The 41432-nt window shown below is 58.8% G+C and carries 30 protein-coding genes, 3 tRNA genes and 1 riboswitch; of the genes, 24 read left to right on the top strand and 9 right to left on the bottom strand.

Translation table 11 applies throughout. The annotated features are described in order from the left end of the window. Positions 1-144: 144 nt before the first annotated feature. Positions 145-861, bottom strand: coding sequence for an HNH endonuclease signature motif containing protein (locus J5M66_RS24890; protein ID WP_122612058.1), 717 nt, complete (start codon positions 859-861; stop codon positions 145-147). Positions 862-977: 116 nt separating this feature from the next. Continuing rightward, positions 978-1511 carry a Bro-N domain-containing protein gene (locus J5M66_RS24885; RefSeq protein ID WP_122612059.1) on the bottom strand — a complete coding sequence of 178 codons (534 nt, stop codon included), beginning with the start codon at positions 1509-1511 and terminating at the stop codon, positions 978-980. 587 nt (positions 1512-2098) lie between these two features. Between J5M66_RS24885 and J5M66_RS24880 the strand changes: the two genes are divergently transcribed. Further along, the gene (locus J5M66_RS24880; RefSeq protein ID WP_122612060.1) at positions 2099-3595 is read left to right on the top strand and encodes a reverse transcriptase domain-containing protein; all 1497 of its coding nucleotides are present in this window, start codon (positions 2099-2101) and stop codon (positions 3593-3595) included. A 55-nt stretch (positions 3596-3650) separates the two neighbouring features. On the opposite strand, the gene J5M66_RS24875 is transcribed toward J5M66_RS24880, so the two are convergent. Both J5M66_RS24875 and J5M66_RS24870 read right to left on the bottom strand, forming a co-directional pair. After that, a complete protein-coding gene (locus tag J5M66_RS24875; RefSeq protein ID WP_016773579.1) occupies positions 3651-4901 on the bottom strand; it encodes a ribonucleotide-diphosphate reductase subunit beta in 1251 nt (416 codons plus the stop codon). Positions 4902-5451: 550 nt separating this feature from the next. Beyond that, positions 5452-5712: a DUF2790 domain-containing protein gene (locus J5M66_RS24870; protein WP_024014021.1), complete on the bottom strand. Its 261-nt coding sequence runs from the start codon at positions 5710-5712 to the stop codon at positions 5452-5454. Between the two features lie 409 nt (positions 5713-6121). Between J5M66_RS24870 and acs the strand changes: the two genes are divergently transcribed. The 7 genes from acs (at position 6122) to argR (ending at position 14116) form a co-directional block, all read left to right on the top strand. Then, entirely contained in the window at positions 6122-8077 is a 1956-nt protein-coding gene (gene acs / locus J5M66_RS24865) for an acetate--CoA ligase (protein ID WP_016773581.1), read from the top strand. 652 nt (positions 8078-8729) lie between these two features. Next, positions 8730-9503: an ABC transporter substrate-binding protein gene (locus J5M66_RS24860; RefSeq protein ID WP_024014020.1), complete on the top strand. Its 774-nt coding sequence runs from the start codon at positions 8730-8732 to the stop codon at positions 9501-9503. A gap of 91 nt (positions 9504-9594) precedes the next feature. Continuing rightward, a complete protein-coding gene (locus J5M66_RS24855; RefSeq protein WP_016773583.1) occupies positions 9595-10284 on the top strand; it encodes an ABC transporter permease in 690 nt (229 codons plus the stop codon). Further along, positions 10281-10979, top strand: coding sequence for an ABC transporter permease (locus J5M66_RS24850; RefSeq protein WP_122507650.1), 699 nt, complete (start codon positions 10281-10283; stop codon positions 10977-10979). The genes J5M66_RS24855 and J5M66_RS24850 overlap by 4 nt, the downstream gene beginning before the upstream one ends. 1 nt (position 10980) lies before the next feature. Further along, positions 10981-12093 (top strand): succinylglutamate desuccinylase/aspartoacylase family protein, encoded by a 1113-nt coding sequence (locus tag J5M66_RS24845; protein WP_207807938.1) that lies wholly within the window; start codon positions 10981-10983, stop codon positions 12091-12093. A 27-nt stretch (positions 12094-12120) separates the two neighbouring features. After that, entirely contained in the window at positions 12121-12885 is a 765-nt protein-coding gene (locus tag J5M66_RS24840; RefSeq protein ID WP_007912705.1) for an ATP-binding cassette domain-containing protein, read from the top strand. Between the two features lie 250 nt (positions 12886-13135). Continuing rightward, positions 13136-14116, top strand: a complete 981-nt coding sequence (gene argR / locus J5M66_RS24835) for a GlxA family transcriptional regulator (protein WP_207807939.1) — start codon at positions 13136-13138, stop codon at positions 14114-14116. Positions 14117-14129: 13 nt separating this feature from the next. On the opposite strand, the gene J5M66_RS24830 is transcribed toward argR, so the two are convergent. Beyond that, positions 14130-21893: a DUF6543 domain-containing protein gene (locus J5M66_RS24830; RefSeq protein WP_207807940.1), complete on the bottom strand. Its 7764-nt coding sequence runs from the start codon at positions 21891-21893 to the stop codon at positions 14130-14132. A 304-nt stretch (positions 21894-22197) separates the two neighbouring features. Here J5M66_RS24830 and J5M66_RS24825 point away from each other — a divergent pair, with 304 nt between their 5' ends. The 7 genes from J5M66_RS24825 to astE all read left to right on the top strand — a co-directional run bounded on the left by J5M66_RS24825 (position 22198) and on the right by astE (position 30079). Continuing rightward, positions 22198-23418, top strand: coding sequence for an aspartate aminotransferase family protein (locus J5M66_RS24825; RefSeq protein ID WP_207807941.1), 1221 nt, complete (start codon positions 22198-22200; stop codon positions 23416-23418). A gap of 246 nt (positions 23419-23664) precedes the next feature. Then, positions 23665-24684: an arginine/ornithine succinyltransferase subunit alpha gene (gene aruF, locus J5M66_RS24820; protein WP_024014015.1), complete on the top strand. Its 1020-nt coding sequence runs from the start codon at positions 23665-23667 to the stop codon at positions 24682-24684. Between the two features lie 51 nt (positions 24685-24735). Beyond that, complete coding sequence (astA, locus tag J5M66_RS24815; RefSeq protein WP_024014014.1) at positions 24736-25761, top strand: arginine N-succinyltransferase; 1026 nt, start codon at positions 24736-24738, stop codon at positions 25759-25761. After that, positions 25758-27227 carry a succinylglutamate-semialdehyde dehydrogenase gene (astD, locus tag J5M66_RS24810; RefSeq protein WP_207807969.1) on the top strand — a complete coding sequence of 490 codons (1470 nt, stop codon included), beginning with the start codon at positions 25758-25760 and terminating at the stop codon, positions 27225-27227. The genes astA and astD overlap by 4 nt, the downstream gene beginning before the upstream one ends. 138 nt (positions 27228-27365) lie before the next feature. After that, complete coding sequence (gene astB / locus J5M66_RS24805) at positions 27366-28712, top strand: N-succinylarginine dihydrolase (protein WP_071173304.1); 1347 nt, start codon at positions 27366-27368, stop codon at positions 28710-28712. A gap of 56 nt (positions 28713-28768) precedes the next feature. After that, positions 28769-29059: a topoisomerase II gene (locus J5M66_RS24800; protein WP_122612066.1), complete on the top strand. Its 291-nt coding sequence runs from the start codon at positions 28769-28771 to the stop codon at positions 29057-29059. A gap of 12 nt (positions 29060-29071) precedes the next feature. Further along, on the top strand, positions 29072-30079 hold the full coding sequence (gene astE, locus J5M66_RS24795) for a succinylglutamate desuccinylase (RefSeq protein ID WP_071173302.1): 1008 nt from the start codon (positions 29072-29074) through the stop codon (positions 30077-30079). Between the two features lie 161 nt (positions 30080-30240). Here the strand turns inward: astE and J5M66_RS24790 are convergent, their stop codons facing one another. Continuing rightward, complete coding sequence (locus tag J5M66_RS24790) at positions 30241-30750, bottom strand: 6,7-dimethyl-8-ribityllumazine synthase (protein ID WP_016773593.1); 510 nt, start codon at positions 30748-30750, stop codon at positions 30241-30243. A 103-nt stretch (positions 30751-30853) separates the two neighbouring features. Beyond that, positions 30854-31025, bottom strand: a riboswitch (FMN riboswitch). A gap of 276 nt (positions 31026-31301) precedes the next feature. On the opposite strand from J5M66_RS24790, the gene ltaE reads away from it, so the two are divergent. The 7 genes from ltaE to J5M66_RS24755 all read left to right on the top strand — a co-directional run bounded on the left by ltaE (position 31302) and on the right by J5M66_RS24755 (position 37262). Beyond that, positions 31302-32306 (top strand): low-specificity L-threonine aldolase, encoded by a 1005-nt coding sequence (gene ltaE, locus J5M66_RS24785; protein ID WP_207807942.1) that lies wholly within the window; start codon positions 31302-31304, stop codon positions 32304-32306. 146 nt (positions 32307-32452) lie between these two features. Then, entirely contained in the window at positions 32453-35068 is a 2616-nt protein-coding gene (gene alaS / locus J5M66_RS24780; protein WP_122612069.1) for an alanine--tRNA ligase, read from the top strand. A 90-nt stretch (positions 35069-35158) separates the two neighbouring features. Continuing rightward, positions 35159-36400 carry an aspartate kinase gene (locus J5M66_RS24775; RefSeq protein ID WP_016773595.1) on the top strand — a complete coding sequence of 414 codons (1242 nt, stop codon included), beginning with the start codon at positions 35159-35161 and terminating at the stop codon, positions 36398-36400. Positions 36401-36587: 187 nt separating this feature from the next. After that, positions 36588-36776, top strand: coding sequence for a carbon storage regulator CsrA (csrA, locus tag J5M66_RS24770; protein WP_002554426.1), 189 nt, complete (start codon positions 36588-36590; stop codon positions 36774-36776). A 62-nt stretch (positions 36777-36838) separates the two neighbouring features. After that, positions 36839-36929: transfer RNA gene (locus J5M66_RS24765), tRNA-Ser, on the top strand. A gap of 107 nt (positions 36930-37036) precedes the next feature. Continuing rightward, a tRNA-Arg gene (locus J5M66_RS24760) sits at positions 37037-37113 on the top strand. 72 nt (positions 37114-37185) lie between these two features. Next, positions 37186-37262, top strand: a tRNA-Arg gene (locus tag J5M66_RS24755). Positions 37263-37281: 19 nt separating this feature from the next. On the opposite strand, the gene J5M66_RS24750 is transcribed toward J5M66_RS24755, so the two are convergent. Beyond that, a complete protein-coding gene (locus tag J5M66_RS24750) occupies positions 37282-37794 on the bottom strand; it encodes a hypothetical protein (RefSeq protein WP_056788070.1) in 513 nt (170 codons plus the stop codon). Between the two features lie 321 nt (positions 37795-38115). Between J5M66_RS24750 and mgtE the strand changes: the two genes are divergently transcribed. Beyond that, positions 38116-39558, top strand: a complete 1443-nt coding sequence (mgtE, locus tag J5M66_RS24745) for a magnesium transporter (RefSeq protein WP_016773597.1) — start codon at positions 38116-38118, stop codon at positions 39556-39558. A gap of 256 nt (positions 39559-39814) precedes the next feature. On the opposite strand, the gene J5M66_RS24740 is transcribed toward mgtE, so the two are convergent. Continuing rightward, entirely contained in the window at positions 39815-40141 is a 327-nt protein-coding gene (locus J5M66_RS24740; RefSeq protein WP_003178899.1) for an Arc family DNA-binding protein, read from the bottom strand. Positions 40142-40530: 389 nt separating this feature from the next. Here J5M66_RS24740 and phnN point away from each other — a divergent pair, with 389 nt between their 5' ends. Continuing rightward, a complete protein-coding gene (phnN, locus tag J5M66_RS24735) occupies positions 40531-41100 on the top strand; it encodes a phosphonate metabolism protein/1,5-bisphosphokinase (PRPP-forming) PhnN (protein WP_207807943.1) in 570 nt (189 codons plus the stop codon). Here the strand turns inward: phnN and J5M66_RS24730 are convergent. Further along, positions 41075-41254 (bottom strand): PA3371 family protein, encoded by a 180-nt coding sequence (locus J5M66_RS24730; protein ID WP_016773599.1) that lies wholly within the window; start codon positions 41252-41254, stop codon positions 41075-41077. The two genes, phnN and J5M66_RS24730, sit on opposite strands and share 26 nt — an antisense overlap. Positions 41255-41432 lie beyond the last annotated feature (178 nt).

The following is a 41432-nucleotide window of genomic DNA, read 5'->3' as shown; positions in this document are numbered from 1 at the left end:
GCGGGAGGCGGCGCGGGTTGCACTGATTGTTTTCAGGATGATGCGGAATCTGTGGGAGGCAGCCTGCTGGCGAATTGGAGGTATCAACTCAATACCGAATCCAGACACCCACTCAGCAGCAAAAACTCTCCAAGTCACAGAGTTTTATTTTTCTGGAATCAGCCTTTTTACCCTTTGATAAAGCGAAGCTGTAAACGCCACGCGATCATTCGAATGGTGACAACGACGATGGCAATTCGGACAAAGTGCTACAGCGTTCGAGACCTGATCCGAACCCTTATCTGCAAGTGGTTTGACATGATGGACTTCTAGAAACGGCAGATCATGCATTTGAAACGGAGCCGGGTCGCCACAGCCTTCGCAATGCCCCTCAGCTTCATTTCGAACCCAGGCTCTAACCTCGGGATCGCGAACGTAAACCGTGCGAGTACTCGACGCTTTCTTTGGTTTCTTTATGCCTTTCGGCGGCTCTTTTATGTGCTTCTTCTGAATTGCAGCAGCGCGACGCTCTAGTGTTTCTTCGTCGGCTGTCGGAATAGCAGGGTCTCCCGGCTGGAAGCCGCGACTTGTGAGAGCTGTTCGAATTAACTGCTCAACATTCGAACCAACGTTTTTTGCGGGTTTGTAACCCTTAATGGGTTTCCGATCCATCGTCATCAGGACTTTGGAAATGTTCTGCATTCGGAATTCGACAGAACCTTTTGTACGAGTCGACAAGGCTGATGCGCGTAGTTCGCGATTCTCATGTGCCTTGTTGAATTTGTGACCCGCTAGCTCTAAATCAAGCATTCTGAGATAGGTGTCAACCGCTGCCTCAATCTCAGCAACAGTCCAGTCAGTGTCTTTTTTCTTGTCGCTCATAAAATCGCCGAGGGTTGAAAACCCTCGGACGATACTGAGTGGCCATTACTACTGTCTACGAAAATTCCTACAAAAAATAGCGACGGATCTCGCATGTGATCCTACAAACGCATCGCTCACCCCATCGAATGCTTCGACGGCTGAAACGCCTGAGCGAGCCTTCGCCACCAAGGTTTCGTCGCTATCGCTTTTCGTGGTGTCTGATCGCTCAACAGATAAGGCATGTCCCGCAGCCGAATCCAACCTTCATCCTGCCAATGCAACAAACTCAACGACATCTCCGGCCAATCCAACAAACTCAGCATCGGTCGATCTGAATGTCCCGAGTGCTCTGCATCGCGCAGGGCTGGCACAACGTGATGAGTCAGCCACTCACGCAACAACCGATTCCCGGGCACGTAGTGATACACCAATAGAGCGTACACACCGGATTCGCTGAGCATCAGTTGCTTTTCGGGTTGCCGAAAATACTCGATCCACAAAACGCGACGCTGATCCTTGTCCAGTTTGTTGACCATGCGTTCGCTCAGATGGACACCCATCAAACGGCCGAGATCGCGGGCGCAGAACCATGGTTGGTTTTCAAGGAGGAGAGCGTGGAGAGAGAGGTTGTGGCGGGTGAATAGTGCGGGGGTGTGGGCCTCAGACATGGTAAGCCTCCAGAACTGGAAGCTTGCAGACGGCGGCGCGGTAGAAGCCAATTACCTTTGTACCGAAGGAGACATTTTTAGGCATATCCTTTACCTCTGTGTGATGTCAGCTTTCTTAAGGCTGGGTGCCGGGAGCTAAGAAACCCCACACAGAGGGCCGGACATATTCCCCTTTCGGGTCTTGTATTCGCCCACTCCCGGCATAACAGAGTTTTTTGATGCGCACGGGGAAACCGTAGGCACAAAAAAGCCGCTACTGTCGGGTGCGGACGATCCGCTGTGTGTGGTGTTTCTTAGGCACCAACTGAGAGGTTAGATTTTTTTTACCTCTATCGTCAATAAACTATTTATCACGTGCATTTGAGGCATCCCGTAATCAGAAAGTAGTATCGACGAGGAGATTTTGCGGTGCTACTATTCGGCCACTTTCCAAGGGAGAGAACGGAACCGCCAGATAGGGCCTAGCCCTTATGGCCGCAGAGTTTATCCACAGCTCTGTGGAAGAGGTTGGATAATTATTTTTACTAGGTCGGCTCCGTGGAAAACCCAGGCGAAAGCTTGGGTTTTTTGTTATGGGATAGGTGAAAATGGACTTAGAACTAAGAATTAAAGAAGCTATAAAGCTCGAAGCGAAAAAGTTAATTGATCGCTATCAGCAATATCACAATACTCTTCATTTAGAACATTCTCGAAAGAAGAGTCGTCTGAAAGACACTCCCCCAAAAAACGTTAAAGTGCCTGAGGCTTGGAGGGAAGGCAATCTTCATAATCCATTTTATGTTCGCAGGAAAGCGTCAAGTATAGCGAAGTCGATTGCGAAGAAAATACGTGAAAATACTTACGAGCCTAATTCTCCATTTACGCAGGAAATAGACAAGAGTGGTGGTGGGAAGCGGAAGATTTCTGTTTACCAGGTTCCTGATGCCGCGATGTCGAGACTTTTTTACTCGGGACTTCTACAGAAAAATAAGCATCGATTTAGCTCCTATTCATATGCGTACAGAGACGACCGCAACGTCCATTTTGCAATTCAGGATATCGCTGTTGATTTGAACTCCTTGTCAAGAGTATTTGTGGCGGAATTTGATTTTTCTGATTTTTTTGGATCAATTAATCATGAGTATTTGCTCGAGCAACTTAAGTGCAACGGGTTTATGGTCAGTGCAGATGACCTCCAAGTAATTAAGGCATTCCTGCGTTCGCATGGGGGAGTGGGGATCCCACAAGGAACGTCAATTTCGTTATTCCTTGCAAATTTAGTGTGTTGGGCGCTGGACAAAAAGCTAGAGCGCTGCGGCGTGAAGTTTGCGCGTTATGCTGATGATACGATCGTTTGGTCCCAGGATTATGCGAAAATTTGCGAAGCGTTCGAGTGTTTTGACGAATTCTCTAGAGTCGCAAATATTAAAATTAATACTGCTAAGTCCGCAGGAATAAATCTTTTGAAAAGAAAAGGTTTGCCCGCGGAGATGTCATCTAAGGAAAAAATTGATTTTCTCGGTTATTCATTGTCGCTTGGAAGTGTTTCTATAAAAGAAAGTTCTGTCGCTAAGCTTAAGGCTCAAATTGCCTATATATTGTCAAAGCACTTGCTGCAGCCACTCAAAGCGCGACCGCTCAGGGCGTTAATAATACCGGCGAACAATCGAGATAAGGCGTTGCTCAGTGCGATGGCTGAAATTCGAAGATATTTATATGGAGGGTTAACTTCAGAGCAGATTCTAAATTATCTTAATGGTCGTACCAGGCGTATTTATTTTAAGGGGTTGATGAGTTATTATCCGCTTGTTTCGGACGTTGATCAGTTAAAAATGCTTGATGGTTGGCTGCTTTCAGCAGTGCACCGGGCAGTAAGAGCTAGAAGTAAGCTTTTGTCGAGTCACGGCTTTAATCGTAGTCATTCTTTTCCTTTTAATGTTTCTAGGAGTACGTTGCTCATGAAATACAGGAGTCAGAGGGCATATGGTAGGGCTACTTATGATGTTCCTAGTCTATCATTGCTTCATCGCGCCCTTACTCAGGCTTTGAGGGAAACAGGGATAGAGAAAGTTATGAATATAAGGTCTTTGAATTATATGTATTAGATTTTTGGTGGGCATAAAAAATCCGCCTTCCGGCGGATTTTTTTAGTCTATTACATCAATCCCAGCTCAACGCCCCACCAGTCTGATACTCAATAACCCGAGTCTCAAAGAAATTCTTCTCTTTCTTCAAATCCATAATCTCGCTCATCCAGGGGAACGGGTTAGTCGTCCCTGGGTACTCTTCCTTCAAACCAATCTGGCTCAAACGACGGTTAGCGATGAACTTCAGATAATCCTCCATCATCGCCGCGTTCATGCCCAGTACGCCGCGAGGCATGGTGTCGCGTGCGTATTCGATCTCCAGCTGGGTACCCTGCAGAATCATCTGGGTCGCTTCTTCCTTCATCTCAGCATCCCACAAATGCGGGTTTTCGATTTTGATCTGGTTGATCACGTCGATGCCGAAGTTCAGGTGCATGGATTCGTCGCGCAGGATGTATTGGAACTGCTCGGCGACGCCGGTCATTTTGTTGCGGCGGCCCATGGAGAGGATTTGGGTGAAGCCGCAGTAGAAGAAGATGCCTTCCAGAACGCAGTAGTAGGCGATCAGGTTGCGCAGCAACTCTTTGTCGGTTTCCGGGGTGCCGGTTTCGAACTTCGGATCGGAGATCGAGCGGGTGTACTTCAGGCCCCAGGCTGCTTTCTTCGCGACCGATGGGATCTCGTGATACATGTTGAAGATTTCGCCTTCATCCATGGCCAGCGATTCGATGCAGTACTGGTAGGCGTGGGTGTGGATCGCTTCTTCGAAAGCCTGGCGCAGGATGTACTGGCGGCATTCCGGGTTGGTGATCAGGCGGTACACGGCCAGGACCAGGTTGTTGGCAACCAGGGAGTCGGCGGTGGAGAAGAAGCCGAGGTTGCGCATGACGATGCGGCGCTCGTCGTCGGTTAGGCCTTCCGGGTTTTTCCAGAGGGCGATGTCGGCGGTCATGTTGACTTCTTGCGGCATCCAGTGGTTTGCGCAACCGTCCAGATACTTCTGCCAGGCCCAGTCGTACTTGAAAGGTACGAGTTGGTTGAGGTCGGCGCGGCAGTTGATCATGCGCTTTTCGTCAACGGCGACACGGGCGGAGGCGCCTTCGAGTTCGGCGAGGCCTTCGGCGACGTCGAGAGAGTTCAGTGCAGCCTTGGCGCGGGCCACGGCGGCCGAGTCGTCGGCGGTGACGGCGCGGGCTTCCAGCGCTGCGGCGCCGCCGGCGTTGTCGAGGCGGTCCATGTTGGCTTCGCTTGCGTGGCCGGCGTTGGCGCCTTTCACGGTTGCGACTTCACTGTCTTCTTTATCGAATTCGTCCCAGCTCAGCATGACGTGTCGTCTCCTGCGTGAGGGCTTGTGCCCGTGTGAAACCTGATGGGTTGGTTTTTCACACGGCCAAACAAGCCGCGTTGGATGTCGTTTTTTGCAGCGATGCACGCAGGCAAATAAACAGAAATTTTGACGGGTTCCGAGAGCCTCTGATGGTCGCAATCAGCGTCTGGCACTGTTGCGGGGCTTCAGAATGGCTTTTGCTCCCTGTAAGGGAATATTGCTGACCCGTATAGGGCGGCATTATAGGGAAATTTTTACCGGCGTGGTGCGGCGAATCGGCTCATGGCGAGGCCGAGGAGGGGGTGGATTTCGATCCGACCGAGGGATTACAGGGCTTTGCGCGGAGTCGACCCCGGCAGATTTTTTTTCGTTAATTTTTTGGCAGGTGTTTTTTTGTTTAAAAAATAGCCAGAAAAGTGGGTTTTTCACTATATCTAGTGTTTTGCAAGCGTTTTTCACGGCTCCAGACACAACTGAGCCCGACCGAAGTCGGGCTGGAATCGACCCTCAATGTAGCGCTGAACGATCCGATTCGGTGCAGTCTGATTCAGTTCGTGCAGCCGTTGCCCATGATGCTGTAGCGCAGGATGTGGCGTTGGCCTTTGGAGTCGTCGTATTCCATTTTTGCCGGTACTACTTCGCAGACATTCGGAACGTCGCTCATCGATACAACTTTGGCGATGTCCAGATGCGTGGAGTAAGTGTATTCCTCGATGACCGGTTGTTGCTGTGCGACATCAGTCGGGACCTCATCTGCCATGGCGGTTGCGCACAGACTGCTGAGGGCCAGAACCAATAAAGCTTTCATTTCTAATTCACCTTTTTGAGGTCGAGTGGGGTCACGCAACCTTTTTAGGGTTGCGTGTGGAGCTTGAGTATTTGATGCGTTACTTGGAGAGCTGGATTAACGGCCTTCGTGGGGGCTGTAACGTTGTTAATCGCGGTTGCCTTGTTGGCGAGGTGAATTTTAGGGCGGTGGGGCCGGGGTAAACAGAGCGGGTTTTGATAAACACTTTTGGCATATTTGGTAACAATCCCTCGCGCGGCCGCTGTAGGAGCTGTCGAGTGCAACGAGGCTGCGATCTTTTGATCTTGCTTTGAAGATCAAAAGATCGCAGCCTTCGGCAGCTCCTACAACCATCGTCGAATGGTTCTATGGGGCCCACCCGGCTACAACGGGGTCATACAAAAACAACTATTACACCGAGGTAGGAAAGATGAGTGCGGCTTCTCTGTATCCCGTTCGTCCCGAGGTTCTGGCAAACACGCTGACTGACGAGGCGACCTACAAAGCCATGTACCAGCAGTCGGTGGTCAACCCTGACGGCTTCTGGCGCGAGCAAGCCAAGCGTCTGGACTGGATCAAGCCTTTCACCACGGTGAAGCAGACGTCGTTCGATGATCACCATGTCGACATCAAGTGGTTTGCCGACGGCACCCTGAACGTTTCCTACAACTGCCTCGACCGCCATCTGGCCGAGCGCGGCGACCAAGTCGCGATCATCTGGGAAGGCGACGATCCTTCCGAAAGCCGCAACATCACCTACCGCGAACTGCACGAGCAAGTGTGCAAACTGGCCAACGCCCTGCGCGGTCAGGACGTGCACCGTGGCGACGTGGTGACCATTTACATGCCGATGATTCCCGAAGCCGTGGTCGCCATGCTGGCCTGCACCCGGATCGGCGCGATTCACTCGGTGGTGTTCGGCGGTTTCTCGCCGGAAGCCCTGGCCGGTCGCATCATCGATTGCCGTTCGAAAGTGGTGATCACCGCTGACGAGGGTATTCGCGCCGGCAAGAAGATTTCCCTCAAGGCCAACGTCGACGACGCGCTGACCAACCCGGAAACCAGCAGCATCCAGAAAGTCATCGTGTGCAAGCGTACCGGTGGCGACATCAAGTGGAACCAGCATCGCGACATATGGTACGAAGACCTGATGAAGGTCGCGGGCACCGTTTGCGCGCCGAAAGAGATGGGCGCCGAAGAAGCATTGTTCATCCTTTATACCTCCGGCTCCACCGGCAAGCCGAAGGGCGTGCAGCACACCACCGGCGGTTATCTGCTGTATGCGGCGATGACCCACGAACGCGTGTTCGACTACCGTCCAGGCGAAATCTACTGGTGCACCGCCGACGTCGGCTGGGTTACCGGCCACAGTTACATCGTCTACGGCCCGCTGGCCAACGGCGCGACCACCGTGCTGTTCGAAGGTGTGCCGAACTACCCGGACATCACCCGGGTGGCGAAGATCATCGACAAGCACAAGGTCAACATCCTCTACACCGCGCCGACCGCGATCCGCGCGATGATGGCCTCGGGTCAGGCGGCGGTTGAAGGCGCCGATGGCAGCAGCCTGCGCCTGCTCGGTTCGGTCGGTGAGCCGATCAACCCGGAAGCCTGGGACTGGTACTACAAGAATGTCGGCAAGTCGCGTTGCCCGATCGTCGATACCTGGTGGCAGACCGAAACCGGCGGCAACATGATGAGCCCGCTGCCGGGTGCCCACGCGCTGAAGCCGGGTTCGGCGGCGCGTCCGTTCTTCGGTGTGGTGCCGGCGCTGGTCGACAACCTCGGCAACATCATCGAGGGCGAGGCCGAGGGCAATCTGGTGATTCTCGATTCGTGGCCAGGCCAGGCGCGTACGCTGTACGGCGATCACGATCGTTTCGTCGATACCTACTTCAAGACCTTCCGTGGCATGTACTTCACCGGTGACGGCGCGCGTCGCGATGCCGATGGTTACTACTGGATCACCGGGCGCGTGGACGACGTGCTCAACGTGTCCGGGCACCGCATGGGCACCGCCGAGATCGAGAGCGCGATGGTCGCGCATCCGAAGGTGGCCGAAGCTGCGGTGGTGGGCGTGCCGCATGACATCAAGGGGCAGGGCATCTATGTCTATGTGACCTTGAAGAACGGCGAGGAGCCGACCGAGCAGTTGCGTCTGGAGCTGAAGAACTGGGTGCGCAAGGAGATCGGCCCGATCGCTTCGCCGGACGTGATCCAGTGGGCGCCGGGGCTGCCGAAGACCCGTTCGGGCAAGATCATGCGCCGCATCCTGCGCAAGATCGCCACGGCGGAATACGATGGGCTGGGCGATATCTCGACCCTGGCGGATCCGGGTGTGGTGCAGCATTTGATTGATACGCACAAGACCATGAATGTTGCTTAAGTAGCGGTTTGATGTGCTGAAAAGCCCTGTTCGGTTTTCGCCGGACAGGGCTTTTTTGTGTCTGCAGGTTTTGTGCGGGTAGGATTTGGCCTCATCGCTGGCAAGCCAGCTCCCACAGGTTTTTGATCGTTCCCACGCGGAGCGTGGGAACGATCAGCGACTCAACCAATAATTATCGATCTGCACCGTCAGACCTTTCCCGCTGTTACCCGCCACAACCCAATGTGTAACCGCCCGCGCCAAACCGGGGCGAAGGGAAACGCGGTGCGCCGTTTTAGAGCCTCCAAAGCCCCGCTGAAAAATAAGACATAACGCTGCGCTTGCCGGATTAGAAGGGTTTGCGAATAATGGGCCCGCAACTTGCAATATGTATCGGTTCACTGTCTTTCGCTCTTGCATGAAATTGCAGGGCTGTCAATGAGCTCAAACCGCTTTCTCGGTGCATCTGTAATTAGTTGTCGCATTGAAGAAATATCGGCTTCGGGCCTGTCGTTAGAATGCCGATCACTCGCTCATCGTGGCTGACGTTGAAATCGCCTGCGGTTTCAACGGGAAATTTCCGCCGATGCGCAACCGATTTCCGATTCACCCATTCGCATATTGGGCTGTCGCTCACTCTGCCGTTTTTGCCCTTTACCGATGGAGTCCCAAGATGAAGAAACTTGTGCTGCTTGGCGCCCTGGCACTGTCCGTGCTGTCGCTGAATGCCGTCGCTGACGAAAAACCTGTGAAGATCGGCATCGAAGCGGCTTACCCTCCATTCGCTTCGAAAGCACCGGACGGCAGCATCGTCGGTTTCGACTACGACATCGGCAACGCGCTTTGCGAAGAAATGAAGGTCAAGTGCGTGTGGGTCGAGCAAGAGTTCGACGGTCTGATCCCGGCTCTCAAAGTGCGCAAGATCGACGCCATCCTGTCGTCGATGTCGATCACCGAAGATCGCAAGAAGTCGGTCGACTTCACCAACAAGTACTACAACACCCCGGCGCGTCTGGTCATGAAGGCCGGTACTCAGGTCAGCGAAGGTCTGGCTGAGCTGAAAGGCAAGAACATCGGCGTACAGCGTGGCTCGATCCACGAGCGTTTCGCCCGCGAAGTTCTGGCTCCATTGGGCGCCGAGATCAAGCCGTACGGCTCGCAGAACGAAATCTACCTCGACGTGGCTGCCGGTCGCCTCGACGGTACCGTGGCTGACGCCACCCTGCTGGACGATGGTTTCCTGAAAACCGACGCCGGCAAAGGCTTCGCATTCGTTGGCCCGGCCTTCACCGACGTCAAATACTTCGGCGACGGCGTAGGTATCGCAGTGCGCAAGGGCGACGCCCTGAAAGACAAGATCAACACTGCCATCGCGGCCATCCGCGAAAACGGCAAATACAAAGCAATCCAGGACAAGTACTTCGCCTTCGACATCTACGGCAAGTAAGACGTCTCTGCGACAAGTCCGAAATGGCGCAAGCAACAGAATCTCTGCGGTTTGCGCCATTTTTTCATCCCAACTTTCGAGGACCTGAATCATGTTGAAAGGCTACGGGGCTGTCATCCTCGATGGCGCATGGCTGACGCTTCAGCTCGCCTTGTCGTCCATGGCTCTGGCCATCGTTCTCGGGCTGATCGGTGTCGCGTTGCGCCTGTCACCGGTGCGCTGGCTGGCGTGGCTGGGCGACCTGTATTCGACAGTGATCCGCGGCATTCCCGATCTGGTGCTGATCCTGCTGATCTTCTACGGCGGTCAGGACTTGCTCAACCGCGTCGCGCCGATGCTCGGCTATGACGACTACATCGACCTGAACCCGCTGGCCGCCGGTATCGGTACCCTCGGTTTCATCTTCGGTGCGTACCTCTCGGAGACCTTCCGTGGTGCGTTCATGGCGATCCCCAAAGGCCAGGCCGAAGCGGGCATGGCGTACGGCATGAGCAGTTTTCAGGTGTTCTTCCGGGTGATGGTGCCGCAGATGATTCGTCTGGCGATTCCCGGCTTCACCAACAACTGGCTGGTACTGACCAAGGCCACCGCGCTGATTTCCGTGGTCGGTCTGCAAGACATGATGTTCAAGGCCAAGCAGGCGGCGGATGCCACGCGCGAGCCTTTCACCTTCTTCCTCGCAGTGGCGGCGATGTATCTGGTGATCACCAGTGTCTCGTTGCTGGCATTGCGTCACCTTGAGAAGCGCTACTCGGTAGGCGTAAGGGCGGCTGATCTATGATCTTCGACTACAACGTCATCTGGGAGGCACTGCCGCTGTACTTCGGCGGCCTGCTGACCACCCTCAAACTGCTCGCGCTGTCGCTGTTCTTCGGTTTGCTCGCGGCGTTGCCGCTGGGGCTGATGCGCGTCTCGAAAAACCCGTTCGTCAACGGCGCCGCGTGGCTGTACACCTACGTGATTCGCGGCACGCCGATGCTGGTGCAGCTGTTCCTGATCTACTACGGTCTGGCCCAGTTCGAAGCAGTACGCGAAAGCTTCCTGTGGCCGTGGCTGTCCAGTGCAACGTTCTGCGCCTGCCTGGCTTTTGCCGTGAACACCAGCGCCTACACCGCGGAAATCATCGCCGGCAGCCTGAAAGCCACGCCGAACGGTGAGATCGAAGCGGCCAAGGCCATGGGCATGTCGCGCTTCAAACTGTACAAGCGCATTCTGCTGCCGTCGGCCCTGCGTCGCGCGCTGCCGCAGTACAGCAATGAAGTGATCATGATGCTGCAGACCACCAGTCTGGCGTCGATCGTGACCCTGATCGACATCACTGGCGCGGCACGTACCGTCAATGCGCAGTTCTATCTGCCGTTCGAGGCGTACATCACCGCTGGCGTGTTCTACCTGTGCCTGACCTTCATTCTGGTCAAGCTGTTCAAGCTGGCCGAGCGTCGCTGGTTGAGCTACCTCGCGCCACGGAAGCACTGATATGCAACGCATCGACCACGTATTGCCGTGGAGCCACCTGGGCAGCGAGCGCAAGGTTTCGGTTTTCCGTTTCGGCAGCGGCGAGCGCAAGGCCTACATCCAGGCCAGCCTGCACGCCGATGAACTGCCGGGCATGCGCACCGCCTGGGAGCTGAAAAAGCGCCTCGGCGAACTCGAAGCCCAAGGCTTGCTCAACGGCGTGATCGAGCTGGTGCCGGTGGCCAATCCGATCGGTCTCGGGCAATTGCTGCAAGGCAATTTCCAGGGCCGTTTCGAGGCGGGCAGCGGCAAGAATTTCAACCGTGATTTCGTCGAGCTCAGCGCGCCGGTGGCGGCGGCACTGGGCGACAAGCTCGGTGATGATCCGCACGCCAATGTGCGCCTGATCCGCCAGGCAATGGCCGACCACTTGGCCGGATTGCCTGAAGCGGGCAGCCAGTTGCAGGGCATGCAGCGTGTGCTGCTCAGCCACGCCTGCACCGCCGATGTGGTGCTGGATCTGCACTGCGATGCCGAAGCCGCGCTGCACATGTACGCGCTGCCGCAGCACTGGCCGCAGTGGCGTTCGCTGTCGGCGCACCTGAACGTCAAGGTTGGTTTGCTCGCGGAAGATTCCGGCGGCAGCTCGTTTGACGAAGCCTGCTCGTTGCCTTGGCTGCGCCTGTCGCGGCAGTTCCCCGAGGCGCAGATTCCGCTGGCGTGTCTGGCGACGACGATCGAGCTGGGCGGACAGGCCGACACCGGCCGCGTCGAAGCCGAGGCTTATGCCGAAGGCATTCTGGCGTTCCTTGCCGAGCAAGGCCTGATCACCGGCGAGTGGCCGGACCCGGCCTTCGAACCGTGCGAAGGCATGCCGTTCGAAGGCACCGAATTGTTGTTCGCGCCGCACCCCGGTGTGGTGAGTTTTTCCCGCAGGCCCGGCGAATGGGTCGAGGCGGGCGATGAGATTTTTCAAGTGATCGACCCTGTGTCCGATCGGGTCAGCACGGTATGTGCTGGTACGTCCGGGGTGCTGTTTGCCATTGAACGGCTGCGCTATGCCCAACCCGGTTTCTGGCTGGCCAAGGTGGCGGGGCGCGAAGCGCTGCGTCACGGGCGCTTGCTCAACGACTGACTGACTGTTTTTGTGAGAACCGACCGCATGTACAAACTTGAAGTCCAAGACCTGCATAAACGCTATGGCAGTCACGAAGTGCTCAAGGGCGTGTCCCTGAAAGCCGCCGCCGGCGATGTGATCAGCATCATCGGCTCCAGTGGCTCCGGCAAAAGTACTTTCCTGCGTTGCATCAACCTGCTCGAGCAGCCGCACGCCGGCAAGATCCTGCTCAACAACGAAGAGCTGAAACTGGTGGCGAACAAGGACGGCGCGCTGAAAGCCGCTGATCCGAAGCAGCTGCAACGCATGCGTTCGCGCCTGTCGATGGTGTTCCAGCATTTCAACCTGTGGTCGCACATGACCGCGATTGAAAACATCATGGAAGCACCGGTGCACGTGCTCGGCGTACCCAAGTACGAAGCGCGGGAAAAAGCCGAGTACTACCTGAACAAGGTTGGCGTGGCCCATCGCAAAGACGCGTTCCCGGGGCACATGTCCGGCGGCGAGCAGCAGCGCGTGGCGATCGCCCGGGCGCTGGCGATGGAACCGGAAGTGATGCTGTTCGACGAACCGACCTCGGCCCTCGATCCTGAACTGGTCGGCGACGTGCTGAAAGTCATGCAGGCGCTGGCGCAGGAAGGCCGCACCATGGTCGTGGTGACCCACGAAATGGGCTTCGCCCGTGAAGTGTCGAACCAGTTGGTGTTCCTGCACAAAGGCGTCGTCGAAGAAAGCGGCAACCCGCGCGAAGTGCTGGTCAACCCGCAGTCGGAACGCTTGCAGCAGTTCCTGTCGGGCAGCCTGAAATAAATCAGGGCTGCCGTTGTGCACCAGATTAGGTCATGCTTCGCGATCTTCTGGCTGGCTCAGATCCCCTGTGGGAGCGAGCCTGCTCGCGAAAGCGGTAGAACAGCCAGCAATTATGTTGACTGGTACACCGCCTTCGCGAGCAGGCTCGCTCCCACATTCTGATCTTCACCGGTTTCAGGATTTGTGTTCATTTCCGGGCTAGCATTGGCCCATGCCTTCATCACCGTTGTTCGTTTCGGATTGCCCGCCCATGACTGCCCATCGAATTGGTTTCCTGATTTGGCCCAGCACTAAAGCGTTGACGCTGGCGCTGGCGGAGGAGGCCTTGCGTGTTGCGCAGCGGGTGCACCCGGACGTGGTTTACGAACTGTCGTTCTTGCAGGCCGAGCCGCAGAGCGAAGGTGCCTGGCAATTGCCAGGCGAACCCTGGGCCGGCAAGCTCGAGAATTTCCAGAAACTGTTCCTGCTCGCCGACGAGCCGCCGACCAACCTGGCGCCGGCGCTGAGCAGTGCGCTCAAGCAACTGGTGCGTGCCGGTTGCGTGATCGGTGGTCTGTCGGCCGGTGTCTATCCGCTGGCCCAGCTCGGTTTGCTCGACGGTTATCGCGCCGCCGTGCACTGGCGCTGGCAGGACGATTTCGCTGAGCGCTTCCCGAAAGTCATCGCCACCAGCCATCTGTTCGACTGGGACCGCGACCGCCTGACCGCCTGCGGTGGCATGTCGGTGCTCGACCTGTTGCTGGCGGTGCTGGCCCGCGATCACGGTGCGGAACTGGCCGGTGCGGTGTCGGAAGAACTGGTCGTTGAGCGCATCCGCGAGGGCGGTGAGCGTCAGCGCATCCCGTTGCAGAATCGCCTCGGCTCCAGCCATCCGAAGCTCACCCAGGCGGTGTTGCTGATGGAAGCCAACATCGAAGAGCCGCTGACCACCGACGAAATCGCCCAGCATGTGTGCGTATCCCGTCGGCAACTGGAGCGGATCTTCAAGCAATACCTCAACCGCGTGCCGAGCCAGTACTACCTGGAACTGCGCCTGAACAAGGCCCGGCAGATGTTGATGCAGACCAGCAAGTCGATCATCCAGATCGGCCTGTCGTGTGGCTTCTCCTCGGGGCCGCACTTCTCCAGCGCCTATCGCAATTTCTTCGGTGCCACGCCGCGGGAAGATCGCAACCAGCGACGCAGCAGCAGCCCGTTCGAATTGTCGTCAGTGCCGCCGGAGCGTGGCTGAGCGCGGGCCGAGTTCAATCGGTGTCGATGCTGCTGGAAAAATCATGGAAGTCCTCAAACGACTGATACACGGTGTCGTTGCTCGCCTGTCGCTCCGCCAGGCGCAGTTGATACGCCGCCTCATAACGCTGCAGGCGCTGCTGGCTTTCTGCGGTCAGCGGGTTGTCGCCGAAGGCATATTCGGTCAGCACCTCGCCGGGCTGTAAAGGAAACCCGACCGGCAACTCGGTAATCGCGTTCCCGGACAAGTCCGCGTACATCAATCGAGGCAGTTCGAACAGTCCATCAGGCACCTTGCTCAAGGCGCAATTGCCCAGACGCACATCGGTCATCTGCGGGAAATGACTCAGATCCGGAGCCATGTTGAGCGGATTGTCGCTCAGGTCCACGGATCTCAGGTTTCTCAGCATTCTGAAGGCTTCTGCGGTCTGCGCAGTCAGCGTGATTTCACAGCCAGGCAGATACAGGCTGTGCAATCTGTCCATTCCGAAGATTCTGGGGGGAACCTCGCGCAACGGATATTTGCGGATGGTGATGCTTTTGAGTTTGGGAAAAAGCGCCAACAATTGATCGACCCTGGGCGGCGCGGACGCTCCGCTTGTCAGTCGCAACTCTTCGATATGGTCGAAGCTTGCGGCCAGCGCCGGCAGCTCGCCGGTGAACGAAATGTCGCAGGTAACTCTTGGGTCCATGATGAACGTGGGCGCCCGGCGCAGGTCGGTTTCCAGATCTCGCCTGAAATGTTGGCGATTGCGTGTTTCCCTGGCTGCCGCGTCGTTCGCCAGTGGCATTTGCGTGTCAGGATCGTTGGGGATCTCGTTTGCCCAGCTATCCAGGCGTTCGAGCAGGCTGGTGAGGCCGGTTTTGCGGCGCATCAGCTCAAGACGTCCATCGGCCAGCGTACCCGCCAGCTTGTAGACCAGATCGTTGGCATCGAAGCCGGACAGCGACGGGTAAAGGCTTTGCGCCAGATCGATGTCGTCCTGTTGGACCCAGACACCGAAATTGTCGGCTTTGGCCTGGAAAGCGGCTTTGACACGTTCTCTGGAAGCAACCGACAACGGGTTGGCACCCAGTTCCATGCCGCGACCGGAATAACGCGTCAGCTCGGTCGGCACTTCGATGATGTTGTTGTCGCTCAGCAATGCAACTTCCAGCTGCGGCAGCTGTTCCAGCCCGGCAGGAACGCTATCGATTCCGGTGCTGGTCAGATCGATGAACGTCAGGTTCTGCAGTGCCGACACATCCGGCGAGACCTGCAGCGGATTGCTGTACAAGTCCAGAGATTTCAAGCGGGTCAGCGTGGACAAGGCCGCTTGTCCGGCAGGATCCAGTGTGATCTGGCACTTGCTCAGCATCAACGTTTCCAGCGACGGCAGGCTTTGCAGCGCTTGCGGCATCTGGCCCAGGGAAAAATCCTGCAGTTCCAGGCCCTGCAATCCGCTGAAGCTGGTGAGAAAACCGTCGGAAACCTTCAGTGCCGGATTGCCCTGCAGACTGAGATGGGAGATGTGACTGAAGTCGGCAGCCAATTGCGGTAACTCACCGGTAAATGCCGCATTGGCATTGAAGGTGTTGAACCGTAGTGCTGAATTGTCGGTGCGCCTGCCGCGCCACAGTTGTTCGAGGCTTTCGCTGAATTTTTGTCTCTCGGCGAGTTCTGCGGCTTTTTCCTGCGCAGTCCATGGCCGTTCTGTCGATGGATTGTTGACTGGCAGACGCTCACGCCATGCGTTGAGATCGCCAATCATGCGGGCGATTTCGCCCTCCCACCTGATCAGTTGCGCCGTGCCGGTCTGTAATGTCCCGGGCAGGCGATAAATCATGTTGATCGCAGCGTTTTCCCCAAGTCGCGGGAACAGTCTCTGCGCCATGGCAATGTCAGCCGATGGCGGCTTGATCCGGAAGTTGCGCCCGTGTGCTGCGTAGTAGAACTTGACGCGTTCGCGGGCATTTATCGACAGAGGGTTGTCGTTCAGATAGATGCCGTCGGCCTTATCGGGCTTCAGGCTGAAGATAGCGTCCGGCAGCTCGGTAATCTGGTTGTTGGCAAGCGAGAGCTCTCGCAGCAGCGGATGCTCGGCGATGCCCTTCGGCACGCTGGTCAGATCGGTATGGCCAAGTAAAAAGTTGGTGACCTTGGGCAGGGTGGTCAGATCGGGCGCGTTTGACAGTGGGTTGTGGCTCAGATCGAGCAGCCGCAACTCGGGCAGGGTGCCGAGTAGTTGCTGCCCGGCAGGTGACAGTGTCAGCGCGCAGTCATTCAGTTTGAGCTCTTTGAGATACTGCAGGCGGCCGACGAATGAGGGTATGTCATAGAGCGTGAAGGCTTTCAATTTCAGCGTCTGAAGATTCGGGAACAAGGCAGCGAACGGCTCCAGTCCGGCGGTCGTCACGTTGCCGGTGAGCTTGAGGCTGGTCACGTGATCGAAGTTGACACTCAGGCGCGGCATTTCGCCGAGAAACTTCAGGTCTGCCGCAAACAATGCGCTGCGCTTGCCGCTTCCCATCGATCTTTCGCTCCAGAAATCCTCCAGCAATAGCTTGAAGTCCGAGCGTGCGGATCGTTGCGCCAGATGCTCGCTTACGCTCAAGGCCTGGCCTGTGACCGGGTGCGCGGACGGAATTGCCGAGGCCCAGCGGGTCAGGTCATCGCGCATCTGTTGCTGCTCCGCTTTCCAGCGAAGGAGCTGTTTGCGGCTGTCGCCCAGATTGCCGGGCAAGTCGTAGATCATCTCGCTGGCCTCCTGCTTGTTCAAACCGGGAAACAGTTGCCGGGCGAGGCTGACATCCGGCTCGGGCGCCAGGACGTCAAAGTCGTTTCGATGGATGCGGAAGTAGTTTTTGATCTGATCGCGCGTTGCTGCCGATAGCGGATTGTCGGCAAGGTCAATGCCGTCACTGCGCTCGGCGGGGAGGTCGAACAGCGCCTCCGGCAATTGCGTGATGCGGTTGCCCGAGAGGGCTGCGATTCGTAACCCCGGATGGCTGCTCAGTCCTTCGGGAACGTCGGTCAACCCGCAGTTGGACAGGTCGAGATGGAACAATTCCGGCAACAGGTTCAGGTCGGGGAACGTTCCCAGCGGATTGTTGCTCAGGTCCAGCGTGTCCAGAGCGGTGAGTGACAGCAGCGCAGCCTGGTTTTCCGGGGTCATGACCACGCCACAATTCTTCAGCTCCAGATCGGTCAGCCGAGGCAGTTTTGCTTCGCCAAGCGCCAGCGGTTCCAGTTCGAAGCCGCTCATTTTCAGCTTGGCAAGGTTGGGCAAGCACTCCACGAAGCGCAGGGCGGCGGTGACATTGGCGTTGCCAACGAGGTTCAACCGGGTAACGCGCTCCAGACCGGTGCTGAGTATCGGCATATCGCCACTGAAGGCCGCCGTTGCCCTGAGTTCTTCAAGGCGCGGGTACGTGGGCGGGCTGCGCCAGAATTGTTCGATCTGTTGCGCAAAGTCTCGCCTGGCATCCAGTTCGCGGGTCTGCGTCTCGAGCGGCAGACGTTCTCCCGATTCGGCGGCAGTCACGGCGGCCTGGTTGATCCATTGGCTGAGTTCGAGATTCACAACGCCGAGCTCATTTTCCCAGCGTGACAACTGTGCTCCGCACTCGGCCAATGGCCCGGGCAATCGGTACAAAACCCGTGTCGCGCCTTCGGTGTCAAGGGAAGGGAACAAGGCGATGGTGCGCTGCAGATCCTCCTGCACAGGCCGGACCCCGAAGTGCTTGCCGGTGTGCTCGTAAAACACTTTGACCCGTTCGCGAGAGGCCGCGGTCAACGGGTTGTCTGCAAAGGTGTAACCGTCGCTGAGGGAGCTGGCCAGGTTGAAGAACTTTTCCGGTATCCGCGTGATGCGGTTGCGATCGAATTGCGCCGAGATCAATCGCGGATGATCCAGCAGATCGTCGGGCACCGTATGAATGCCGGTGTCCGACAGATTGACGTAGCGCAACGAAGGCATCGCGTGCAGGTCCGGCGGCAAGCCCAGCGCATTGCCTTGCAGATCGAGCAGGGTAAGTTGGGGCAAGGAAGCCAGCACCGACTCTGTGACCGTTGTCAGGCTCACTCGGCAATCGCGTAAACGCAGTTCGCGCAGCGAGGGCATTGAAGTCAGTGCTTGCGGCAGGCTGGGCAGATTGAGGTTGCGCGCATCAATATTCTGCAACTGACTGAAGGACTGCAGAAAGCTGTCGACAGATGTGGTCATCGGGCTGCCATCAATGGCGAGCGAAGTGATATGGCTGAAGTCCGCTGACAACACCGGCAAGTCGCCCATCACCGCCGGTGTAAGGCGCAAAGCGTATCCGGCGGCGAAGCCCTGTTGATTGATACCCGTGACGTGCTCCCGCCTCCAGGCTTTGAGCAATTGCTCCCTGAGCAGCCTGCGATTCTGGAGTTCGGCGCGCTTCTCCAGCGGCGTCAGCGCCGTGCCGGTTTCCGGGTGTACGGCGGGCGGATTGTTGGCCCAGACATGCAGCTCGTTCTGCAATTGCAAGTAGTCATTTTGCAAGCGAAGCATCTCTGCGCGCGGGCCTGCGGGACTCCTGCGCATACTTTCGGCGAGAAAGCGCATCTCATGGTTCGACATGCGTGGATAGAGCACGCGGATGTCTTCTTCGAGGGTGTGCGGCTGGTAAGCGGGGCGTGGCGGACGCGGAGCATGGGCGTAACCGTCGGTACCGAGCAGGCGCAGGGTGTCGACAGCCGGCGCTCGGGACGGCGTATCGGCAATCACCTGACGCCACTCGTGGCGCTCGAGCGTACCTTCACGAATGGCCGCCTTCAGCGCCTGACTCTGACCGATGCGCAGGTCCAGGCTCTGGCGCTCGCTGTCGGGCAATGCGTACAACAGGCTGGAATAGAAATCAGTGAATGAGTGCAGCTGCTGCCCACGATCGTCATAAGGTTGATATTGGCCATCGTCGCGGCGAACCAGCACCTTGTGTGCAGGCGCATCGTCACGGCCGATGGTGTCCAGTAATGTGCCCCCGTAGCGCCCATCACGGATTTCGATGCGCACATCACCACTCCAGCCCGGCAGCAGTTTGAGGCTGTGCAGCGCCAGAGAGTCAGAGTCGGGGTTGCTCACCGAGGCCAGCTCAAGGCCCTCATATGCGCGGGCAACGCGCACCTCGTCACTGGCCATCTGCATGAGCGTCTGTTGGCGCGGGGGCAACTGTCCTTCGCTGATTTGCAACAGTTCGCTGCCGGTCGCGGTATCGAGCAGTTCGCGGGTAATGCTGGCCGGCAATTGCGGAGGGTGGGTCTTGAGTCGTGCCGCCAGCGGGTCGTCGAGGTGCTGGAGGGCTTGATAACGCGACTCGAACAGCGCGCTTGTGTTGCGTCTGGCGAGGTCCGCCACTTGCTTGCGCAGGTTCTGGCTGCGGACCTCGATGGACGGCGTCGGTCCGGCGAAGGGCTCGTCCAGCAAGGCTTTGATCTGCGTCTCGTCGAGGGTTTGGAGCAGGGTTTTGAGCACGTCGCCACCGATCAGTTCGCCCTGGCGCAGTTCGGTCACGGGCAGGGTTGTGTCGGCAGACGATTGCCACAGTTGCTCGCCTTGGCGATCGAGCAGACGCAGGCATTTGTCGCTTGGCCAGCGACCGTATTCGCTGAGCACCTGCAGCTGCATGGTCGGGTCGGCGCGCGAAAAAACTTCAGCGTCATCGCTGTCGAACTGGTCGATGAAACGTTGCAACTGCTGATCAAGCTTGAAGCGCTGAATGCTGTCGGCCAGCAGCGGCGGGACCTTTTCCTGCTCGACATGCATTTTGCGCAACGCGTCTTCGCTGGTTCCGCTGATCTGCAGGACGGTTTCGCGCTCGCTCGCGGACAAGCTTTCGACCGCAGGGCCGATACGGCGCAGCGCGGTTGCGCCATCCCATTCCAGCGGTTGCTCCAGTTCAGTGTGCCAGGCGCCTTCGCCGTTGTGGCGCAGCACCGGCTGGTATGCGTCGGGGCGACTCGGATGTTCGATGCGGTACTGCCCCGGCACCTGACTTTCCCTGACTGCAAAATGTGCGTCCTCCAGGGGCAGCAGGCGCTTGTCTTCATGGGTATGCAGACCCAGCGCATCGGGTTGCGAATCGGCAGTCGGGCGCTGCGGATGTTTGTAGCGTTCGAGATCCGGTTGCCAATAGCGGGTGTCACCATTGGCCAGTTGTACCGGTTTGAAGCGGTCGATGAACGCCACGATTTCCTTGGGCAATACCTTGCGAAACTCGGCCGCGCCAATCGCACCGCCGACGGCGAACATGCCCAACTGGATCATCGATTCCACGGTCCCCATCAAGTGTTCGACCGCTTCGGTCGTGCGTCCCTGCGCCCACTCGACAATGCCTTCGAATACTTCATCGAGCATCTGATAGGCCATGTACGCCATCATCGCTTCACCGAGCACCGGCACGAAGGGCGCGACGATCATCGCGGCGGTCTGGGCGATGGAAGAGAGGATGTTGACCAGCGAATCCCAGAATGCCCAGCGCGCCCTTTGATCAACCAGGGCAGTCGGTACGGCAATGGTTCGGGCGTCATTGAAAATCTTGTTCAGCTTTGCCTGGTACAGGTGTTGCCAGACATCGTCGTAAAACGGCGTTAGCGCAGTCTGCAGATCGGGCCGCTCCACCGGGGCTTCGCGCCACGCCGGCAGCGGGTCGCCGGGTTCGTGCGGATGCCAGCGGATTTCACTCAGCCGGCTGTTGAGAGTGCTGAAGAAGAAACCGCGCTGGTCGTGGTTGACGAAGCGGCTGAAGAATTGCTGATAGTCCCTGGAGCGCAACTGGCGCGTCAGTTCCACGACCATTTCCAATGGCGAGGCGTACTCCTTGAACGGATGTTCGGGGTCATCCGGGACGTAGGCAACGACGCGCGCGGCATTGCGCGTCATGTACAGGTCCGGGGCGAATACCACGATGCCGGTCAGCGGTGCGCAAAGCATCGTCATGTCATGACACAGCAGCGGGGCGCCATGCACATGCAGGCCTTTCACGCCGTCGAGCATGGCCTCGATCGTGCGTAACGCGTTTTCCGAGACATCGCGGTTCATCCGCGCCCATTGCAGGGCAGACTTCATCGCGGCCTTCTGGCTGGCGTCGATTTTGCCGCGCAAGACCGAAGCGACCATCGGATCGGAATAGCCCAGATTGTCTTCCAGACTGGCTTTGTATTGGGCGCCGATATCCAGTCGACGGCACAGTTTGGTGAAAGCGGAAATGCTCAGTTTCGCCTTGATCTCGGGCAGGGTTTCAAACTGCCCTGTGGCCGAGGGGGCGCTGGTGAATGTCGACTCGGCTTCGAAGGCGTTGTCTTCGGTTTCCCTGTCTTCGAAGTTATGCAGCGCAGCCTCGAGCAGTGACACGGACCAGGCGCGGGCGCCGGTGCGGATCGGAAACCACGGGGTGGTGGCGGGAATGTACAGGCGCACGTAGGTGTTTCTGACATCCAGTTCCAGATCGAAGCAGCTTTTCAGCTCGGCCTTGAGCAGGGGCTCGGCGAAGGCCGCAGCGTCCTGCAAGTGCTCCAGGCTTTTATCGACCCGGCTCTGGGCGCTGATATGCGCCGCCCCAAGGCTTTTCATCAGCGCGTGCTGTTCGGCTGGCGCGTTCTTGAGCGCGGCCGGCTGTTGCGGGAGGCTGCTTTTCAGTGCTTCTCGCCGAGTGGCTGAAGTGTCGCCCAGCCAGGCGGGAATCGCGTTTTTCAGTGGTTGATAATGCTCGTCCGCATGGTGCGCGTCAGTTGCGTCATCCGGGATTGCCGATGGGGGTGCTTCAGACAAATGCATGGCCATTCCTTGGCGTTGGGAGGAACCCTCAGCAAATCAGCAGCAAGCGCCCCCCGTGCGGTAGATATTTATGTCTCTGCCGTGGGGGCTGACTTGGTATCCTGCGCGGCCTGCCGCAAATCGGCCGCGCCCGGTAAACTGCGCCTTTGCGACGCTATATGTCGCATTGCCGTAAACCCGGGAAAATCCGGGGTTTGCGCTATAAGAAGTTGTCGCTTGGCGACAAGGCCGGGCACCCAACTGTCCTTACAATCCCCTCATCGCTCGCCAGTTCCAGGCGGGTGTTCCTCTTCAGGAGACTCCGATGTCCGTTGAGCACGCTGCGGTACAACGCGCCGATTTCGACCAGGTAATGGTTCCCAACTACGCGCCTGCCGCTTTCATTCCGGTGCGTGGCGCCGGTTCCCGGGTCTGGGATCAGGCCGGCCGCGAGCTGATCGACTTCGCTGGCGGGATTGCCGTCAACGTCTTGGGCCACGCGCATCCGGCGCTGGTCGGTGCCTTGACCGAACAGGCGAACAAGCTGTGGCACGTGTCCAACGTGTTCACCAACGAACCGGCCCTGCGTCTGGCGCACAAGCTGATCGACGCCACGTTTGCCGAGCGCGTGTTCTTCTGCAACTCCGGCGCCGAAGCCAACGAGGCCGCGTTCAAGCTGGCCCGTCGCGTCGCATTCGACCGTTTCGGCACCGAGAAATACGAAATCATCGCCGCGCTGAACAGCTTCCACGGCCGTACCCTGTTCACCGTCAACGTCGGTGGCCAGTCGAAGTACTCCGACGGCTTCGGCCCGAAAATCACTGGCATCACCCACGTTCCCTACAACGATTTGGCCGCGCTGAAAGCCGCGGTGTCCGAGAAGACCTGCGCGGTCGTGCTCGAGCCGATCCAGGGCGAAGGCGGCGTGCTGCCGGCCGAGCTGGCTTATCTGCAAGGTGCCCGCGAACTGTGCGACGCGAACAACGCGCTGCTGGTGTTCGACGAAGTGCAGACCGGCATGGGCCGCAGCGGCAAGCTGTTCGCCTACCAGCATTACGGCGTGCCCCCTGACATCCTTACCAGCGCCAAGAGCCTGGGCGGTGGTTTCCCGATCGCGGCGATGATGACCACCGAAGCGCTGGCCAAACATCTGGTTGTCGGCACCCACGGCACCACTTACGGCGGCAACCCGCTGGCCTGCGCCGTTGCCGAAGCGGTGATCGACGTGGTCAACACCCCTGAAGTGTTGAATGGCGTGAACGCCAAGCACGACAAGTTCAAGACCCGCCTGCAACAGATCGGCGAGAAATACGGCCTGTTCACTCAGGTGCGCGGTCTCGGTCTGCTGATCGGTTGCGTGCTGAGCGACGCCTGGAAAGGCAAGGCCAAGGACATCTTCAACGCCGCCGAACAGGAAGGCCTGATGATTCTCCAGGCTGGTCCGGACGTGATCCGTTTCGCCCCGAGTCTGGTGGTGGAAGACGCCGATATCGACGCCGGTCTCGACCGCTTCGAACGTGCCGCAGCGAAGTTGACGCAAGCCTGATGGACCTTTCGGCGCCTGGAGTTTTTCCGGCGCCGAACCAATTTTTGATACCGGGCACATTCACCTGTTGGATTGAACCTGTGGTGAGGGGATTTATTCCCGATGGGCTGCGCAGCGGCCCTAGATTTTTGGGGGTGCTTCGCCCCCCAGCGGGGATAAATCCCCTCGCCACAAGTCCCAATCCTGCATCGATCTTTATGTGGGCCCGGTTTTTTCTGTGAATATTGAAGAGAAAGGAGTGACACCATGCTGGTGATGCGCCCCGCGCAAATGGCTGATCTGGGCGAGGTACAGCGTCTGGCTGCGGACAGCCCGATTGGTGTCACTTCCTTGCCGGATGACGTGGAACGTCTGAGCGACAAGATCGCCGCGAGCGAAGCATCGTTCGCCGCCGAAGTGAGCTTCAACGGTGAAGAGAGCTACTTCTTCGTCCTCGAAGACTCGAGCACCGGCAAACTGGTCGGTTGCTCGGCCATCGTTGCTTCCGCCGGTTACTCGGAGCCGTTCTACAGCTTCCGTAACGAGACCTTCGTCCACGCCTCCCGCGAGCTGAAGATCCACAACAAGATCCACGTGCTCTCGCAGTGCCACGACCTGACCGGCAACAGCCTGCTGACCAGTTTCTACGTGCAGCGCGAGCTGGTCGGATCGCCGTGGGCCGAGCTCAATTCCCGTGGCCGTCTGCTGTTCGTCGCCAGCCACCCGGAGCGTTTTGCCGATTCGGTGGTGACCGAGATCGTCGGTTACAGCGACGAGAATGGCGATTCGCCGTTCTGGGATGCGATCGGGCGTAACTTCTTCGACCTCAACTACGCCGAGGCCGAGCGCCTGTGCGGGCTGAAAAGCCGCACCTTCCTCGCCGAGCTGATGCCGCATTACCCGATCTACGTGCCGCTGCTGCCGGATTCCGCCCAAGAGGCGATGGGCCAGGTGCACCCACGGGCGCAGATCACCTTCGACATCCTGATGCGCGAAGGCTTCGAGACTGATCACTACATCGACATCTTCGACGGCGGCCCGACCCTGCATGCGCGGGTTTCCGGGATCCGTTCGATCGCCCAGAGCCGCGTGGTGCCGGTGAAAATCGGCGAGCCGGTCAAAGGCGCCGGGCGTCAGTACCTGGTGGCCAACGCACAGTTGCAGGATTACCGCGCGGTGTTGCTGGAGCTGGATTACGCGCCGGGCAAACCGGTGACGCTGGATATGGAAGCAGCCGAAGCCCTGGGCGTCGGTGAAGGTGCCAGCGTGCGCCTGGTGGCGGTTTAACGCCTTAGCGAGTTTCACGGGTGGCGCGAGCGGCCCGTTTGAGGAGATAGCATGATTGTTCGTCCCGTACGCAGCAGCGATTTATCCGCGCTGATCGACCTGGCCCGCAGCACCGGCACCGGCCTGACTACCTTGCCGGCCAACGAAGAGCGCCTGACCCACCGGGTCGGCTGGGCCGAGAAGACCTTTCGCGGCGAAGCCGGGCGTGGCGATGCCGACTATCTGTTCGTGCTCGAAGACGATGACGGCCGCGTGGTGGGGATTTCCGCCATCGCCGGTGCGGTAGGCCTGCGTGAGCCCTGGTACAACTTCCGCGTCGGTCTGACGGTCAGCGCTTCGCAAGAGCTGAACATCTACCGCGAAATCCCGACGCTGTTTCTGGCCAACGACCTGACCGGCAATTCCGAGCTGTGCTCGCTGTTCCTGCACGCCGATTACCGCAACGGCCTCAACGGCCGGATGCTGTCCAAGGCGCGCATGCTGTTCATCGCTGAGTTCCCGGAGCTGTTCGGCAACAAGATCATCGCCGAAATGCGCGGTGTGTCCGACGACGCCGGGCGCTCGCCGTTCTGGGAAAGCCTCGGTCGGCACTTCTTCAAGATGGAATTCAGCCAGGCCGATTACCTGACCGGCGTCGGCAACAAGGCATTCATCGCCGAACTGATGCCGAAATTCCCGCTGTACACCTGCTTCCTCTCGCCGGACGCGCGCAACGTCATCGGCCAGGTGCACCCGGACACCGAGCCGGCACTGGCGATGCTCAAGAGCGAAGGCTTCAGCTACCAGGGTTACGTCGACATCTTCGACGCCGGCCCGGCCATCGAATGCGAAACCAGCAAGATCCGCGCGGTGCGTGACAGCGAAGCGCTGGTGCTGGCCGTCGGCACGCCGGGCGATGACGCCACGCCGTTCATCATCCACAACCGCAAACGCGAAGATTGCCGCATCACGGCTGCCCCAGCGCGTCTGGCTGCGGGCACCCTGGTGGTCGATCCGCAGACCGCGAAACGTCTTCAACTCAGCGCCGGCGATCAGGTTCGCGCCGTGGCGCTGTCCGCTGCACGGGAGTCGAAATAATGAATTCGCTATACATCGCAGGTGAGTGGCTGGCCGGTCAGGGCGAAGCCTTTCAATCTTTGAACCCGGTGACCCAGCAAGTGCTGTGGGCGGGCGAGGGCGCCACTGCCGCGCAGGTCGAATCGGCGGTTCAGGCTGCTCGCCAGGCATTTCCTCATTGGGCTCGTCGCACCCTCGAGGAGCGCATCAGCGTCCTCGAAGCTTTCGCCGCTGCGTTGAAAAACCACGCTGACGAACTGGCTCGCACCATCGGCGAAGAAACCGGCAAACCGCTATGGGAAGCTGCGACCGAAGTCACCAGCATGGTCAACAAGATCGCCATTTCGGTGCAGAGCTACCGCGAGCGCACCGGCGAGAAGAGCGGCCCATTGGGCGACGCCACCGCCGTGTTGCGCCACAAGCCCCACGGCGTGGTTGCGGTGTTTGGTCCTTACAACTTCCCGGGTCACCTGCCTAACGGTCATATCGTCCCGGCGCTGCTGGCCGGTAACAGCGTGCTGTTCAAACCCAGCGAACTGACGCCGAAAGTCGCCGAGCTGACGGTCAAGTGCTGGATCGAAGCCGGTCTTCCGGCAGGCGTGTTGAACCTGCTGCAAGGCGCGCGGGAAACCGGTATCGCTCTGGCGGCGAACCCGGGTATCGACGGCCTGTTCTTCACCGGTTCGAGCCGCACCGGCAATCACCTGCATCAGCAATTCGCCGGGCGTCCGGACAAGATCCTTGCTCTGGAGATGGGCGGCAACAACCCGCTGGTGGTCGATCAGGTCGCTGATCTGGACGCGGCGGTGTACACCATCATTCAGTCGGCGTTCATTTCCGCCGGCCAGCGCTGCACCTGCGCCCGGCGTCTGCTGGTGCCGCAAGGTGCGTGGGGCGACAGCCTGCTCAAGCGACTGGTTGAAGTCAGTTCGACCATTGAAGTCGGTGCCTTCGATCAGCAACCGGCACCGTTCATGGGCTCGGTGATTTCCCTCGGCGCGGCCAAAGCGCTGATGGATGCGCAGGAACAACTGCTGGCCAACGGCGCGGTGGCGCTGCTGGAAATGACTCAGCCACAAGCGCAGTCGGCCTTGCTGACCCCGGGCATCGTCGATGTGACGGCCGTGGCCGAGCGTCCGGACGAAGAACTGTTCGGGCCGTTGCTGCAAGTGATCCGCTATGCCGATTTCGGCGCGGCGATCAGTGAAGCCAACAACACCGCTTATGGACTGGCCGCCGGTTTGCTCTCCGATTCCGAAGCGCGTTACCAGCAGTTCTGGCTGGAAAGCCGCGCCGGCATCGTCAACTGGAACAAACAGCTGACCGGCGCCGCGAGCAGCGCGCCATTCGGCGGTGTCGGCGCCTCGGGCAACCACCGCGCCAGCGCCTACTACGCAGCGGATTACTGCGCATACCCGGTGGCGTCGCTGGAAACCCCGAGCCTGGTGCTGCCTGCTGCCCTGACACCCGGCGTGAAAATGGCGTAGCGCCCATTCGCGAGCAGGCTCGCTCCCACAGGGAAATGCATTCCAGTGTGGGAGCGAGCCTGCTCGCGAAGGCCGCACCTCGGTCTTAAAGAATAGTTACTGAAGCCTATAACAACAGATTCTCGTGGAGCCTCGCTGATGAAATCCTATGAAGTCAATTTTGACGGTCTAGTGGGGCCGACCCATAACTACGGTGGTCTGTCCTACGGCAACGTCGCCTCGCAGAGCAACAGTCAGCAATCCTCGAATCCGAAGGAAGCGGCGCTGCAAGGTCTGGCGAAGATGAAAGCGCTGATGGACATGGGCTTTCAGCAAGGCGTGCTGGCCCCGCAGGAGCGTCCCGACGTGGCCGCGCTGCGTCGTCTGGGCTTCAGTGGCACTGACGCGCAGGTGATCGAGCGCGCCGCCAAGGAAGCGATGCCGCTGCTGGTCGCCAGTTGCTCGGCGTCGAGCATGTGGGTGGCCAACGCCGCCACGGTCAGCCCGAGTGCCGACACCGCTGACGGCCGCGTGCACTTCACCGCCGCCAACCTCAATTGCAAATACCACCGCAGCATCGAACACCCGACCACCAGCCGCGTGCTCGGCGCGATGTTCGCCAATCAACAGCACTTCGCCCATCACGCCGCTTTGCCGGCAGTGGCGCAGTTCGGCGACGAAGGCGCGGCCAACCACACGCGTTTCTGCCGTGAGTACGGCGAGGCGGGCGTCGAGTTTTTCGTGTTCGGCCGCAGTGCGTTCGACAACCGTTTCCCGGCGCCGCAGAAATACCCTGCACGCCAGACCCTCGAAGCCTCGCAAGCCGTCGCGCGTCTGCACGGTCTGCGTGACGAAGGCGTGGTCTACGCGCAGCAGAATCCCAACGTCATCGATCAGGGCGTGTTCCACAACGACGTGATCGCCGTGGGCAATGGTGAAGTGCTGTTCTATCACGAGGACGCGTTCCTCGAGACCGACAAGATGCTTGCCGAGCTGCAAGGCAAACTGGCCAAGGTCGGCGGTAACTTCCAGTCTGTTTGCGTGCCGCGTTCGGCGGTCACTGTGGATGACGCGGTGCGTTCCTACCTGTTCAACAGCCAGTTGCTCTCGCGTGCCGATGGCTCGATGCTGCTGATCGTGCCGCAGGAATGCCAGGCCAACGAACGCGTCTGGGCTTATCTGCAAAGCCTGACCAGTTCCGGCGGGCTGATCCGCGAAGTGAAGGTCTTCGATCTCAAGCAAAGCATGCAGAACGGCGGTGGCCCGGCGTGTCTGCGTCTGCGTGTGGCGCTGAATGAAACCGAACTGGCGGCGGTCAACCCAGGCGTTATCATGACGGCCCCGTTATACGGTTCGTTGACCGCATGGGTTGAAAAGCACTACCGCGACCGCCTGAGCGAAACCGATCTGGCGGACCCGCAGTTGCTGCTTGAATGCCGGACGGCACTGGATGAACTGACGCAAATCCTTAAACTGGGCGCGGTTTATCCCTTCCAGATCAATTGATCGCCGGCGCGCTGCCTGAACGCGGCGCGCGGCGTGTCACCCAAGAGAGTAAAAACATGAGCGATTCCCTGCAGCTGATCCTTGAAGACACCGACGGCACGCAATTGCAAACCTCGTGCACCCGCGTCGCGGTGATGTGGCAAGGCAAAGAGCTGTGGATCCAGCAGGACGGCCGTGGCCAGCTGCTGATCGGCGTCGACGTCGAGGAAGGTGACGACGAGTACGCCAACCTGCTGCTGCGCCCATTGGCGACTAATCTGGTAAGTCTGCAACTGGAAATGGAACCGGCTGACCTCGGCGCTGACGAGGATCACGTACACGGCCCGGATTGCAACCACGACCACTAAGGAAACCGCTCTATGCTCGCCCTCGGCAAACTGCTTGAACTGACCCTCGCCGGCCGTGAACCGGCGGAGAAGACTCAACTGACTGTCGAAGGCGTGCGCATGCGCTGGTTGAGCGAAGGGGCGCTGGAAGTGCGGCCCCCGGAAGCGCGCGACAATGGCCTGGACCTGCTGCTGTCGGCAGGCATCCATGGCAACGAAACGGCACCGATCGAGTTGCTTGATCGGCTGCTGCACGACATCGCACGCGGCGATCTCAAGCCGCGCGCACGCATTCTGTTCCTGTTCGGCAACCCGGAAGCGATTCGCAAGGGCGAGCGTTTCGTCGAGCAGGATGTCAATCGGCTGTTCAACGGCCGCCACGAACAAAGCAGCGGCTCGGAAGCGTTGCGCGCCTGTGAGCTGGAACGGCTGGCGGCGAGTTTCTTCAGCAAGCCCGAGCGCGAGCGTCTGCACTACGACCTGCACACGGCGATTCGTGGGTCGAAGATCGAACAGTTCGCCTTGTACCCGTGGAAGGAAGGGCGCCAGCATTCCCGTCGCGAACTGGCGCGCCTGCGCGCCGCCGGCATGGAAGCAGTGCTGTTGCAGAACAAACCATCCATCGTCTTCAGTTCGTACACCTACGACAAGCTCGACGCTGAAGCTTTTACCTTGGAACTGGGCAAGGCGCGGCCGTTCGGGCAGAACGACGGCGTTAACGTTTCACTGCTGGAAACCCGTCTGAAGCAGATCATCGAAGGCACCGAGCCGGAGACAGAAGAAGGGCTGGACGGCTTGCAACTGTTCAGCGTGGCGCGGGAAATCATCAAGCACAGCGATGCGTTCCGCCTGAATCTGCCAGCGGACATCGAGAACTTTTCCGAGCTGGAACCGGGTTATGTGCTGGCCGAGGATCTGGCCAATACCCGCTGGGTGATCGAAGAGCAGGGCGCGCGGATCATCTTCCCCAACCCCAAGGTCAAGAACGGCCTGCGCGCCGGCATCCTGATCGTCCCGAGCACCGACGAAAACCTCGCCTGACGCAATCTGGCGGCTGGAGCAAATCCCTGTGGGAGCGAGCCTGCTCGCGAATGCTGACTGCCAGCCAAAAATGATGGTGGCTGACACACCGCATTCGCGAGCAGGCTCGCTCCCACATTTGAATCCGGGTGGGGCTTGAGTCCCCACCCGGCCTGGTGCAGTCAGACCGCTACAGCACGCGGCTCGGTTCGACGCAACGCGCGAATCTTCTGCAACGTATCGGCGCAAGTCCGCGCTGCTTCCTGACCCTTGTGCACAAAGTGCTCGAAGAAGAACTTCTGGTGCTCTTCGCCCGAATGGAAGTGATGCGGGGTCAGCGACACCGAGAACACCGGCACTTCGGTTTCCAGCTGCACCTGCATCAGGCCGCTGACCACCGATTGCGCAACGAACTCGTGCCGGTAAATGCCGCCGTCCACCACCAGGGCGGCGGCGACGATGCCGGCGTAACGGCCGGACTTGGCCAGCAGCTTGGCGTGCAGCGGCATTTCAAAGGCGCCGCCGACTTCAAAGAAATCGATGTCCGATTCCTGATAACCCTGCACCAGCATTTCAGCGACGAAGCCTTTGCGGCTCTGGTCGACGATTTCCTTGTGCCAGCAGGCCTGGATGAACGCGACGCGCTCGCCCTGTGGGTGTTTGCTTTTGCTGTCGATAGCGGTGGGTTGCATGTTCTGACTCCTGTTTGTGTGAAAAACAGGGCGTTATGAATCGAAAGGGATGCAAGGGTGCGAACGCAGGCACGGATGCACGCGGACGGCCCTTTGGCGCCGATCCCGTTCTCTCTTCATCCGGACTATGACCGTCGGCCCCGGGATCACACCGGGTCTGCTGACCTTGCCGACGCACCCGACTCAAGTCGAGTGCAACGCCAAGCGCTCGCGGGCTATGCGCATTGCGCGCAATTACCGCCGGTGGGGAATTGCACCCCGCCCTGAGAACGTTTGTGCCGCCCAATCTCGGGCAGCGCGCAGTTTGTAACACATATTTTTCGGTCCTGCACAGAACCTGTGGGAGCGAGCTTGCTCGCGAAAGCGGCTTCACATTCAACGAATATGCTGCCTGTTACTGCTCTTTCGCGAGCAGGCTCGCTCCCACATGGGCTTTGTCTTCTCGAGGAAGAATGGGATTTTTACTCGGTGAAGGGTTGATTAATCTGCGCGATGACCGCAGTAATCCCACTTCACAAAGGGATTTCCCCATCTGACCAGAGGCCAGGTTCATGAGCGTTATCGATCTTCGCAGCGACACCGTCACCCAACCGACTCCCGCCATGCTCGAGGCGATGACCGCAGCCGATACCGGTGACGATGTGTACGGCGAAGATCCGACGGTCAATCACCTCGAGGCCGAACTGGCCCAACGCCTGGGCTTTGCTGCTGCGCTGTTCGTGCCGACCGGAACCATGAGCAACCTGCTCGGCCTGATGGCGCACTGCGAGCGTGGCGACGAATACATTGTCGGTCAGCAGGCGCACACCTATAAGTACGAAGGTGGCGGGGCGGCGGTGCTCGGTTCGATTCAGCCGCAGCCGCTGGAGCTGCAGAGCGACGGTTCGCTGGATCTGGATCAGGTCGCCGCCGCGATCAAACCGGACGATTTCCATTTCGCCCGCACGCGTTTGCTGGCGCTGGAAAACACCATGCAGGGCAAAGTCTTGCCGCTGGAGTATCTGGCGCGCGCGCGACGCTTTACGCAGGAACACGGCCTGGAATTGCACCTGGACGGCGCGCGGTTGTACAACGCGGCGGTCAAGCTCGGCGTCGATGCCCGCGAGATCACCCAGCATTTCGATTCGGTGTCGGTGTGCCTGTCCAAAGGCCTCGGCGCGCCGGTCGGCTCGGTGCTGTGCGGCTCCGAGCAACTGATCGGCAAGGCGCGGCGTTTGCGAAAAATGGTCGGTGGCGGCATGCGTCAGGCCGGGTTGCTCGCGGCGGCTGGCTTGTACGCGCTGGATCATCACGTCGAACGGCTGGCGGATGACCATGCCAACGCGCAGTTGCTCGCCGAGGGTCTGCGTGAGGCCGGTTTCGTCGTCGAGCCCGTGCAAACCAATATGGTTTATGTGCAGATGGGTGACAAGGCCGCAGCACTCAAGGACTTTGCCGGCGAACGCGGGATCAGGCTCAGCGCCGCTGCGCGCTTGCGCATGGTCACGCACATGGACGTCAGCCGCGCGCAAATCGAACAAGTGATCGCGACATTCGTCGAGTTTTCACGCAAGTGACAGCGTCAGCCGTCCAATTGACCGTTTCTATCGTATAAACACGCTGTACCCCGCGCGCAGGGCCGATATAATGCGGCCCTTTGCCGTCGCTTCGTCTCACGACGTTTCGAACAGGCCTTTGGCCGCAGCCTCCGTGGAAGAACCTAATGAAAAGCGCAGAAATCCGTGAAGCCTTCCTTCGCTTCTTCGAAGAGCAAGGCCACACCCGTGTAGCCTCCAGCTCTTTGATTCCGGGCAACGACCCAACCCTGCTGTTCACCAACGCGGGGATGAACCAGTTCAAGGACTGCTTCCTGGGCCAGGAAAAACGTGCGTACACCCGTGCCACCAGCAGCCAGAAATGCGTGCGCGCCGGCGGCAAGAACAGTGACCTGGAAAACGTCGGTTATACCGCGCGTCACCACACGTTCTTCGAAATGCTCGGTAACTTCAGCTTCGGCGACTACTTCAAGCACGACGCGATCACCTTTGCCTGGACCTTCCTGACTGGCGTGCTCAAGCTGCCGAAGGAAAAGCTCTGGGTCACTGTCTACGCCACCGACGACGAAGCGTATGACATCTGGACACAGAAAATCGGTGTGCCCGCCGAGCGCATGATCCGCATCGGCGACAACAAGGGCGCGCCGTACGCTTCCGACAACTTCTGGACCATGGGCGATACCGGCCCGTGCGGCCCGTGCACCGAGATTTTCTACGATCACGGCGAGCACATCTGGGGCGGCCCACCGGGCTCGCCGGAAGAAGATGGCGACCGCTACATCGAAATCTGGAACAACGTGTTCATGCAGTTCAACCGCACCGCCGATGGCGTGTTGCATCCGTTGCCTGCGCCGTCGGTGGACACCGGCATGGGCCTGGAGCGGATCAGTGCGGTGATGCAGCACGTCAACTCCAACTACGACATCGACCTGTTCAAGAACCTGCTCAAGGCTTCGGCTGAAGCGATCGGCTGCGAAAACGGCGATCAGTCGTCGCTCAAAGTCGTCTCCGACCACATCCGTTCCTGCGGTTTCCTGATTGCCGATGGCGTGCTGCCGTCCAACGAAGGTCGCGGTTACGTGCTGCGCCGGATCATCCGTCGCGCCTGCCGTCACGGCAACAAGCTCGGCGCCACCGGCAGCTTCTTCTACAAGATCGTCGCGGCGCTGGTTGCCGAGATGGGCGAAGCCTTCCCGGAACTGCAGAAGCAGCAAAGCAACATCGAGCGCGTGCTCAAGGCTGAAGAAGAGCAGTTCTCCAAGACCCTGGAGCACGGCCTGAAAATCCTCGAGCAGGATCTGGCCGAGCTCAAAGGCACCGTGGTGCCAGGCGACGTGGTGTTCAAACTCTACGACACCTACGGTTTCCCGATGGACCTGACCGCCGACATCGCCCGCGAACGCGGCCTGACCGTCGACGAAGCCGGCTTCGAGCGCGAGATGGAAGCGCAGCGTGTTCGCGCGCGTTCGGCCAGCTCGTTCGGTCTGGACTACAACACCCTGGTCAAGGTCGACGTGGCCACCGAGTTCACCGGTTACGCCGCCACCAGCGGCTCGGCGAAAATCGTTGCCATCTATAAGGATGGCCAGTCGGTCGACGTGCTGAGCGAAGGTCAGGAAGGCGTGATCGTGCTCAACCAGACGCCGTTCTACGCCGAATCCGGTGGCCAGATCGGCGACTGCGGTTTCATTCAGGCCGGCAGCAGCCGCTTCGACGTGCGCGACACCACCAAGACCGGCGGCGCATTCCTGCACCACGGTGTGCTGGCCTCGGGCAGTCTGACCATCGGCGCACCGGTGGAAACCCACGTCGACGCCGAAGTACGTCACGCCACCGCGCTGAACCACTCGGCTACTCACTTGCTGCACGCCGCGCTGCGTCAGGTGCTGGGCGAGCATGTGCAGCAGAAAGGTTCGTTGGTCGACAGTCAGCGTCTGCGTTTCGACTTCAGCCACTTCGAAGCGATCAAGCCAGAACAGATCAAGCAGCTGGAAGATATCGTCAACGCCGAGATTCGCAAGAACTCCGCCGTTGAAACCGAAGAAACCGACATCGAAACCGCGAAGAACAAAGGCGCCATGGCGCTGTTCGGCGAGAAGTACGGCGACAGCGTGCGCGTGCTGAGCATGGGCGACTTCTCGGTCGAACTGTGCGGCGGTATCCACGCCAACCGTACCGGCGACATCGGCCTGCTGAAAATCATCAGCGAAGGCGGTGTGGCATCGGGCGTGCGTCGTATCGAGGCAGTCACCGGTGCTGCGGCGCTGGCCTACTTGAACGCGGCGGAAGAACAACTCAAGGAAGCGGCCAGCCTGGTCAAGGGCAGCCGCGACAACCTGATCGACAAGCTCTCGGCGGTACTGGAGCGCAACCGTCTGCTGGAGAAACAACTCGAGCAGTTGCAGGCCAAGGCAGCCAGCGCTGCGGGCGACGATCTGTCGGCCTCGGCGGTGGACGTCAAGGATGTGAAGGTGCTGGCCGCCCGTCTGGACGGTCAGGATGGCAAGGCGCTGCTGGCGCTGGTCGATCAGCTGAAAAACAAACTCGGCCGCGCAGTGATCCTGCTCGGCGGTGTCCATGAGGAAAAGGTCGTACTGGTTGCAGGCGTAACCAAGGACCTGACTGGCCAACTCAAAGCCGGTGATTTGATGAAACAGGCTGCTGCGGCAGTGGGCGGGAAGGGCGGTGGTCGTCCGGACATGGCGCAGGGCGGCGGTGTCGATGCCGCTGCGCTGGATGGCGCGCTGGCGCTGACCGTTCCATTCGTCGAGCAGGCTTTATAAGACGGCTCGCCGGGCCCGCAGTCTAGTGGCGGGCCCGGCGACTGTTCGAAAGATTATTGGGCGCCCTTCATGGGCAGAGGCGGCTTTGAAATGGCTTTGATCGTACAGAAATTTGGAGGCACCTCGGTCGGCACTGTCGAGAGAATCGAGCAGGTCGCCGACAAGGTTAAGAAATTCCGCGATGCCGGCGATGACCTGGTGGTTGTGCTGTCTGCAATGAGCGGCGAAACCAACCGTCTGATCGATCTGGCCAAGCAAATCAGTGGCGAGGCACAACCGGTTCCGCGCGAGCTGGACGTGATCGTATCCACCGGTGAGCAGGTGACGATTGCCCTGTTGGCCATGGCGCTGATCAAGCGCGGTGTGCCGGCGGTGTCGTACACCGGCAATCAGGTGCGGATCCTGACTGACAGTGCGCACAATAAAGCGCGTATCTTGCAGATTGATGACCAGAAGATTCGCGGTGATCTGAAGGCTGGCCGTGTGGTGGTTGTCGCCGGTTTCCAGGGCGTCGACGAGCACGGCAACATCACCACCCTCGGTCGCGGCGGTTCCGATACCACCGGCGTGGCACTGGCGGCGGCCTTGAAGGCGGATGAATGCCAGATCTACACCGACGTTGACGGTGTCTACACCACCGATCCGCGTGTGGTGCCGGTCGCTCAGCGTCTGGACAAGATCACCTTCGAAGAGATGCTGGAAATGGCCAGCCTCGGTTCCAAGGTGCTGCAGATCCGTGCGGTGGAATTCGCCGGCAAGTACAACGTTCCGCTGCGCGTACTGCACAGCTTCAAGGAGGGTCCGGGCACCCTCATTACTATTGATGAAGAGGAAACCATGGAACAGCCGATCATTTCCGGCATCGCTTTCAACCGCGATGAAGCCAAGCTGACCATCCGTGGCGTGCCAGACACCCCGGGCGTGGCGTTCAAGATTCTCGGCCCGATCAGTGCCGCGAACATCGAAGTCGACATGATCGTGCAGAACGTCGCGCACGATAACACTACCGACTTCACCTTCACCGTGCACCGCAACGACTACCAGGCCGCACAGACCGTGCTGGAAAACACCGCTCGCGAGATCGGTGCCCGTGAAGTCGTTGGCGACACCAAGATCGCCAAGGTCTCGATCGTCGGCGTCGGCATGCGTTCCCACGCAGGCGTGGCCAGTCGCATGTTCGAATCCCTGGCGAAAGAAAGCATCAACATCCAGATGATCTCGACCTCGGAAATCAAGGTGTCCGTAGTGATCGAAGAGAAGTACCTGGAACTGGCCGTGCGCGCGCTGCACACGGCTTTCGAACTGGATGCTCCGGCCCGTCAGGGCGAGTAATCCGCTTCTGTGAAGGGCGCGGTCTGACCGCGCCCTTTATTTTTGAATGGCGCGAGCCCCGGAACTGTTCTTTTGCTCGCGCTGGTCAATACTCAGGCATGTAGGGCTACGATCGCTGCGGTTGTAGGTCGGGTGTCTTTTTTTTGCAGACTGTTGTCCCTGAAATGAATGGCGTAAGGAGAAAGGTATGCTGATTCTGACTCGTCGGTGCGCGGAAAGCCTGATTATCGGTGACGGCGAAATCACCGTGACCGTGCTCGGCGTCAAAGGAAACCAGGTGCGTATCGGCGTCAACGCTCCGAAAGAGGTTGCGGTGCACCGTGAGGAAATTTACCTGCGTATAAAGAAAGAGAAGGACGAAGAACCAAGCCATTAATTTTTATCGATTTTTATGTTTGCAAACGGGGAAGAAGCTGGTTAATATACGCCCCGTGTTGCGGAGAGCTGGCCGAGTGGCCGAAGGCGCTCCCCTGCTAAGGGAGTACACCTCAAAAGGGTGTCGGGGGTTCGAATCCCCCGTTCTCCGCCATTATTTGCTTAGTACGTCGTAATCTGGCTTCTTCTGTAAGTTGTTGAAATTACTAGAAAAAGTGTTTGACATAGAGATTAGACGGCCTATAATGCGCGGCAACAAATGCACTCGTAGCTCAGCTGGATAGAGTACTCGGCTACGAACCGAGCGGTCACAGGTTCGAATCCTGTCGAGTGCACCATTTAAGAGTTATTTGCTGTAAGGTGAGTAACTCGGCTTCAGCCAGTTGTGGTCTGGTTTAAAAACACAAAATGCACTCGTAGCTCAGCTGGATAGAGTACTCGGCTACGAACCGAGCGGTCACAGGTTCGAATCCTGTCGAGTGCACCATATACCAAGAAGCCCGCGTTTAACGCGGGCTTTTTGCTGTCCGGGATTTGGCTTTTCCCTTCACGCAGCCTCTTTCATCAAAATCAATTTGAGCACTGCGGCCTCGCTTGAGGTCGTAACGATAGCTCGTTGTCGACGTGCGCGTGTTGATCTTGTCGGGCTTGCCCAGTGCGCTTTCGACGTCCCGCTGGCTCATGCCAGCAATCACTCGCCGATTGATGATCGCTTCGCGCCGCTGCCTGTTATCGATCAGGTTTCCACATTTGTGTTCGGTGCCGCCGACGATGCCTGGTTCGCGCCCGCTGTCTTTCATGCCGGTGACTGCTTCGTGATTGAACTCCGGCATGATTGCGACCCAGCCGGGTGAATACGGGTGGACCTCCTGAATTGAGAGTTGCTCGCCAGTTGCGCAGCTCATCGACGTAAACGTGACGCTGCCGTCAGCGGCCTGGCAACGATGAAGTGTGGTGGCGTTGGCAGGCGTGAAGTGGAGCAGGGCGGTCAGTAGAAGAAGCGCTGGTTTTGCTGGCATTCGATGTCCTCCTTGACGATCTATGCTCAAGGGTAGTCGCTGCTTTTTGCATTGCCGGTGTGTTTTCTTTTCAAGATGAGTCGTCGCATTTGCACGGGTCAGGCAGGTGCTCAGGTTTGTTTCGCAAGCGCTTGTTTCAGCCGTGATTTTTTCAACGTTTTAAACCGTCAGGCGTGTATCATTGCGCCCGTCAGCCCCGCCGGGGCTTATGGAAAACCTCCATGGACTTACCCAGTAGTTGTTCAGTAAACCGTTTCACCAATCATGAATTGACTGATTGATCCTTCCGGCGTGCCCCGCTGCTGGGAGTGGAGTTCGCCTATGTCCGAAATCGAAGTAAAGAAAACACAGGAAAGCCTGCAGGACCGCCTGGCTCAGGTCGTCGAGTTGCTGCAGCGCCAACGTGTCGTTGAAGACCTGACTCATCGCCAGGAAGGTCCGCATCACGACCGCGTGGAAAACCTGGTTCACCGGCAAAACCTCGTCGAGCTGCAACGCAAGCTCGATGACCTGCACTCCGCCGACGTCGCCTACATTCTCGAAGCCTTGCCGCTGGACGATCGTCTGACGCTCTGGCAACTGGTCAAGGCCGACCGCGACGGCGACATTCTTCTTGAAGTATCCGATTCCGTCCGTGAGACGCTGATCGCCGACATGGACGATCACGAGCTCCTGGCTGCGGCCAAGGACATGGACGCCGACGAACTCGCTGACCTGGCCTCCGAGCTGCCGCGCGACGTTGTCCATGAGCTGATGGAGAGTCTGGATAACCAGCAGCGCGAACGCGTGCGCTCGGCCCTCTCCTATGACGAGGATCAGGTCGGTGCGTTGATGGACTTCGAGATGGTGACGATCCGTGAGGACGTCAGCCTTGAAGTGGTTCTGCGTTACCTGCGTCGCCTCAAAGAGCTTCCCGGTCACACCGACAAACTGTTCGTGGTCGATTACGACGGCGTGCTCAAGGGCGTGCTGCCGATCAAGCGTCTGCTGGTCAACGATCCGGAGAAGCAGGTGGCCGAAGTGATGGCCAGCGATCCGGTGAGTTTCCACCCGGACGAAGACGCCTACGACGCCGCTCAGGCATTCGAGCGTTACGACTTGATCTCGGCGCCGGTGGTCGACAAGAACGGCAAACTGATCGGCCGTCTGACCATCGATGAAATGGTCGACCTGATCCGTGAGGAAAGCGAAAGCGAAGTCCTCAACATGGCCGGTCTGCGCGAAGAGGAAGATATCTTCGCCTCGGTATGGAAATCCCTGCGTAACCGTTGGGCGTGGCTGGCGGTGAACCTGATCACTGCATTTGTCGCATCGCGGGTGATCGGTCTGTTCGAAGGTTCGATCGAGAAGCTGGTGGCACTGGCGGCGCTGATGCCGATCGTGGCGGGTATCGGTGGCAACTCCGGTAACCAGACCATCACGATGATCGTGCGCGCCATGGCGCTGGATCAGGTCAGCACCGGCAACACCTCGCGCTTGATGCGCAAAGAGCTGGCGGTCGGTTTGATCAACGGCCTGGTCTGGGGCGGGGTGATCGGTGTAGTCGCGTACATGCTCTACGGCAGTTGGTCGCTTGGCGTGGTGATGACGGCAGCGATGACGCTCAATCTGTTGCTGGCGGCGTTGATGGGCGTGTTGATCCCGATGACGCTGGCGAAGATGGGGCGCGATCCGGCGATGGGCGCCAGTGTGATGATCACGGCGATGACCGACAGCGGTGGCTTCTTCATCTTCCTCGGGTTGGCGACAATCTTCCTGCTCTGACCTTGTGCAATGAAAAGCCCGTCAAATCGACGGGCTTTTTTGTGCCTGCCAAACAGATATGAGCGCAAGTACAAGTAACCGTGGCGAGGGGATTTATCCCCGCTGGACTGCGCAGCAGTCCCATTGTTTTTGGGGCTGTCATGCAGCCCAGCGGGGATAAATCCCCTCGCCACACTCAATTGCCAAGCGGCCATCTGTCATATTGCGGGCAAAAAAAAGCCAGCAATCATGCTGGCTTCAATATGCTCGGTATAACTCAGGACGCGTCAGCGGCCATTTCTGCGTCGTGTGCGATCAGCGACACCAGGGCGTTCTGCTGACGGTGCGACAGCTGACGGAAGCGTTGCAACAGCTCGCGCTCGTGCAGCGACAGCTCCGGGCTGTCCAGGCGCATGCTCAGCTCTTCGCCCAGTGCGCCTTCCTGAATAAGACTCTGCTCAAGGCGCGCAATGATCTCGGAGTTCATGCTGCGATGATGATTGCGAGCCACCTCGGCAATGCGTTCACGCATTCCGTCTGGCAGACGTACGACAAACTTGTCAGCCGTACGGCTGGAATAAATTGCCTGTTTCAATGGGCGCATATATTTAACCGGTTAGTTCAGGGGAGCGGTTCTCGGGATTGGCCGCAGGATGTGTGGTAGGACAAGCATCCGGACCAATTGGTTCAACCTGAATTGTTAAGAGGCCGGCATCATGCCTCAAAATTGCCAGATCATTGGCGTCAATTCTGTGACAAATATTGAGCCGGGTAAAGGCGTAATGCCAGCACCAGTTGTCAGAAATGCGGACTGGTTGGAAAACTTTCCAATCCTTCCGTATCGCTGCCCGTTTTCGCATACACATCTGTTGATGTCCGAAGACCTCAGAACGTGCATGCTATGCGGCTCGCTATTCTTGATCCCTATGTGTACAGGATAGTGGCAATTTGCCGATTTACTAGAGGCAGGACCCGTCGGAGGGCGTTTACAGGATGGATGGCAAGCTTTTTTACCTGATGGGGCCGTCCGGTTCGGGCAAGGACAGCCTGATCGATGCATCGCGTGAGCCACTGCGGGCGTTGAACTGTGAAGTAATGCGTCGGGTGATTACCCGCTCGGCGGAGTCCGTCGGCGAAGATGCAATTGGCGTGACGCTTGAAGAGTTCGAGCGGCGACAGCACGCCGGCGCTTTCTCCTTGGCCTGGCAAGCCAACGGCCTCTCCTACGGCATTCCAAGGAAAATGGATGAATGGTTGCAAGCGGGCCGGCACGTACTGGTCAACGGGTCGAGAGCGAACCTGCGTCAAGCAATGGAAAAGTATCCAACGCTGGTGCCGATTCTGCTGACAGTCAACGATGAGGTCCTGCGCAAGCGCTTGCTCAGCCGTGGTCGGGAGACCCCTGAGCAAATTGATGCGAGGCTGGCTCGCAATGCGTTGTTCAAAGACCGAAGATCCAGCGACAGCCCCATTCATCAGATCGACAACTCTGTGGACCTTGCTATCGCGGTCTCTTCGTTATTGGAACTGGTTCGGCTTAACGCAGAACCGGATCGAACTTGATTTTGCGCCCTGCAATCAGCGCCAGCACAAACAGCACCGCAAACACGCCACAGCCAACCAGAGGCAAGGTGACTTCCGTCTCCTCGAACAGCGCCAGGTGGGTAACGCCACTCAGTAAAGCGAGGATGAGAAATCCTGTCGCCGATTTGGACATGTTGTACTCCTGAAGATATTTCAAAAAACCAGACGTTCGGTGGTTGGCGCCGAGGCTAGCTCAGGCTCGCTGACCATTTGTGTAGAAGCGTCGCTGCGATCACTCAACACTGCCCACTGCGGCGCTTTCTGCACTTGCAGGTAATGCGGCATGCGCTGCGCCACTGGCTGCTCAACGT

Source organism: Pseudomonas sp. 67(2021) (genome assembly GCF_017491835.1).
GTDB classification, from domain to species: Bacteria; Pseudomonadota; Gammaproteobacteria; order Pseudomonadales; family Pseudomonadaceae; genus Aquipseudomonas; species Aquipseudomonas atacamensis.
This window is presented reverse-complemented; position numbering and strand designations above follow the sequence as displayed.

Excerpts from the sequence above, each read along its gene's own strand:
- J5M66_RS24845 (WP_207807938.1), top strand. The coding sequence starts at position 10,981 with ATGCAACGCATCGACCACGTATTGCCGTGGAGCCACCTGGGCAGCGAG.
- J5M66_RS24855 (WP_016773583.1), top strand. The coding sequence starts at position 9,595 with ATGTTGAAAGGCTACGGGGCTGTCATCCTCGATGGCGCATGGCTGACG.
- J5M66_RS24730 (WP_016773599.1), bottom strand. The coding sequence starts at position 41,254 with ATGTCCAAATCGGCGACAGGATTTCTCATCCTCGCTTTACTGAGTGGC.
- J5M66_RS24775 (WP_016773595.1), top strand. The coding sequence starts at position 35,159 with ATGGCTTTGATCGTACAGAAATTTGGAGGCACCTCGGTCGGCACTGTC.
- J5M66_RS24825 (WP_207807941.1), top strand. The coding sequence starts at position 22,198 with ATGTCCGTTGAGCACGCTGCGGTACAACGCGCCGATTTCGACCAGGTA.
- mgtE (WP_016773597.1), top strand. The coding sequence starts at position 38,116 with ATGTCCGAAATCGAAGTAAAGAAAACACAGGAAAGCCTGCAGGACCGC.
- J5M66_RS24850 (WP_122507650.1), top strand. The coding sequence starts at position 10,281 with ATGATCTTCGACTACAACGTCATCTGGGAGGCACTGCCGCTGTACTTC.
- astB (WP_071173304.1), top strand. The coding sequence starts at position 27,366 with ATGAAATCCTATGAAGTCAATTTTGACGGTCTAGTGGGGCCGACCCAT.
- J5M66_RS24890 (WP_122612058.1), bottom strand. The coding sequence starts at position 861 with ATGAGCGACAAGAAAAAAGACACTGACTGGACTGTTGCTGAGATTGAG.
- argR (WP_207807939.1), top strand. The coding sequence starts at position 13,136 with ATGACTGCCCATCGAATTGGTTTCCTGATTTGGCCCAGCACTAAAGCG.
- J5M66_RS24800 (WP_122612066.1), top strand. The coding sequence starts at position 28,769 with ATGAGCGATTCCCTGCAGCTGATCCTTGAAGACACCGACGGCACGCAA.
- J5M66_RS24830 (WP_207807940.1), bottom strand. The coding sequence starts at position 21,893 with ATGCATTTGTCTGAAGCACCCCCATCGGCAATCCCGGATGACGCAACT.
- ltaE (WP_207807942.1), top strand. The coding sequence starts at position 31,302 with ATGAGCGTTATCGATCTTCGCAGCGACACCGTCACCCAACCGACTCCC.
- J5M66_RS24885 (WP_122612059.1), bottom strand. The coding sequence starts at position 1,511 with ATGTCTGAGGCCCACACCCCCGCACTATTCACCCGCCACAACCTCTCT.
- acs (WP_016773581.1), top strand. The coding sequence starts at position 6,122 with ATGAGTGCGGCTTCTCTGTATCCCGTTCGTCCCGAGGTTCTGGCAAAC.
- csrA (WP_002554426.1), top strand. The coding sequence starts at position 36,588 with ATGCTGATTCTGACTCGTCGGTGCGCGGAAAGCCTGATTATCGGTGAC.
- alaS (WP_122612069.1), top strand. The coding sequence starts at position 32,453 with ATGAAAAGCGCAGAAATCCGTGAAGCCTTCCTTCGCTTCTTCGAAGAG.
- J5M66_RS24740 (WP_003178899.1), bottom strand. The coding sequence starts at position 40,141 with ATGCGCCCATTGAAACAGGCAATTTATTCCAGCCGTACGGCTGACAAG.
- astA (WP_024014014.1), top strand. The coding sequence starts at position 24,736 with ATGATTGTTCGTCCCGTACGCAGCAGCGATTTATCCGCGCTGATCGAC.
- J5M66_RS24875 (WP_016773579.1), bottom strand. The coding sequence starts at position 4,901 with ATGCTGAGCTGGGACGAATTCGATAAAGAAGACAGTGAAGTCGCAACC.
- J5M66_RS24840 (WP_007912705.1), top strand. The coding sequence starts at position 12,121 with ATGTACAAACTTGAAGTCCAAGACCTGCATAAACGCTATGGCAGTCAC.
- J5M66_RS24870 (WP_024014021.1), bottom strand. The coding sequence starts at position 5,712 with ATGAAAGCTTTATTGGTTCTGGCCCTCAGCAGTCTGTGCGCAACCGCC.
- astE (WP_071173302.1), top strand. The coding sequence starts at position 29,072 with ATGCTCGCCCTCGGCAAACTGCTTGAACTGACCCTCGCCGGCCGTGAA.
- J5M66_RS24880 (WP_122612060.1), top strand. The coding sequence starts at position 2,099 with ATGGACTTAGAACTAAGAATTAAAGAAGCTATAAAGCTCGAAGCGAAA.
- J5M66_RS24790 (WP_016773593.1), bottom strand. The coding sequence starts at position 30,750 with ATGCAACCCACCGCTATCGACAGCAAAAGCAAACACCCACAGGGCGAG.
- J5M66_RS24750 (WP_056788070.1), bottom strand. The coding sequence starts at position 37,794 with ATGCCAGCAAAACCAGCGCTTCTTCTACTGACCGCCCTGCTCCACTTC.
- J5M66_RS24860 (WP_024014020.1), top strand. The coding sequence starts at position 8,730 with ATGAAGAAACTTGTGCTGCTTGGCGCCCTGGCACTGTCCGTGCTGTCG.
- aruF (WP_024014015.1), top strand. The coding sequence starts at position 23,665 with ATGCTGGTGATGCGCCCCGCGCAAATGGCTGATCTGGGCGAGGTACAG.
- phnN (WP_207807943.1), top strand. The coding sequence starts at position 40,531 with ATGGATGGCAAGCTTTTTTACCTGATGGGGCCGTCCGGTTCGGGCAAG.